The organism is Pseudomonas sp. EL_65y_Pfl1_R83, assembly GCF_963970695.1.
GTDB lineage: Bacteria > Pseudomonadota > Gammaproteobacteria > Pseudomonadales > Pseudomonadaceae > Aquipseudomonas > Aquipseudomonas tritici.
In genome coordinates, this window is record NZ_CAXAQI010000017.1 from 1 (window position 1) to 55,938 (window position 55,938).

Genomic DNA, 55,938 nt, shown 5'->3' on the forward strand with positions numbered 1-55,938 from the left:
GGGCGGGTGTTGGAGGGATGTTTCTGAACCACCGTCCAAGGCCTTCGAGACCCAGGACGGTGAAGATATCAAAGACCCGGTTTCCGGTGGATCGTAAGGCTGCTCCGCTTAAGTGAACAGCATTACCCGAATGATCGGGGCTTTTTCAATTGCCGAGGCAATGAGGAGCAGGTATCAGCCTTTGTAGGCCGCGACCGACTTCATGATTTCGGCACGAGCGGCTTCTGCGTCGCCCCAACCGTCGATCTTCACCCATTTGCCTTTTTCGAGGTCTTTGTAGTTCTCGAAGAAGTGTTTGATCTGCTCCAGCAACAGGGGCGGCAGGTCGGTGTATTCCTTCACGTCCACGTACAGCTGGGACAGCTTGTCGTGTGGCACTGCGATTACTTTGGCGTCGCCGCCGCCGTCGTCGGTCATGTTCAGGATGCCGACTGGGCGTGCGCGGATAACCGAGCCTGGGGTAACCGGGTAAGGGGTTACAACCAGCACGTCGAGGGGGTCACCGTCGTCAGCCAGGGTGTTCGGGATGAAACCGTAGTTGGCCGGGTAGAACATCGGGGTGGCCATGAAACGGTCAACGAACAGGCAGTCGCTGTCTTTGTCGATTTCGTATTTGATCGGCGCGTGGTTGGCCGGAATCTCGATGGCGACGTAGATGTCGTTCGGCAGGTCTTTGCCAGCCGGAATCTTGCTGTAGCTCATTGGGCGTTGCCCCCGTTAATTGGCCAAGAAACTTGGCCGGATTGGCCTAAAAGTGGCGGCGATTATAGGCACATTCTGACGCTGATGCCATGCACCAGACGTCGTACGGTCATTCGCCTTGTGGCTGATAACGTGGGTCGCTGGCCTGCAGTTCGGTGAGGCGGGCCAAGGGATCCTGGCGATAAAAGCGGCTGAGTTGCGCGTACACCTGTGGATAACTGTTCACCAGCAAATCCGGGGCGCTGAAAAAATATTCGCTGGTGACGGCAAAGAATTCCGCCGGGTTTTCGGCGGCGTAGGGGTCGATCTCGGTGTCGGCGTCCGGGTTGGCGTCCAGCTGGCGATTGAGGTCGTCGTAGGCGCTTTGCATCACGCTGGCCCAATCCTGCACGCGCATGTCGTGGTGCAGCGGTGGCAGGCCGTTGGCGTCGCCGTTGAGCATGTCGAGCTTGTGCGCCAGTTCGTGGATCACCAGGTTGTAGCCTTCCCAGTGGCCGCTGGCGAGTACGCCGGGCCAGGCGAGGATGATCGGGCCTTGTTGCCAGGCTTCGCCGCTGTGTTCGCCGTCCCATTCGTGTTCGATGCCGCTGCTGTCGCGATGGCGCTGGGGGCTGATGAAGTCGTCGGGGTACAGCACGATTTCGTGGAAGCCTTGGTACCAATCGAGGTCGCCGAGGTTCATCAGCGGCAGTTGCGCCTGAGCGGCGAGCAGCAGGCGTTGTTCCTGGTGCAGTTCGACGCCGGGCAGGGCGGTGAGGTGTTTTTCGGCGAGGAACACCACGCAGGCTTCGCGCAGCCACTGGTCCTGCTCCGCAGCGATGCCGTCGAGGAAGGTCAGGTGCTGGCGCACCCGCTGCCAGGTCTCCTCGGCAATCGGGTGCCTGGCCAGCAAGCGCTGGCGACGCCAGGCGCTGAGGGACCACATCGTCGCTTACTGCGACTTGGCTTCGGAGGAGGAGCGGCCAAAACGGCTGCGCAATACACCAATGATCATCGGCACCAGCGACAGCAGGATGATAAACACCACCAGCAGCGACAGGTTTTTCTTGATGAACGGCACGTTGCCAAAGAAGTAGCCCAAGGTGACCAAGCCGCCCACCCAGAGGATGGTGCCCAGCAGGCTGAAACCAAAGAACCGTGCGTAGGGCATTTTCGCGATGCCGGCGACGAACGGCGCGAAGGTGCGCAGGATTGGCAGGAAGCGCGCCAGGGTCACGGTTTTGCCGCCGTGCTTGTCATAGAAATCATGGGTTTTTTGCAGGTAATCGCGACGGAAGATTTTCGAGTTGGGGTTGTTGAACAAGCGTTCGCCCACCGTTCGCCCGATGACGTAATTGGTACTGTCGCCAAGAATCGCCGCCAGCATCAACAGGCCGCCCAGCAAGACCGGGTCCATGCCACCACCAGCGGCCACGGCACCGGCGATAAACAGCAACGAATCACCGGGCAGGAACGGCATGACCACCAGGCCGGTTTCGCAAAAAATGACCAGAAACAGAATGGCGTAGATCCACGGACCGTAATTGGTTACCAGCAGGTCGAGGTAAACATCGAGATGCAAGATAAGGTCGAGCGGGTTGAAATCCATGGATGGCACCTGTGTGAATGGCCCGGCTCTGCAGGCCTGTGCGGAAGCTCGGGTAATAAGGCTACAAGTGTATGCCGCATTTCTTACAACCCTGAAAGGTGCGCATTATACGGATAGAGTGGTGAAAAGCGTGTTGGTTTTGTAGCGGGGGATGTCGCGCAAATGCTGGGCTACGGTCTGAATGTTATCGAATGTCCAATTGTGGGAGCAGAGCTTGTGTGGGAGCTGGCTTGCCTGCGATAGCGGAGTGTCAGCCAATGCATGGCCAACTGGCCCGCCGCTATCGCAGGCAAGCCAGCTCCCACATTAGGTCTGTGGTGTTTGGTTAATCTTCACTGATCGGCAGCGTGTAGTTCTTGAATTCAGTGTCCTCACGGAACCCGATCGACTCATAGGTCTTCTGCGCCACTTCATTGTCACTGCTGGTCGACACCCGCATCCGCACCGCATATGTCTCCTTGGCCATCTTCTTCGCCGTGCGCATCAGGTTATCCGCCACCAACTGGCGGCGCGCGTCTTCCGCCACGTAGATGTCATTAAGAATCCACACCCGCTTCAGCGACAGCGACGAATAGCTGGGGTACAGCTGGCAAAATCCAAGCAGCTTTTTATCGTCATCGTCCGCCAGGGCCAGGTAAATCACCGACTCCTTGCGGCGCAGGCGTTTTTCCAGAAAGGCCCGTGAGGAGTCCGGGAAGGGCAAGGCGCCATAAAACTCGCGGTACTTGACGAACAACGGGGTCAACAGGTCCAGGTGTTCCAGGGTCGCTTGAGTAATCCGCATGCCAGGCCTCAACTTCCAGATTGGGTATGACCACGCAAGCGGCCGTGACTCGATGCTGCCTAATGGCGTGAAAAAGCGCAATCGCCCATCAATCAGTCATCCGGTGAACTGAGCAGGAAATTGCCTTTCATCAGGTCCGGATCGTCGGATTCGATTGTCTGAACCTGCGCTTCGTCCTTGAGATTGACCCCCGACAGCTGCCGACGACACGCCTCTCGCATCAGATACAGCAGGCGATGGGCCGCCATGCCGTAACTCAGTCCTTCCAGGCGTACGTTGGAGATGCAATTGCGATAGGCGTCAGTAAGGCCCACTTTGGGGTTGTAGGTGAAATACAGCCCCAGGCTGTCCGGCGAGCTGAGCCCTGGCCGTTCGCCAATCAGGATCACCACCATCCTGGCACCGAGCAATTGCCCGATTTCATCCGCCACCGCCACGCGGCCTTGCTCCACCAAAATGACGGGCGACAAAGACCAGCCTTCAGCGTGGGTTTGTTCCTCCATGCGTGCAAGAAACGCCAGGGTGTGTTTATGCACCGCCAGCGCCGATAAACCATCGGCTACCACCACCGCCAGGTCCACACCGCCGGGATTGGCCGAGGCATGGTCGCGCAGTGCCTGGGCCGACTCATCACTGAGGCGCCGCCCTAAATCCGGGCGTTGCAGGTAGCTGTGCCGGTCGGCAGCAGCGCTGTGCAGTAACAAACTATCGCGTCCGCGTTCTGCCAGTTGACTGCTCAGGCCCGCGTGGTCGAAGGGCAGGTGCACCGCGTCCCGCGCCTGGGCGTGAGCATATTGGAAGTCCAATTGCGCGCTGGTGGGGATGCTGGTGCCGGTTCGGCCCAGGGCAATACGCGCCGGCGTCAGGCGGCGCAGTTCCAGCCATGGGTTGTCAGGCAGGTCTAGTTGCACGGGCGGCTCCTTCATCCCAGTTGCGCCAAGGCTTGGCGAAACGCCGGTGGCAAGCTGTTGCCGAAGCGCACCTTGCCGTCGGCTTGCGTGAAGATGCCCATCTTCGCCAGCCACTGTTCAAACTCCGGCGCCGGTTTTAACCCCAGGGTCTGACGGGCGTACAAGGCGTCGTGGAACGAGGTGGTCTGGTAGTTGAGCATGATGTCGTCGGAACCGGGGATGCCCATGATGAAGTTGATCCCGGCCACGCCCAACAGGGTCAGCAGGGTGTCCATGTCATCCTGGTCGGCTTCGGCGTGGTTGGTGTAGCAGATATCGCAACCCATCGGCACGCCCAGCAGCTTGCCGCAGAAGTGGTCTTCCAGGCCAGCGCGAATGATTTGCTTGCCGTTGTACAGGTACTCGGGGCCGATAAAACCGACCACGGTGTTCACCAGGAACGGCTTGAAGTGCCGCGCCACTGCATAGGCGCGGGTTTCGCAGGTTTGCTGGTCGACGCCAAAGTGCGCGTTGGCCGACAAGGCACTGCCCTGGCCAGTTTCGAAATACATCAGGTTCTGGCCCAGCGTGCCGCGATTGAGGCTCAAACCCGCGTCGTAACCTTCCTGCAGCACACTCAAGCTGATGCCGAAACTGGCGTTGGCGGCCTCGGTGCCGGCAATCGACTGAAACACCAGGTCGAGCGGCACGCCACGGTTGATCGCTTCGATGGAGGTGGTGACGTGGGTCAGCACGCAGGCCTGGGTCGGGATCTCATAGCGCTGGATAATCGCGTCGAGCATTTCCAGCATGGCGCAGATCGAGGCGATACTGTCGGTGGCCGGGTTGATCCCGATCATGGCGTCGCCGTTGCCGTAGAGCAGGCCATCAAGGATGCTCGCCGCGATACCTGCTGGTTCGTCCGTCGGATGGTTGGGTTGCAGCCGTGTGGATAGCCGCCCGCGCAGGCCCATGGTGCCGCGAAACTGCGTGACCACGCGGATCTTCTGCGCCACCAGCACCAGGTCCTGCACGCGCATGATCTTGGACACGGCGGCCGCCATTTCCGGTGTCAGCCCTGGCGCCAATGCGCGTAGGGATTGTTCATCGGCGGCGTCGCTGAGCAGCCAGTCGCGCAGGCCGCCGACGGTCAGGTGGCTGACCGCCGTAAACGCCTGTTTATCGTGGGTGTCAATAATCAGTCGGGTGACTTCGTCGCTTTCATATGGAATCAGCACTTCTTCCAGGAAGTGTTTCAGCGGGATATTCGCCAACGCCATCTGCGCGGCCACCCGTTCGCCGTCGTTCTGTGCAGCGACGCCGGCGAGAAAGTCCCCGGAACGTGCGGGACTGGCCTTGGCCATCACGTCCTTGAGGCTGTCGAAGCGGTAGGTTTGTGCACCTACCGCGTGGGAAAAGCTTGCCATACAGTGTCTCCTTGACGACGCGGGCTGCTGCCCGCGTCGAGGTTTACGGCATTTAGTGCAAGGCGGCCTCTGCGGCCTGGATCGCCGCGAATTCCTCTTCGGGCGTGCCTGCTACCAAGTGATGCCGGCTGTAGAAAGCAAAGTAAGCAATTAATACTCCATAGATGATCGCGGCGCCAATCACCACCCGTGGATCCACCAGAAAGCCCGCCACCACGGCCACGCAGGCCAGTACCAGTGCAACGCCTGACGTGAAGATGCCACCGGGCGTGCGGTACGGACGGTCCATTTTGGGGCGACGGATGCGCAGGGTGATGTGCGCGGCCATCATCAGCACGTAGGAAATCGTCGCGCCAAACACCGCCACCAGGATGAGCAAATCCCCCTGGCCGGTCAGCGACAAGCCAAAACCGATGATGCCAGGGATCACCAGTGCCAGCACCGGCGCCTTGCTTTTGTTGGTCTGGGACAGTTTGCGTGGCAGGTAACCAGCGCGGGACAAGGCGAAGATCTGCCGCGAATAGGCATAGATGATCGAGAAAAAGCTCGCGATCAGACCAGCCAGGCCAACCAGGTTGACGAAGCCGCCCATCCACGTGGAGCCGCCGTAGGCCAAGGCCAGCGCTTCAACCAGCGGGTTGCCGGACTTGATCAGCGCGTAAGTGCCGGCGCCGCCCGGTGCGATCACCAGGATCAGCAGGGCAAAACTGGTCAGCACCACAATGGCGCCGATCAGGCCGCGCGGCAGGTCGCGTTTCGGGTTTTTGGTTTCTTCGGCGGCCAGCGGCACGCCCTCGACCGCGAGGAAAAACCAGATGGCATAGGGAATTGCCGCCCACACACCCACATAGCCGAATGGCAGGAAGGTGCTGGCGCCTTTGGCTTCGGTTACCGGGACATCCAGCAGGTTGGCGACGTTGAAGTGCGGCACCATGGCCACCAGAAACACGCCCAGGGCAATCGCGGCGACGGCAGTAATCACAAACATCAGCTTCAGGGCTTCACCGACACCAAAGATGTGGATGCCGATAAAGATGATGTAGAACGCCAGGTAAATCATCCAGCCGCCGATGCCGAATAGCGACTCGCAATACGCGCCGATAAATACCGCAATGGCGGCGGGGGCGATGGCGTATTCGATCAGGATCGCGGTGCCCGTGAGGAACCCGCCCCAAGGGCCAAAGGCGCTGCGGGCAAAGCCGTAGCCACCGCCGGCGGTAGGGATCATCGAAGACAGTTCGGCCAGGGAAAAGCACATGCACAGGTACATGGTGGCCATCAGCAAGGTGGCCAGGAACATCCCGCCCCAGCCACCCTGGGCCAGGCCGAAGTTCCAGCCGGCGTAGTCGCCGGAGATGACATAGGCAACGCCGAGGCCGACCAGCAGCACCCAGCCGGCGGCGCCTTTTTTAAGTTCGCGTTGTTGGAAGTAGTCGGTGCCGACTTTTTCGAAGTCGACGGAGGATCCAGTGGGTTCGCTAGGCATAAGAAGTACCTTTCGTTGTTATTGTTTTTAACCCGGCCTCTTTGTGCCGAATGAGGTAGCCGCTACTTGCGAAGTTCAAGTTGAGAGCTGGCAAGCCAGCTCCCACACTTGATCGCATTTCAAGTTGAGAGCGGGTTGCCTGCTAGAAGGCTAAGTTAGAAGAAGCCAAGTGGATTAATGTCGTAACTCACCAGCAGGTTTTTAGTCTGCTGATAATGATCCAACATCATCTTGTGCGTCTCACGCCCCACGCCGGACTTCTTGTAACCGCCGAACGCCGCATGCGCCGGGTACAAGTGGTAGCAGTTGGTCCACACGCGGCCCGCCTTGATCGCGCGGCCCATGCGGTAGGCGCGGTTGATGTCGCGGGTCCACACGCCGGCACCCAGGCCGAACTCGGTGTCGTTGGCAATCGCCAGGGCTTCGGCTTCGTCCTTGAAGGTGGTGATGCTCACCACCGGCCCGAAGATTTCTTCCTGGAACACACGCATTTCGTTGGTGCCCTTGAGCAGGGTCGGCTGGATGTAATAACCGCCAGCCATATCACCTTCGAGCTTCTCGACTTTGCCGCCCGTCAGCAGTTGCGCGCCTTCGCCCTTGGCGATTTCCAGGTAGGACAGGATCTTGTCGAACTGCTGCTCGGACGCCTGGGCGCCGACCATGGTGTCAGTGTCGAGCGGGTCGCCGCGTTTAATCTGCTCGACTTTCTTCATGACCACTTTCATGAAGTCGTCGTAGATCGACTCTTCCACCAGCGCGCGGGATGGGCAGGTGCACACTTCGCCCTGGTTGAAGAACGCCAGCACCAGGCCTTCAGCGGCCTTTTCAATAAAGGAAGGCTCGGCTTTCATGATGTCGGCAAAGAAGATGTTCGGCGACTTGCCGCCCAGCTCAACAGTCGACGGAATGATGTTCTCCGCAGCACATTTCATGATGTGCGAGCCCACAGGCGTAGAGCCAGTGAAGGCAATCTTGGCAATGCGTTTGCTGGTGGCCAGGGCTTCACCGGCTTCTTTACCGAAACCGTGCACCACGTTCAGCACGCCCGGTGGCAGCAGGTCGCCGATCAATTCCATCAGCACGCTGATGCCCAGCGGGGTTTGCTCGGCAGGCTTGAGCACCACGCAGTTGCCGGCGGCCAGGGCCGGGGCGAGTTTCCACGCAGCCATCAGCAGCGGGAAGTTCCACGGGATGATCTGGCCGACCACGCCCAGCGGCTCATGGAAGTGGTAGGACGCCGTGTGTTCGTTGATCTCGGCGCTGGAGCCTTCCTGGGCGCGGATGCAGCCGGCGAAGTAACGGAAGTGGTCGGCGGCCAGCGGGATGTCGGCGTTCAGGGTTTCACGCACGGCCTTGCCGTTGTCCCAGGTTTCGGTGATGGCCAGCAGTTCGAGGTTCTGTTCGATGCGGTCGGCGATTTTCAGCAGGACCAGCGAGCGGTCTTGGGCCGAGGTCTTGCCCCAGGCGTCGGCGGCAGCGTGGGCGGCGTCCAGTGCTTTATCGATGTCTTTGGCAGTGGAACGCGGGAATTCGGCGATAGGCTTGCCGTTAACCGGCGAGATGTTGGTGAAATAGTTGCCGTCGACCGGCGCAACAAATTCGCCACCGATGTAGTTGCCGTACTTGGCCTTGAACGAAACGACGGCGCCTTCAGTACCGGGGTGTGCATAACGCATGGTGGGTATCTCCTGGCTTTTATGTTTATTCGGAGTGCAGCGCAGCAAGCGCGTAATAAAGCGTAGAGCAAAGGTTGGGCCACCGCTTTGCACGCCATGCAAATCAAGGGGTTGTGCATTATTGCAAGGCGCTGCTGTGGCAGGGCTGATACAGGTTATGTGACAGTTTGTGCCACAAGCGGTACAGCCTGTGACCGGTGGGTCGGCCCGGGATTGCAATGCCTGGATGGCTGGGGGATGCTGGGCGCTCTCACGCAGGGAGAATAATAAGAAATGCAAAACGATCAATTCAGTCGCCATGCCCAACAGGTTCTGACCGTGGCGCATGGCCGCGACCCGTCCAGCGATCCTTCCATCGCTCGCTCCTGGCTGCGTTGCCTGGAGGACTACCACCTTGACCCTGCGCAAACCATTGCACCCACTGTGCTTGAACATGGTCGCTTGCTGGAAAGTCGCGAGCGCCTGCAGCAGGTGCTGCACATCGCCGGCAGCGAGATGAATAGCCTGCATCAGCAACTCTCCGGTGCCGGGCATGCGGTGTTATTGACTGACGCGCGCGGGGTGATCCTCAACTGCGTCACTGCGCCGTCCGAGCGCAAGATCTTCGAGCGCGCCGGGCTCTGGCTGGGCGCTGATTGGAGCGAAGCCTGCGAAGGCACCAACGGCATCGGCACCTGCCTGGTTGAGCGCCAGTCCCTGACCATTCATCGCGATGAGCATTTTCGTGGCCGTCACACGGGGCTGACCTGTTCGGCGAGCCCGGTGTTCGACCCCCACGGCGACCTGCTGGCCGTGCTGGATGTGTCGTCGGCGCGGGAAGCAGTGTCGCGCCAGAGCCAGTTCCACACCATGGCACTGGTGAACCTGTCGGCGAAGATGATCGAGAGTTGCTACTTCCTGCGTCACTTTGAACACCACTGGCTGCTGCGCTTCCACTTGCAGGCGGAGTCGGTAGGGTTGTTCAGCGAAGGCCTGCTGGCGTTCGATGGCGAGGGGCGGATTTGTGCGGTCAACCAGAGTGCACTGAACCTGTTGGGGCAACTGCGTGGCCATTTGCTTGGGCAGCCGGTGGAGGCGTTTTTCGAGTGCTCCCTGGATCAGTTGCTCGGTCGCGCCAGCGCGAATGCCACCGCCAGTTGGCCGTTGCGTACCCGTGATGGTCGGCATTTGTTCGCGGCGTTGCGTGGCCAGGCGCGCAGCGCGCCGGCGCCCGTTGCCAAACCTGTTGTGCTGGCGCGCCCGCACCTGCCCGGTATCTGCCTGGGCGACCCGGCGCTGCAACTGGGTTTCAGCAAGGCGCTGCGTGTGTTCGAGCGCGATGTGCCGTTACTGATCAATGGCGAAACCGGCTCCGGCAAAGAGGCCTTCGCCAAGGCTGTGCACCTGGCCAGCCAGCGTGCCGACAAGGCGTTTGTTGCGCTCAACTGCGCGGCGATTCCGGAGAGCCTGATTGAAAGCGAGCTGTTCGGCTATCGCGGCGGCAGCTTTACCGGCGCGCGCAAAGAGGGCATGCAAGGCAAGCTGCAGCAAGCCGACGGCGGCACGTTGTTCCTGGATGAAATCGGCGATATGCCTCTGGCGCTGCAAACCCGTCTATTAAGGGTGCTGGAGGATCGGCTGGTGGTGCCGCTCGGCGGTGAGCCCCAGGCGGTGAACGTCAGAATTATCAGCGCAACCCACCGCAATCTCCTGGAACGTGTGCAAGAAGGCAGTTTTCGCGAGGACTTGTACTACCGGCTCAATGGCCTGGAAGTTGGGTTGCCGCCTTTGCGCGAGCGCAGTGACAAATCCCAGTTGCTCGAATTTCTGCTGGCACAGGAAGCCAACGGTGAGTCCGTATCGCTCGACCCGGCGGCGCGTGGGGCGCTGCTGGCATTCGCCTGGCCGGGAAACGTGCGCCAACTGCGCACGGTATTGCGCACGCTGGTGGCGTTGTGCGACGAGGGGCGTGTCGGCCTTGAGGACTTGCCCGCGCAGATTCGCCAGGCCCGTCCCGTGGCAGCTGCGCAGGCCAAGCTTGTGGAATCGCCACTGGAAGACGCCGAACGCCTCGCACTGCTCACGGCGTTGCAGCAACAGCGGTGGCACATGACGCACACGGCAGAGCAGTTGGGCGTGAGCCGCAACACGCTGTATAGAAAGCTGCGCCGGCACGGCATCGCGCGTCACACCCTCAGCTAAAAGGTGCGATTTTCGCCCCCCTGCGCTAACCTGCCTCGATGTTTTACGAGGTCGACTATGCACATTCATATTCTCGGTATTTGCGGCACGTTCATGGGCTCGATGGCAGTACTGGCCAAAGAGCTGGGCCATCACGTGACAGGCTCCGATGCCAACGTTTACCCACCCATGAGCACGCAACTCGAGGCCCAGGGCATCGAGCTGACTCAAGGCTACGACCCGTCGCAATTCGACCCGGTCCCGGACCTGGTGGTGATCGGCAACGCGATGTCCCGTGGCAACCCGGCGGTCGAATACGTACTCAATAAAGGTTTGCCCTATGTGTCTGGTCCGCAATGGCTGGCGGACCATGTGCTGCAAGGCCGTTGGGTGCTCGCGGTTGCCGGCACCCACGGCAAAACCACCACCAGTAGCATGCTGGCCTGGGTGCTGGAGCATGCGGGCATGAGCCCGGGGTTCTTGATCGGCGGCGTGCCGCAGAACTTCTCGGTGTCGGCGCGCCTGGGCGATACGCCGTTCTTCGTGATCGAGGCCGATGAATACGACAGTGCGTTCTTCGACAAACGCTCCAAGTTCGTTCACTACCGCCCGCGCACGGCGATCCTGAATAACCTGGAGTTCGATCACGCTGACATCTTTCCTGATCTGCCGGCCATCGAGCGTCAGTTCCACCATTTGGTGCGCACCATTCCGAGCGAAGGCCTAGTGATCCACCCAACCACCGAGCCGGCGCTGCAGCGTGTGATCGAGATGGGCTGCTGGACCCCGGTGCAAACCACCGGCGCGGGCGGGCAGTGGCAGGTCAAGCTGCTCAGCGAAGACGGTTCCCGATTTGAAGTGCTGTTCGAAGGCGAACCCCAGGGCATTGTCGATTGGGACATGACCGGCCAGCACAACGTCGCCAACGCCTTGGTTACCCTCGCTGCCGCGCGGCATGTGGGCGTGGTGCCTTCCATGGGCATTGCCGCGTTGAGTGCTTTCAAAAGCGTGAAGCGCCGTATGGAAAAAGTCGCCGACGTGAATGGGATTACCATCTACGACGACTTTGCCCACCACCCAACGGCCATTGCTACTACCTTGGACGGCCTGCGCAAGCGTGTCGGTGACGTGCCGATCATTGCGATTATCGAGCCGCGTTCCAACTCCATGAAGCTTGGCGCGCACCGCGATGGCCTGCCGGAAAGCGTCAACGACGCCGACGAGGCCGTCTGGTACGCGCCGGCCAACCTTGGCTGGGACCTGCCGGCGATTGCCGCGCTGTGCACGGTGCCCTCCACCGTGTGTGACTCCATCGAAGGCATCATTGAGCACGTCAAGCAACAGGCCAAACCGGGCACGCATGTGGTGGTCATGAGCAACGGCGGCTTCGGTGGCCTGCACGGCAAGCTGGCCGAGGCGCTGAAATGAGCGGCCCAGAGCGCGTCACCCTGGCGATGACCGGTGCGTCCGGCGCGCCCTATGGTTTGCGCCTGCTGGACTGCCTGGTGCGCGAAGACCGTGAGGTGCACTTCCTGATCTCCAAGGCCGCGCAGTTGGTGCTGGCCACCGAGACCGATGTGGCGCTGCCGCCCAAGGTGCAGATGATGCAGGCCTTCCTCACTGAGTACACCGGTGCGGCGGCGGGGCAGATCAAGGTTTACGGTAAAGAGGACTGGATGTCGCCCGTGGCCTCCGGCTCCGGTGCGCCGGCGGCCATGGTGGTGGTGCCGTGTTCCACGGGCACCTTGTCGGCAATTGCCACGGGTGCCTGCAACAACTTGATCGAACGCGCAGCAGACGTGACGTTGAAGGAGCGCCGGCAGTTGATCCTGGTGCCCCGTGAAGCGCCGTATTCGAGCATTCACCTGGAGCACATGCTCAAGTTGTCGAACATGGGCGTGACGATTTTGCCGGCCTCGCCCGGTTTTTATCACCAGCCGCAGACCATCGATGACTTGGTGGATTTTGTGGTGGCGCGGATTCTCAACCTGCTGAATATCCCTCAGGACATGCTGCCGCGTTGGGGCGAGCATCATTTGAGCAGTGATGAATAAGGCGCTGCTGATCGTACTGGCGTTGCATCTGACGGGCTGCGCCACTGCGCGCACGCTGGATGCGGCAAAGCCAGGCGCGCCGGTGGTGTATGCCGGTACGCGCCTGGATCTGTATGCGATGAATGGGGGGTGTTGCGCCAAGGACAGGTTTGGTGCCGAGGCGCCGAGCTATCCCGGTGTGGATCTGCCGGCGAGTGCGTTGCTCGATACGCTGTTGTTGCCGCTGTCGGTGTTGACGGTACTTGGGGTTGGCTTCAACGCTACCGGTGGTCTCTAACCCTATCTGGAGGGCAGCACAAAACTAATGTGGGAGCATCGAACCGCCGCTTCCACATTTGAATCTCTGCCAGATAGTTAAATCGGATTACTTGCCCAGCTTGCGCAACTCATCCGACTCCACCACCCGTACCCCATCCTGCTCTTCCAGGGCCAGGCGCCACATGGCGCGGGCCAGTTCGCACACTTCAATGCCGCGGTATTTCCCCGGAATCAATCGCGACAACGGTCCGGCCAACTGTTCGGCCAAGCGCGGCTCCAGCCTTTCCCCGAGTAACAGCGACGGTCGCACGATGGTCAGTTGTGGCCAATCCTGAGCCTTCAACGCTTCCTCCATTTCGCCTTTGACGCGGTTGTAGAAGATCGAGGACTTCGGGTCGGCGCCAATCGCGCTGATCACGATCAGGTGTCGCGCGCCCAGTTCCCGCGCACGTTTGGCGAAGGCCACGACCATGTCCAGGTCGACCGCGCGGAAGGCGTCTTCGGAGCCCGCCTGTTTGATGGTCGTGCCCAGGCAGCAAAAGGCGATATCCACCTGGCCGCTCAGTTGCGGCAGGAACACCGCCGGGTCGCCCACCGGGTTTTCCAGGTGCGGGTGTTCGGCCAGTGGCTTGCGGCTGGGTGCCAGCACGCGGGTCACGGTGGGTTCGTTGAGCAGGCGGTCGAGCAGGTGTTCGCCGGCGAGGCCGGAGGCGCCAGCGAGCAAGATATGCTGCGGAGTCAGGTACATGGTGTTTCCCCCTCGTTACACGTTACAGCTTAGTTGCCTTTGGCTTCCTTGCTATTCATTGAGACGCTTTCGAGCGCCTTTCGTGCCTGCTGTTTGCGTAATAATTGCCAATGGGCGATGACGCCCTTGGGGGCCCAGATCTGCGGTTCGGAGGCTTCGAAGCTGTCCGCCTGCTCGCGCTCGGCCACATGCAGTTGCGCCAGCTTGAAGGCTTGCTGCAGGTCGTCGGTCTGGTTGAAGGCTTGGGCGAAGAGGGCGTCGCCGAAGTAGGTGAAGTCGGCTTCCTCGGAACAACCGAAGGACACACGGTCGGCCCGCGAGGCGGTCATGATCAGCGTGCGCTCATCTTTCAGTGCCGGGATGAAGCCGCCGGAGTAGCAGGCGGAAATCACCACGATCTTGTCGCGGTTCTTCAACGGCGCCATCACGGCGGCCAGTTCATCGGCAGGCAGGTCCGCCAGTTCCATGCGCGGTTGGTCCAGCACCAGTTCGTGTTCGTGGGTGCCGTGGCTGGTCATGTAAATAAACACCAAGTCTTCCGGGCCGGTGCGTTCGGCCAGGGTTTGCACGGCGCGACGCAGGCTTTCGCGGGTGGCCAGGGGGCGGTCGGCGATGTGGTCGCGGTGATTGACCAGGCGAATCTGCCCGCGCGCGCCGAAACGCGTTGCGAGCAGGTTGCTGACGTAATCGGCCTCGCGCAGGAACACGCTCTGTTTGCCGTCACCGGCCACGGCGAGGGTGTACAGCTCCACGGCGGGGGTGGAGGCGGGCACTTCGGCGAGGGCGGTATCCAGCAGGCGGCCCTGGGCCAGCACGCCGATTTCCAGTGGGTCGGGCAATAATTTGCCGTCGGCATCACGCACACGCAGGCCATTGACCCACGTGCCGGCCTGTACGGTGCCATCGGTGAGGACGAGGGTGCCTTTGCCTTGGTAGCTGTCGCTGTCGAAGCCGCCGATATAGAAGCTGCCGTCGGTGAGGTTCAGGCGGCCTTCACCGGTAAAGCGCCAATCGCTGAACTGACCCACGTAGTGGCTACCATCGACGCCAATCAACTCGCCTTTGCCGCTGAGCGCGCCTTCCTTGAACTGGCCGATCCACACGTCGCCGTCGGCGTTCTCATAGCGGCCTTTGCCGTTGAGCTGGTTCTGTTTGAACTGGCCGACATAGATGTCGCCGTCGGCGCTGTTGAACGTGCCGTTGCCTTCCAGTTGGCCATCGACGAAATGGCCGCTGAACTGGTTGCCACTGTCATCGTTGCGCTGGCCTTCGCCATTCGGCTTGCCGTGGGCGAACTGGCCCTGGTACTGGCTGCCGTCGGCCAGTTCCAGGCGGCCGAGGCCGGAATACTGGTCGTTCTTGAATTCACCGCGATAGGTCATCTGCCCCTCTTTGAGGGTGCCTTCGCCGTTGCGTCGCCCGTTCTTGAAACCGCCCACATAGTGACTGCCCGCCGTGGTCAGGCTGCCCTGGCCGTCGAACAGGCCCTGTTTGAACTGACCTTTATAGACTTCGCCATTGCTGCCATGCCATTCGCCCTGGCCGTGCCATTGACCTTTGTCGAACTGGCCGGCGTACCAGCTGCCATTGGGGTAGTCCACACGGCCCTGGCCTTGCAGCAAGCCATTGACCACATCGCCCCGGTAACGGCCGCCGTCGGGCAGGCGCGCATCGGGCGGCAACAGCGATTCGCCGTCTCCGCAAGCGGTGAGCAACAGGGCAAGGGCAAGGGGAGCGAGTGGGCGCATAGCGGGATCCGGTTAATTGAGCGCCGAGTATGCCGCAGCCGCGAGTTTCATACATAAATTTACATACACAGTGGTGAGGTTTTACCCCTCACCACAGGCAAGGCTTACACGAAGCAGAGTGACAGCGACTCGGCAATGTAGGCGGGTTTTTCCTGACCTTCGATTTCCAGGGTGGCGGTGGCCTTGAACAGCCATTGGCCAGGTTTTTTCTCGGTGACGTCGGTCAGGGTCACGTTCAGCCGCACCTTGGAATCAACCTTTACCGGCTGGATAAAGCGCACGCTGTCCAGGCCATAGTTGACGGCCATCTTCAGGCCTTCAGGCATGATCAGGATGTCTTCCATCAGCTTGGGCATCAGCGACAACGACAGGAAACCGTGGGCGATGGTGCTGCCGAACGGTGTTTGCGCGGCCTTGACCGGGTCGACGTGGATGAACTGATGATCGCCTGTGGCCTCTGCGAACAGGTTGATGCGCGCCTGGTCGATGGTGAGCCATTCGGAACGTCCCAGTTCCTTGCCGACATAATCGTTGAGCTGCGCTACGGGTATATAAGGCATTGCGTCTCTCCTTGGTTCATCGGTTTTTATCAGTAGGCGAACTTCAATGTAGATCATCATGGGCAACAGGTCGGGTCAACCCACCATGCTTTTGGCGAATGCCTGAGCATACGGCGGGCATGCTTATAATGCCGACACGTTTTGAGGGGGAGAAAACGGATGCTGTTACGCGGTCTGACATGGCTGGTGCTGTTTCAATTGATCGGCACGGCACTCAATCATTTGCTGCTGCCGGTGCTGCCGGGGCCGATCATCGGCCTGTTGCTGATGCTGGGTTACCTGGTGTGGCGCGGCGAAGTCGGCGAACCCCTGAGCCTGGCGGCCAGCAGCCTGTTGCGTTACCTGCCGTTACTGTTGGTGCCGCCGGCGGTGGGGGTAATGGTGTACGCCAAGGACATTGCCGCTGATTTCTGGGCGATTGTCGGCGCGCTGGTGCTGTCGCTGGTGATCGCCATGGCGTTTGTCGGTGTGCTGATGCACCACATGGTCAAGCGCAAGGAGAAGGATCAATGAGCTTCGACTGGCAGGGCGCGTGGACGGCGGTGATTCATCACCCCTTGTTCGGCATTGGTATCACCCTCGGTGCCTATCAACTGGTGTTGGCAGGGTTCGAGAAGACCCGTTGGGTGTTCCTGCAACCGGTGCTGGTCTCCATGCTGTTGGTGATCGGCGTGTTGCTCTCCTGTGGCCTGAGCTACGCCGAATACCGCAAGAGCACCGAGATCATGGGCATCCTGCTCGGCCCGGCGACGGTGGCGCTGGCCGTGCCGCTGTATTTGAACCTGCGACGGATTCGCCAATTGTTCTGGCCGATTTTTACTACGCTGGTGGTAGGCGGGGTGTTGGCCACCGGCCTGTGTGTGCTGCTGGGCTGGTGGTTTGGCGCCGAGCACATGATGTTGATGACCATGGCGCCCAAGTCGGTGACCTCGCCGATTGCCATGCTGGTGGCCGAGCAGATCGGCGGCGTGGCAGCGTTGGCGGCGGTGTTTGTGCTGATCACCGGGGTGGTGGGGGCGATGGTCGGCCCGTCACTGCTTTCACGCTTGGGCGTGTACAGCCCCGAAGCGCGAGGCATGGCCCTGGGCATGACCGCCCACGCTGTCGGCACCTCGGTGGCCCTGCAGGAAAGCGAAGAGTGCGGTGCCTTTGCGGCGCTGGCCATGAGTCTGATGGGCGTAGCCACGGCGGTGCTCCTGCCGCTGGCTGTGTCAGTGATCGTTTAAATCGGGGTTAAGGAAACCTTTTATGAGTCTGGCGCTGTTCCCGCTAAATACCGTGCTGTTCCCTGGCTGCACCCTCGACCTGCAACTGTTCGAGGCGCGCTACCTGGACATGATCAGCCGCTGCATGAAAAAGGGCGAAAGCTTCGGCGTGGTGTGCATCCTCGACGGCAGGGAAGTGGGCATGGCCCCGGACGGCTACGCGCTGATCGGCTGTGAAGCGCTGATTCGCGACTTCAAACAACAGGACAACGGCCTGCTGGGGATTCGAGTCGAAGGCGGTCGCAGGTTCCGCGTGCGGGATGCGGGCGTGCAGAGTGACCAATTGCTGGTGGCCGACGTGCAATGGCTCGAAGAACTGCCTGACCAACCGCTGGAAGAAGAGGACGCCGACCTGCTGGCGCTGCTGCAGGCGTTGGCCGAGCACCCCTTGGTTGCTTCGCTGGACATGGATGCGCACGCCGACGGGCAGCAAGCCTTGGGCAATCAGTTGGCGTATCTGCTGCCCTTCACCGAGGCCGACAAGGTCGACCTGCTGCAACTCGACGACCCGCAGCAGCGCCTGGATGCGATCCAGATGCTGCTCGATGAATTGCAGGGGGAGCTGTTCACTTAATAGGCGTAGCGCAGCAGAGCATGCGGCGTGCCGGTGAATGCGATGAAGCTCAGCACCGTAATCAGCGCCGGCAACAACAGCCACCAGGTTTTTTTTGACATGGCGGGCAGCGGGCTTCGGTACTGGCTGATGCCCAGGCTGAACGCACACACCGTCATCGCCAGCAGTGTGCCGGCCAGGATGTCCGTGGGCCAATGGGCGCCGAGGTAGACCCGCGACATCGCGATAAATGCAGCCGGAATGCAGCCCAGCAGCATCCACGTCAGGCGCAGCCGTGTGGGTTGCCCGCGACCGGCCAGGATCGCCAGGGCCAGGAAAAACGCGAAAGCGCCGGACGCGTGGCCGCTGGGCATGCTGAAGCTGGTCAAAGGGTCTGTAAGGATTTCCGGCCGTCCGCGAGCGAAAAACAGCTTGGTCCCGGTGTTGATCACCGCAGCGCCCGCCAGCGTTGTGCCGACAAACACCGCATGGCGCCATTGGCGTGCCAATAGCAGCAGGCCGGTGAAGACGGCGCTGGCGAAAAACATCTTCTTGAATTCACCCAGTTGGGTGATGCGCACCATCACTTCATCCAACCAAGGGCTGCGATGTTCCTGCACCAGGGCGGTCAGGCCATGGTCGAAGTTGTCCAGAGCGTGGTAGCCGATAAACAGCGCGATCAACAGCACCAGGCTCGCGCAACCCATCCACAAGGTAGCGCGACGATGGCCGCGCAAGCTGCTGTTCACGCTCAGCCCGATCAGTACGGCCAGGCATCCTGCGACCACTGCGGCCTCGGGCCAGAACCCCTCGGGCAGAGGCAAGCGGAAGGCGGCGCCGGTCGCCCAGCCCGGCAGCAGATAGGCCACCGACCAGCCCGCTGCCGCCACGACGCTCACCACCGCAAAGCGCGGAAATGGCATGTCGCACATGCCCGCCACCATCGGCAGCATAGGGCGCAGCGGGCCGATGAAGCGTCCGACCAGGAGGCTGGCAATGCCGTACTTGTGGAAATAGGTTTCAGCGCCGTTCATCCATTCAGGATGGTGACGCAAGCCGGGCAAGCGCCGGATGTTCTGGTGGAAATGTCGACCCAGAAAGTAGGAAGCCCCGTCACCGAGCAGACCGCCCAGAAAGCCCAGCAGCAAGGTTTCACTCAGGGGCAGTGCGCCGCTGCCGGCGAGTGCGGCAATAGCAAACAACAATACCGTGCCAGGCACGATCAACCCGGCGATGGCCAAGCACTCCACGCAGGCGACGATAAACACCGCCACCGCCAGCCATTCGGGGTTGAGGGTCAACCAGCCGGTAATGCTATCGAGCCATTGGCCCATACAATCCACTCCATTTATTCGGCCACTGCCTTGCAAATTCATATCCGGACTCGCCGCCCACATTGAATCTGCCGCGCTGCAGATATCAATTTTCAGCAGGAACAGCGGCCTCTACTAATCAAATCAAAAAATAATCGCGACCTTCGACCTGGCCCCGGCGCAGCGGGTTCCGTGTGCAATAAGGCGCATAGCCAGCATCCACAAAGCGGTACATCAAGTGTTCATCACGGCCGCTGGGAATGCCCAGGCGGGTGGTTTGGATGATCTGAGTCGGCGCCTGGCCCACATCCTCAACGTAGAGCAATTCCTGATCGAAGCGCTTGGCATCCCACATCGGCACCTTCAACCTCAAGGCTTTGCACAGCAACGTCTGGCCTGCGCACAGCTTTTGAGCGGCACGCGGGCTGCCATCGGCATTTGGATTGTTCAACAGCATCTGCGCCAGGCTTTCGGGGCCGGACAACGCGTCGACCCACGGATACGCCGATTTGATCAACACGGCATTACCTGGCCCCTGAGCGCTGAAGTTCAGTGAATCGCCACCACGGGCGTAGTACATGTAGATATGACCGCCATCCAGAAACAAAGCCTTACGCTTTACTGTGTAGCCCAATGAAGCGTGACTGCCTTTTTCGGCCACGTAATAGGCTTCGGTTTCAATAATTCGTGCAGAAAGCCAGGTTTCGCCGACGCGATGGCGGATGACTTTTCCGAGTAATGCTTGCGCAAGAGTTTGCGCATCGCGGTCGAAGAAGCTGTCGGGCAGGGCGCTGGCGGGGGGTAGGGGCGATGAGCTGGGCATGGCAGTCAGGGTGAATACGGCTAAATGTGACGGAATCATAACAACTCCCACCTTAATTACCGCTGAACCCCAGATTTTTACAGTTCATTTCGACCATCCGCCCCTCACCGCTGTCAGTCGGGCGGCGTCACAGCTATAATCTGCCGCTTTCCTCCATGCCAAGACTCCCTGACCATGACTGAGTCCGTTCTTGACTACATGACCCGCCTGGGTCGCGCTGCCCGTCAGGCCTCGCGGTTGATCGCCCGTGCGAGCACTGCGCAGAAGAACCGTGCCCTGTTGGCTGCCGCCGACGCTCTGGATGCTTCGCGCTCCGAGCTCGCCACTGCCAACGAACTGGACCTGGCCAACGGCCGCGCCAATGGCCTGGAGCCGGCCCTGCTGGACCGCCTGGCGCTGACCCCGGCACGTATCGACGACATGATCGAAGGTTTGCGTCAGGTGGCCAAGCTGCCTGACCCCATCGGCGAAATCCGCGACATGCGTTACCTGCCGTCCGGCATCCAGGTCGGCAAGATGCGCGTGCCGCTGGGCGTGATCGGCATCATTTATGAGTCGCGTCCGAACGTTACCATTGACGCCGCGAGCCTGTGCCTCAAGTCCGGCAACGCCACCATCCTGCGTGGCGGTTCCGAGGCGATCAATTCGAACCGCGCCATTGCAGCGTGTATTCAGCAGGGCCTGGCCGTGGCCGAGTTGCCCGCCGAAGTGGTGCAGGTGGTGGAAACCACCGACCGCGCCGCCGTAGGTGCGCTGATCACCATGCCGGAATTTGTCGACGTGATCGTGCCACGTGGCGGCAAGAGCCTGATCGAGCGCGTCAGCCGCGATGCCAAGGTGCCAGTCATCAAGCACTTGGACGGCGTGTGTCACGTATACATCGACATCGCTGCCGACATCGACAAGGCTATCCGCATCGCCGACAACGCCAAGACTCACCGCTACGCCCCCTGCAACACCATGGAAACCCTGCTGGTGCACGTCGGCATTGCCGATCGCGTGCTGCCGCCGCTGGCTGCCATCTACCGCGACAAGGGCGTGGAACTGCGCGGTTGTGAGCGTACCCGTGCGCTGCTTGGCGCGGACGTGATCGAGGCCACCGAACAAGACTGGTACACCGAGTACACGGCGCCGATCCTGTCGATCCGCATCGTCGACGACCTGGATGAGGCCATCGAGCACATCAACACCTATGGCTCCAAGCACACCGACGCCATTGTTTCCGAGCATTTCAGCGATGCCCGGCGTTTCCTCAACGAAGTGGATTCCGCTTCGGTGATCGTCAACGCCTCGACGCGTTTTGCCGATGGTTTCGAGTATGGCCTGGGGGCGGAGATCGGCATTTCCACCGACAAGCTCCACGCACGCGGCCCGGTTGGCCTGGAAGGCCTGACCAGCGAGAAGTACGTGGTGTTCGGCGACGGTCATGTGCGCACTTGATGGCTAAACGCATCGGGCTGCTCGGCGGTACCTTCGACCCCGTGCACATCGGCCACTTGCGCAGTGCCCTGGAAGTCGCGGATGCCCTTGCGCTGGACGAGCTGCGGGTGATGCCCAACGCTCGGCCTCCGCATCGCGATACGCCGCAGGTGTCGCCGCAGCAGCGCCTTGAAATGGTGCGCCTGGCCGTGGAAGGTATCTCGCCGCTGGTGGTGGACGACCATGAGCTCAAGCGCGATAAACCGTCCTACACTGTTGACACCCTGGAGCTGATGCGCGCCGAACTGGCCGCAGATGACCAGTTGTTTCTGCTTTTGGGCTGGGACGCATTTTGCGGCCTGCCCTCTTGGCATCGCTGGGAGGAACTCCTTCAGCATTGCCACATCCTGGTTTTGCAACGCCCGGATGCCGACAGCGAACCGCCGGATGCCTTGCGCAACCTGCTGGCCGCGCGGTCGGTAAGTGACCCCTTGGCCCTGACCGGGCCGAACGGGAATATTGCATTCGTCTGGCAGACCCCGCTTGCGGTGTCCGCCACCCAGATCCGTCAACTGCTGGCCAGCGGGAAGTCGGTACGTTTCCTGGTGCCTGACGCGGTCCTGGCCTACATCGATGCGCACGGGCTTTACCGTGCGTCGAACTGAAAAGGCGCGCTTGAGCGTACGCACAGTCGTACAGCGAGCGCCCGTACATACGAGCAAAACGAGTTTTATATGACGAACAAAGACGTAAGCAAAGTTAAGCGCAAAGGCACCTTCAAAAGCGCCCCGCTGCCGGTAGAAGCCCACGTTGGCCCTGAGCTGGCTGGCGAAGAGCTGGTAAAAGTCGCCGTAGCGGCCCTGGAAGACGTTAAGGCCCAGGACATCCAAGTGCTGGACGTGCGCGACAAGCAGAGCATCACCGACTACATGATCATCGCCACCGGTACCTCCAACCGCCAGATCGGCGCGATGCTGGACAAGGTTCGCGAAGCCGTCAAAGCCCAAGGCGTCAAGCCGCTGGGTGAAGAAGGCAAGGGCGACAGCGACTGGGTGCTGTTGGACATGGACGACGTGATCGTGCACATGATGACCTCCAACGCTCGCCAGTTCTACGACCTGGAGCGTCTGTGGAAAGGCGCCGAGCAGAGCCGTGCCGCCGATGGCAAGCACCACAGCCCGGAAGTGGGCCACGCGCACTTCGACAAGCTGAACAAAGACCAGGAATAAGGAACGGCTGTGCGCCTGCGTCTGATCGCTGTCGGTTCACGCATGCCCAAGTGGGTGGAAGAAGGCTGGCACGAGTATGCCAAGCGTCTGCCCGCTGAGCTGTCGCTTGAACTGGTGGAAATACCGCTGAATACCCGGGGCAAGAATGCCGATGTGGCGCGCTTTATCCGTCAGGAAGGCGAAGCCATGTTGGCCAAGGTCGGCCCCAACGAGCGCATCGTCACTCTCGAAGTGCACGGCAAACCCTGGAGCACCGAGCAATTGGCGGTGGAACTGGACCGCTGGCGCCTGGATTCGCGTACGGTCAACTTCATGGTGGGCGGCCCCGAAGGGCTGGCGCCGGAAGTCTGTGCGCGGGCGGACCAGCGTTGGTCGTTGTCAGCGCTGACGCTGCCGCACCCGTTGGTACGGATTCTGATCGGTGAGCAGCTGTATCGCGCCTGGACAGTTCTGTCCGGGCACCCTTATCACAAATAATCTGCGCCTCTTTCGATGACCCAGCCGATCCGCATCAAGGACCACGAGAAAGACGCACGTCTCGTACGCGCTCGGGTCGTGTTCGGCGCTTTTATGGTGGTGGGGCTAATCGGGGTGCTGATTGCGCGCCTGTATTTCCTGCAGGTGATCCAGTACGACTATCACTCCACGCTGTCGGAAAACAACCGGGTGCATGTGCAGCCTATTCCGCCGACCCGTGGGCTGATTTTCGACCGTAATGGCGTGGTGGTCGCGGATAACCGGCCCAGCTTTAGCCTGAGCATGACCCGCGAACGTTCCGGTGATTGGCAGCAGATCCTTGATGTGATCGTCGAGGTGCTGCAGTTGACCCCAGAAGACCGCGTGATCTTCGAAAAGCGCATGAAGCAGGGGCGCAGGCCATTCGAGCCGGTGCCGATCCTGTTTGAGCTGACCGAAGAGCAGATTGCCCGGATCGCGGTGAACCAGTTCCGTCTGCCGGGTGTGGAAGTGGTGGCGCAGTTGGTGCGGCACTACCCGCAGGGGCCGCACTTTGCGCACTCTGTCGGCTACATGGGGCGAATCAACGAGAAAGAGCTGAAAAGCCTCGACCCGGTCAATTACAGCGGCACCCACCATATCGGCAAGACTGGCATCGAGCGTTTCTACGAGCCAGAACTGCACGGCCAGGTGGGTTACGAAGAAGTCGAGACCAACGCTCGCGGCCGTGTGCTTCGGGTGCTCAAGCGCACCGATCCGGTGCCGGGCAAGGACATCGTGCTGAGCCTGGATATCAAGTTGCAGGAAGCCGCCGAGATGGCCCTGGGCGGTCGGCGTGGCGCGGTGGTCGCGCTGGACCCGAAGACCGGTGAAGTGCTGGCGATGGTCAGCCAACCAAGCTTCGACCCCAACCTGTTTGTGACCGGAATCAGCTTCAAGGCTTACGCCGAGTTGCGCGATTCCATTGACCGGCCGCTGTTCAACCGCGTATTGCGCGGCCTGTACCCGCCGGGTTCGACGATCAAGCCGGCGGTGGCGATTGCGGGTCTGGACGCGGGCGTGATCACGGCCTCCAGCCGAGTCTATGACCCTGGCTACTACATGCTGCCCAACTACGATCACAAATACCGTAACTGGAACCGCACCGGTGACGGCTATGTCGACTTGGACACCGCGATCATGCGCTCCAACGACACCTATTTTTACGACCTGGCTCACAAGCTGGGGATTGATCGCCTATCCACCTATATGCGCAAGTTCGGCCTCGGTCAAAAAGTCTCCCTGGACATGTTCGAAGAGTCCCCAGGCTTGATGCCGTCGCGCGAATGGAAGCGCGCGACCCGCCGCCAGGCGTGGTTCCCGGGCGAGACGCTGATCCTCGGCATCGGCCAGGGCTACATGCAGGCCACGCCGCTGCAGCTGGCCCAGGCCACGGCGCTGGTGGCCAACAAAGGCATCTGGAACCGTCCGCACCTGGCCCGGACCATCGAAGGCGAAAAGCCGGTGGATGACAACCCGATCCCCGACATTGTGCTGCGTGACCCGTCGGACTGGACCAAGGTCAACCATGGCATGCAGCAAGTGATGCACGGTGCCCGCGGTACGGCGCGCAAAGCGGCCATTGGCGCGCAATACCGTATTGCCGGTAAGAGCGGTACCGCGCAAGTAGTGGCGATCAAGCAAGGCGAGAAATATGACCGCTCCAAGATTCAGGAGCGCCACCGTGACCACGCCTTGTTTGTCGGCTTCGCGCCGGCCGACGATCCGAAAATTGTGGTGGCGGTGATGGTCGAAAACGGCGAATCCGGCTCCGGCGTCGCGGCCCCGGTGGTGCGCCAGATCATGGACGCCTGGCTGTTGGCCGACGACGGCAGGCTCAAGCCCGAATATGGCGGCCCCCCGTCAAGCACCGAGGTTACGGCCCATGAAGAGTAATTTTGACCGCATCCTCTCCAGCGAGGACGTGATGCGTCGCCGTGCGACGTTGCTGCAACGCATTCACATTGATGGCCCGTTGCTGATCCTGTTGCTGACATTGGCAGCCGGCAGCCTGTTCGTCCTGTACTCGGCCAGCGGCAAGAACTGGGACCTGCTGATCAAGCAAGCGTCGTCGTTCGGCCTGGGCCTGTTGTCGATGGTCGTGATCGCCCAGCTTGAACCACGGTTCATGGCGCGTTGGGTGCCGCTGGGCTACGTCGTCGGGGTGCTGCTGCTGGTGGTCGTGGACGTGATGGGCCACAACGCCATGGGCGCGACGCGCTGGATCAACATTCCGGGGGTGATTCGCTTCCAGCCGTCGGAATTCATGAAGATTCTGATGCCGGCAACCATCGCCTGGTACTTGTCCAAGCGCACCTTGCCGCCGCAGCTCAAACACGTGGGCATCAGCCTGATCCTGATTGGCGTGCCGTTTGTGCTGATCGTGCGCCAGCCAGACCTTGGCACCTCGCTGCTGATCCTGGCGGGCGGTGCCTTCGTGCTGTTCATGGGCGGTTTGCGCTGGCGCTGGATCCTCAGCGTGCTGGCTGCCGCCGTGCCCGTGGCCGTGGCCATGTGGTTCTTCTTTATGCATGACTACCAGAAGCAGCGAATCCTGACCTTCCTCGACCCTGAAAGCGACCCGCTCGGCACCGGCTGGAACATCATCCAGTCGAAGGCCGCCATCGGTTCCGGCGGCGTATTTGGTAAGGGATGGTTGCTGGGCACCCAATCGCACTTGGACTTTTTGCCCGAGAGTCACACCGACTTCATTATTGCGGTACTGGGCGAAGAGTTTGGCCTGGTGGGCATTTGCGCGCTGCTGCTGATCTATTTGCTGTTGATCGGTCGCGGCCTGGTGATCACCGCGCAGGCGCAGACGTTGTTCGGAAAATTGCTGGCCGGCGCCCTGACCATGACTTTTTTTGTTTACGTTTTCGTCAACATCGGTATGGTCAGTGGCCTGTTGCCGGTTGTTGGGGTGCCGTTGCCGTTCATTAGCTACGGCGGAACTTCGCTGGTGACATTGATGTCAGCGTTTGGGGTTTTGATGTCGATTCATACGCATCGCAAATGGATCGCACAGGTTTGAATAAGGTGAAGATGTCAATGCAAGTAATGCGCGGCTGGGCGACTCGGCATGCGTCCTGGATGGGCCTGATTGGGCTGCTGGGCGCAACGCAAGAGGCGCAGGCCGGTGACTACGATGGTTCACCCCAGGTCGCCGAGTTTGTCGGTGAAATGACCCGCGACTATGGTTTCGCGGGTGAGCAACTGATGGGCGTGTTCCGCGAAGCCCAGAAAAAACAGGCGATCCTCGACGCCATTTCTCGCCCTGCCGAACGCGTGAAGCAGTGGAAGGAGTATCGCCCGATGTTCCTCACCGACGCCCGCGTGGCGCGGGGTGTGGACTTCTGGCGCCAGCATGAGGCAGTACTGGCCCGCGCCGAGCAGGAATACGGTGTGCCAGCCCAGGTCATTGTCGCGATCATTGGCATCGAAACCTTTTACGGGCGCAATACCGGCAGTTACCGGGTGATCGACGCCTTGTCGACCCTGGGCTTCGATTACCCGCCGCGCGCCGACTTCTTCCGCAAGGAGCTGCGCGAATTCCTGCTGCTGGCTCGCGAAGAGCAGGCCGACCCGCTGAGCCTCAAGGGTTCCTACGCGGGTGCGATGGGCTTGCCGCAGTTCATGCCGAGCAGCTTCCGCGCCTATGCCGTTGACTTTGACGGTGATGGGCATATCAATATCTGGAGCAATCCGGACGATGCCATCGGCAGTGTGGCCAGCTACTTCAAGCGTCATGGCTGGGTCGGCTGCGAACCGGTGGTGATCCGCGCCGATGTCACGGGGGATCGCGCCGACGAAGGCCTGACCCAAGGCATTGAGCCGGCCAAGACGGTCGGGGAGTTGCGGGCGCTGGGCTGGTCGAGTCAGAATGCGCTGCCTGATGATCTGCCGGTGACGGCGTTCCGTCTTGAAGGCGAACATGGCCCGGAATACTGGATGGGCCTGAAGAATTTCTACGCAATCACGCGTTATAACCGCAGTGTGATGTACGCCATGGCCGTGCATCAGCTGTCAGACATGCTGGTCCAAGCACGGGGCAACAAGTAATGCGGGCATCGCCGTTCAATAAACCGCTCAAGCTGGTGGCGTTCGCCGCGTTGTCCCTGCTGGTCGTCAGTTGTTCCACCAGTCGTGGTCCAGCGCAGAAGGCCGGGGGCACTGTTGTCCGTGCCCAGCCGGGCCTGGACATCAACCGCGCGCACAAAGATGGCGCGCCGTGGTGGGACGTCGACGTGTCGAAGATCCCGGACGCCACGCCGACCCTGCACACCGGCCCGTACAAGGCGAACCCTTATACCGTGCTGGGCAAAAGCTACTTTCCCCTGCAGGAATCCAAGACGTACGTCCAATCGGGTACAGCGTCCTGGTATGGCACCAAATTCCATGGCCAGAACACCGCCAACGGCGAAGTGTATGACCTGTACGGCATGAGCGCGGCCCACAAGACCCTGCCGCTGCCCAGCTACGTACGCGTGACCAACCTGGACAACAACCGCACGGTGATCCTGCGGGTCAACGACCGCGGGCCGTTCTATTCGGACCGCATCATCGACTTGTCGTACGCTGCCGCGAAGAAACTCGGTTATGCCGAAATCGGTACTGCGCGCGTGAAGGTTGAAGGTATCGACCCGGCGCAATATTGGGCCCAGCGCGGCAAGCCAGCGCCGTTGATGCTCAATGAGCCGCAAACCCAGCAGCCGCAAGTGACCGCCTCAACGGGCAAGGTCGAGCAGTGGACGCCTCCGCCGCAGCAGCATGCTCCGGACACCGTCGTCGTACCCAGGGCTGCACCAGGCGCTGCCGTAGCGGGCGGGCAATACCTGCAGGTCGGCGCTTTCGCCAACCCGGATGCGGCAGAACTGTTAAGGTCCAAGCTGAGCGGCATGGTCAACGCGCCGGTTTTTATCAGCTCCATCGTGCGTAACCAGCAGACCCTGCATCGCGTGCGGATGGGGCCGATAGGCTCGCCGAGCGAAGTCGCGCAAGTGCAGAACAGCGTGCGCATGGCAAACCTGGGGCAACCCAGCGTGGTTACCGCCGAATAACAGAGAATTGATGGTTCTGGCTCGTGCGCGGGTCAGGGCTGTGGTTGTTGGCTCGTTTGACAATAAAAACCCAGGGGCAAGGGGTGAGCGGGCAACCGAATACGCGACAGTCTGGCAACGGGCTGTCTGAATGAGTTTTGCCCGCGAGGGCAAGTTTCCATAAGCAATTTCGAGAGACGGATGAACATCACCACCTTAGCCAAACGCACGTGCCTGCTTCTTTCGCTGATCATCACCCCGGCCGCCTGGGCCGTTGAAATGGTGCCGGCTTCCCCGCAACTGGCCGCCAAGTCCTGGGTTCTCATGGATGCCGCCAGTGGCAACGTGCTGGTCGAGAGCAACGGTGACCAGCGCCTGCCACCGGCCAGCCTGACCAAACTGATGACCGCCTATATCGCGACCCTGGAAATCCGTCGCGGCCAGATCGGCGAGAACGATCCGGTGACCGTCAGCGAAAACGCCTGGCGTACCGGCGGCTCGCGGATGTTCATCAAGGTCGGTTCGCAGGTGACTGTAAGCGACCTGCTGCACGGCATCATCATCCAGTCCGGTAACGACGCCAGCGTCGCCCTGGCCGAGCACATCGCCGGCAGCGAAGACGCGTTCGCCGACATGATGAACAAGACGGTGACTGACCTGGGCATGACCAACAGCCACTTCATGAACCCGACCGGTCTGCCGAACCCAGATCACTACTCGTCGGCTCACGACATGGCAATCCTGGCGCGCGCGATCATTCGTATCGACCCGGTGCACTACGCGATCTACTCCCAGAAAGAGTTCTACTGGAACAACATCAAGCAACCTAACCGCAACCTGCTGCTGTGGCGCGACAAGACCGTTGACGGTCTGAAAACCGGCCACACCGAAGAAGCCGGCTACTGCATGGTGTCGTCCGCTGTACGTGACGGCCAACGCCTGATCGCCGTGGTCTTCGGCACCAACAGCGAGCAGGCCCGTGCGGCCGAGACGCAAAAACTGCTGACCTACGGTTTCCGCTTCTTTGAAACCCAGACCTTCTACCAGAAGGGTGCTGAGCTGGCGACCGCGCCGGTTTGGAAGGGCGCTACCTCCCAAGTCAAGGCCGGCCTGGCTGAAGACCTGACCCTGACCATGCCTAAAGGCCAGCTGAAAAAGCTCGCTGCCAGCATGACCATGAACCCGCAATTGGTTGCGCCAATCGCCAAGGGCGATGTGATCGGTAAAGTCGAAGTGAAGCTGGACGACAAGGTGGTGCACAGCGCCGACCTGATCGCCCTGGACGCCGTCGACGAGGGTGGTATCTTCCGCCGCGTGTGGGATAGCATCCGTCTATTCTTCTACGGCTTGTTCAACTGATAGTGTGCATCTGCAAAGCCCCGCGTTGATCCGACGCGGGGCTTTGTTGTCGCCAAGGCTTACGCTTACGAGGCCGTTACGCCATGACCGATACCGAAGTAAAGGCGCCAAAGATCGAATTCCCGGTGGTGGACTATCCCATCAAGATCATCAGCGACACCGGCGTAGGCCGCAAAGACTTGATCCTTGAGATAGTGCGCAAGCACGCCACGATCAATGATGAGCGTGTGGACGAGCGATCCAGCTCCACAGGCAAATACACCACGATCCAGTTGCACATCGTTGCGACGGGTCAAGACCAGCTCTACGACATCAACAGTGAACTGCGGGCCACTGGCTTCGTGCACATGGTGTTGTGATGTCACAGGTCCTGGGCTTTCGCGAGCTCGGCCGGATGGCCTACGCGCCCGTCTGGCACGCCATGCAGCGGTTCACTAACGAACGCGGCACGTCGGCCCCCGATGAAATCTGGCTGGTGGAACATCCGCCGGTATTTACCCAGGGCCAGGCCGGCAAGGCCGAGCACTTGCTGCTGCCGGGGGATATTCCGGTGGTGCAGGTCGACCGAGGTGGCCAAGTGACTTACCATGGGCCCGGTCAGCTTGTCGCTTATCTGTTGCTGGATGTGCGCAAGCTAGGGTTCGGCGTGCGCGACCTAGTCAGCCGCATGGAGGCTTGCCTGATCGAGCTGTTGGCCAGTTACGGCGTGACCGCCGCGGCCAAGCCGGATGCGCCGGGTGTGTATGTGGACGGCGCGAAAATCGCCTCCCTGGGGCTGCGTATTCGCCACGGCTGTTCCTTCCATGGCTTGGCCTTGAACGTGGACATGGACCTGGCACCGTTCCGGCGGATCAACCCATGTGGCTATGCCGGGTTGGCGATGACGCAACTGAGTGATCACGCCACACCGATTAAATTTGCCGAGGTAAGTGCCCGGCTGCGTGAGCAGCTCGTCAAACACCTCGACTATGCTGAGCAGACGACCCTTACGGGCGGAATCGACTGATTATGACTACTGATGCAGTGCAAACCATGATCCCGACGTTGGACGTTACCGACCGTGCGGCCCCGGCCCCGCGTGCCAAGGTGGAAGCCGGCGTCAAGCTGCGCGGCGCCGAGAAGGTTGCACGCATTCCGGTGAAGATCATTCCGACCACCGAACTGCCGAAGAAACCTGACTGGATCCGCGTGCGCATCCCGGTTTCGCCGGAAGTCGACCGTATCAAGGCCCTGCTGCGCAAACACAAGCTGCACAGCGTGTGCGAAGAAGCGTCCTGCCCAAACCTGGGCGAGTGCTTCTCCGGCGGCACCGCCACCTTCATGATTATGGGTGACATCTGCACCCGTCGTTGCCCGTTCTGCGACGTGGGCCACGGCCGTCCGAAGCCACTGGACGTCAACGAGCCGGAAAGCCTGGCCATCGCCATTGCCGACCTTAAGCTCAAGTACGTGGTGATCACCTCGGTTGACCGCGACGACCTGCGTGACGGCGGTGCCCAGCACTTTGCCGACTGCATCCGCGAAATCCGTAAGTTGTCGCCAAACGTCATGCTAGAAACCCTGGTGCCGGACTACCGTGGCCGTATGGACGTGGCGCTGGAAATCACCGCTGCCGAGCCGCCGGATGTGTTCAATCACAACCTGGAAACCGTGCCACGCCTGTACAAGGCCGCGCGCCCGGGTTCGGACTACCAGTGGTCGCTGACCCTGCTGCAGAAATTCAAGCAAATGATGCCGCACATTCCGACCAAATCCGGCCTGATGCTGGGCCTGGGCGAGACCGACGAAGAAGTGATCGAAGTCATGCAGCGCATGCGCGAACACGACATCGACATGCTGACCCTGGGCCAGTACCTGCAACCGTCCCGCAGCCACTTGCCGGTGCAGCGTTTCGTGCACCCGGACACCTTCGCCTGGTTCGCCGAGGAAGGTTACAAGATGGGCTTCAAGAACGTTGCGTCGGGGCCGTTGGTGCGTTCGTCATACCATGCGGACGAACAGGCCAAGTTGGTCAAGGCTAGCCTGGTCTCGTAACACAGATTTGGCCAACACCGCTGATCCAATGTGGGAGCGGGCGTGCTCGCGAAGGCGGTGTTTTTCAGTCACCTGATTTATTGACTGACACTGCGCCTTCGCGAGCACGCCCGCTCCCACATTTCGTTCCGCGTCTGCCAAGGAGAGTTGTGGATGAGCATTGCCGTACCTGCCTTGCGACCCGAAGGCACCATCGCCCTGATCGCTCCCGCCGGCCCCGCCACGCTGGACGTCGAAAAGGCCGACCAATGGATGCGCGCCCACGGCTACGACCTGCGAATCTTCCCTGGCGTCTATGAGCGCGACGGCTACCTGGCCGGCAGCGATAAAGTCCGCCTAAACGACCTCCATAAAGCCTTTGCCGACCCTGAAATCGACGCCATCTTCTGCCTGCGCGGCGGCTACGGCACGCCGCGTCTGCTTGATAGCCTGGATTTCGACCTGCTACGCGCCCATCCCAAGCCGTTCGTAGGTTATAGCGACATCACCGCTCTGCACCTGGCGATCAGCCGATATGCCGGCTTCGTGACCTTCCACGGGCCGATGCTCAATGCCGATCTGCTGGGCGATAAGCAACAACCCACCGAATCCTCGCTGTTCAGTCTGCTGCGCGGCCAACTGAGTGCTGGTAGCCAGTTGATACACCCGGTGGCTTACCCGCTGACTACGATTGAACCGGGCATCGCCTGCGGGCGTTTGCTGGGCGGCAATCTGTCGATGATCGCGGCTGTCATGGGCACGCCCTACGAGATGGATGCTGAGGGCATCATCCTGTTTATCGAAGACGTCAACGAGCCCCTCTACCGCATCGACCGTCTGCTCACGCACCTGCGTCTGGCAGGCAAGCTGGCCCAGGTTGCGGGTGTGCTGGTGGGGGATGTGGCGGGTGTGGACAAGGATGCGTTGGAGCGGCTGCTCAAGCAGACCTTTGAACCGCTGTGCATTCCGGTATTGTCCGGCTGGCGCAGTGGGCATTGTGATCCGAACCTGACGTTGCCGATGGGCGCGTTGGTCAGGTTGGATGCGGGGGGACAGCGGGTGGTGTTGGAGCAGGATGTGGTCTTCAAGGACTGAGTTTGATATCGCCTGCCAGGCAGTCATCGCAGGCAAGCCAGCTCCCTCAGGGAAATGCATTCCAACTGTTGGGGCTGGCTTGCCTGCGATGGCGGTAGTCGCCTTACAAGGGTCTACCTGTTCTGCAACGATTCCAGCAGCTTCACCGTCGGATACCCATCCGCCGGCCAGCCCAGCGCTTGCTGCGCCGCACGAATCGCCTTGCGCGTATTGGCGCCGATGATCCCGTCCGGGTTCCCCGCGTCATAGCCGTTGGCACTCAGCGCTGTCTGCAAGTCGATACGCTGGGAGCGACTCAGCGGCAGCTCATCCTTCGGCCAGTCACCACGAATTACACCACCGCCACCGAACCTTTCCGACAACAGGCCAACCGCCAGCGCGTAGGACGACGAGTTGTTGTACCTGAGGATTGCGCGGAAGTTATCCAGCACCAGGAACGCCGGGCCACGGTAGCCCGCCGGCAACAGCAGGGCGGCTGACAGCTGGTCGGCGTTGGGCGGCATGCTGGCGCCCGGTGGCAGTTGGATACCAAGTTTCAGCCATTCGGCGACTGTCTTGCGAATGCCGCCATCGGCCAGGGCGTAATCGAAGTTCGCCGGCAGTTGTTTCACCTCGAAGCCCCATGGCTGGCCTTTCTGCCAGCCGGAGCTTTGCAGGTAGTGCGCGGTGGAGGCGAGCGCGTCCGCTGGGCTGTTCCAGATGTCGCGGCGACCGTCGCCATCGAAGTCGACGGCATGGGTGTTGTAGGTGGTCGGGATAAATTGGGTCTGGCCCATGGCGCCGGCCCAGGACCCTTTCATCTGGTCTGCCTGGATGTCGCCGTGCTGGATGATCTGCAGCGCTGCCAACAGTTGCGCCTGGGCGAATGCTGGGCGACGGCCTTCATAGGCCAGGGTCGCCAGCGAACGAATCACCGAGTTATTGCCCTGGAACTGGCCGAAGTTGCTTTCCATGCCCCACACCGACACCAGCGCCTGGCGGTCGACGCCATAACGTTGCTCGATGCTTTGCAGGATATCGGCGTATTTGTTCAACAATGCCTGGCCATTACGCACGCGCACCGGCGAGAGGGCGCCGTCGAGGTATTCCCACACGGGGCGGGAAAATTCCGGCTGGCTGCGGTCGGCGCGGATTACCGCCATATCAGGGGTGACATTGGCGAAAGCGTTGTCGAACACGGCTTCGGTGATGCCGGCCTGCATGGCTTGCACGCGAAAGCCAGCCTGCCATTCGGCAAAGGTCTGGGTCGGTTGGATATCAAGATTGTCCAACGCCAGCGGGGCCACGACAGCGGGCGCTACCACGGGGGCGGTCTGTAACTTTGGCAGTGGTTGAGCGTCGGCGGCGGTCGGTTTCTCCGCGCAGGCGACTAGCAGAATGAGGCTGGAGGCAGCGATCAATTGGCGAAGGTGCCAACGACGGGGAAGACTAGAGGGCATGCACAGGTCCAGAGATTACAAATCAGGTGCAGACCTTATCATGTCAGAGGGGCGCTTGCCTTCAGGCAGCCAGAAAGTAAGAAGCCTCCCAGCTATTAGACTGGAAGGCTTCGCGGCGGTAGCTGCCTTTGCCCTTGCCGGCGCGTTCCTGACGGCTGCGGAACAGTGGCTGGGCAATGATGGATTTGGCCTTGTTGGGGCCATGCTTGGATGGCTTTTTGCTCATGATGGTTACTCTCGTGGGGTGGGTGGAACGGCGCAAATGATCGGCCGAAGTTCACCCGCTGTAAAGCCCAGCGATGTGTAGGCGCTTTCGCAAGCTGAAGTAAGTACGGTTAATGTGGGAGCTGGCTTGCCTGCGATAGCATCACCTCCATGCATCTGAAAAGCCGAGGTGCCTGCATCGCGGGCAAGCCCGGCGCCCACAGGGGAATGTGGTGTTTTAAGAAAGTGTTATTCAGCAGGCAGTGTCAGGCGCTGGCCGGCCATCAACAGCGACAAACGGCTCAAGCTCATCCACGGCGATCCCGCTGCCTGGCCCTTGATCTGCGCATCGATGCGCTGCGCTTCCAGCAAAAGCTGCGCCCAGCGTTGTGCCGAGTGCCGTTGCAGGGCCTTGCTCATCAAGGGTTTGCGTTTGTCCCAGACCGGTGGCCGGGCTTGGCTGAACGCTTTGTCCAGCGGCGTGCCCTGGCTGAATTGCAGGGCAATGTTGGCCAGCACCCGCAGTTCTCGTGCAAGGGCCCAGAGAATCACCGGCGGCTCCACGCCTTCGCCGCGCAAGCCTTCAAGCATGCGCAGGGCATGGGCGGGTTCGCCATTGAGGATGGCATCCACCAGCCCGAACACATCAAAGCGCGCACTGTCGGCCACCGCGCCCTGGACGGTCTCAACGGTGATTTGCCCGTCTTCGGCCATCAGCTTGAGCTTTTCGATCTCTTGGGCTGCGGCAAGCAAGTTGCCTTCGACCCGGGCGGCGATCAGCTCCACCGCATCCTGGGTCGCCGACAGCCCCGATTGGGACAGGCGTTGGCGAATCCATTGCGGCAACTGGTTGCTGTCGACTGGCCAGATCTGGATGAACTGGGTCTGAGCCCCTTCAACCAGAGCCTTGCCCCACTTGGTTTTCTGCGCGCTGCCGTCAAGCTTGGGCAGGCTGATCAGCAAGACCGTGTCTTCGGCGGGTCGTGAACAGTATTCAATGAAGGCGGCGGCACCCTTGTCACCTGGCTTGCCCGAAGGCAGGCGCAGTTCCAACAGGCGCTTTTCGGCAAACAGCGACATGCTCGCGCCGGCTTGCAGCAACGTGCCCCAGTCGAAACTGGCGTCGGCGCTGAAGACCTGGCGTTCATCGAAACCTTGCTGGCGTGCGGCGGTGCGGATGGCGTCTGCGGCTTCCTGGCACAGCAACGGGTCATCACCGCTGACGATGTAGACAGGCGCAAGGCCACCTTGCAGGTGTTTGGCGAGTTGGGCGGGGGCGAGTTTCATAGGCAGTGTAAACGGGGCGCCAGGGGCGCCCCGTTTGGCTTACTCGACAGGTACTTCAACAGGCGATTGTTTCGGCGTGTTGTCTTCGTATTCTTTGGCGGCTTTCAGTGCGTCGGCATCAGCCTTGGCCTTGTCGTCAGCGCGTTGCTGCAGGGTTTCCAGTTGTTCCGGGGTGATCATCGACAGGCGCAGCACCATGCGCTGTACCAGTTCGCGACGCATCTCCTTACGCACCTGAATGATTTCGGAGTCCGAACCCACCAGGTTGTTGCCGTCGTGGCTAACGATTTTCTGAATCTGGATGTCGTCACCCATCAATGGCAGGTGGTCGCGGCCCTGGATTTCAAAGCTGAGCACGGTGCTCAGTTCGATATCGGACGCACGCCCGGCGCTGGCATAGCTGAGGTTACGCTGGGTTTGTTTTTCATTGGCCAGGAACAGCTTGTAGGTCGCGCCGGTGTAGACGTGAACGCCACTGTTCTCCAGGACCTGACGCAGCTGTGTCACAGTTTCGCTGTAGGCGTCGCGGGCACTGACGTCCAGTTCCTTGATCGCCATTTCGTGGGTGCCGGTACCGCGCAGCTGGAAGCCGCAAGCGCTCAGCAACACGGCAAGGCCCATAACCAGCAAATTGCGTTTGATCATTTTGTTGCTCCCCTTGAAACCATGTGGGCCTTATCGAGGCCCTGAAGGCTTTGTTCGGCGCAGGGCTCAAGCCCTGCGCCCGATCCGATTAGCTAGCGACGATATTGACCAGTTTGCCAGGCACTACGATCACTTTGCGGATCGTCAGGCCTTCGGTAAAACGCAGCACGTTTTCGTTGATGCGGGCAGCCGCTTCGACGTCTTCGCGGCTGGCGCTGGCTGGCATGTCGATCTGGCCACGCAGTTTACCGTTGACCTGGATCACCAGTTGCAGCGTGTCCTGTACCAGGGCGCTGTCATCCTGCACCGGCCAGCGCGCGTCGATGACGGCGCCGCTGTGGCCCAGACGGTTCCACACGTCGTGGCTGATGTGCGGCGTGATCGGGGCCAGCAGCAGGGTGACTGTTTCCAGGCCTTCCTGTACCAGCGCGCGATCCTGTTCAGTGGCTTGCGGCGCTTTTTCCAGCACGTTCATCAGCGTCATCACCTGGGCGATGGCGGTGTTGAATTTGTGGTGCTGGCCGACGTCCTGGCTGGCTTGCTTGATGGCCAGGTGGGTGCTGCGTCGAATGAGTTTCTGCTCGTCGCTCAACGCCGCTACGTCCAGTTTGCCCGGCAAGCCCTGGCTGATGTGGGCATGCGCCAGGCGCCAGACGCGCTTGAGGAAGCGGTGCGAGCCTTCGACGCCAGAGTCGGACCATTCGGCGCTCATGTCAGGCGGCGAGGCGAACATCATGAACAGGCGGCAGGTGTCGGCGCCGAACTGGTCGATCATTGACTGTGGGTCAACGCCGTTGTTTTTCGACTTGGCCATCTTCTCGGTGCCGCCGATTTCCACGGGCAGGCCGTCGGCGATCAGCTTGGCGCTGATGACCTTGGCTTTGCTGTCGCGCTCAAGCTCGACGTCGGCCGGGTTGAACCAAGTGTAGGCGCCGTTGGCTTCACGGCGGTAGTAAGTCTCGGCGACCACCATGCCCTGGGTCAGCAGGTTCTTGAACGGCTCATCCGAACTCACCAGGCCTTCGTCGCGCATCAGCTTGTGGAAGAAGCGCGCGTACAGCAGGTGAAGGATGGCGTGTTCGATACCGCCGATGTACTGGTCCACCGGCAACCAATGGTCGGCTGCGGACTTTTCGACCAGGCCGCCTTCATAGTGTGGCGAGGCGTAGCGGGCGTAGTACCACGAGGACTCGACGAAGGTGTCCATGGTGTCGGTTTCACGCTTGGCAGGCGCGCCGCATTTCGGGCAGCTGCACGCGTAGAACTCGGGCATGCGCGCCAGTGGCGAACCGGCGCCATCCGGCACCACGTCTTCCGGCAGGACCACCGGCAGTTGGTCTTCCGGTACCGGCACATCGCCACAGCTTTCGCAGTGGATGATCGGGATCGGGCAGCCCCAGTAGCGCTGGCGGCTGATGCCCCAGTCGCGCAGGCGGAACTGGGTGCGCGAGGCACCGAGGTTCTTCTTGATCAGCGCGACTTCGATCGCGTCGAACGCGCCCTGGAAGTCCAGGCCGTCAAATTCGCCGGAGTTGATCAGTTCACCGTGCTCGCCGTAGGCGTCTTGCCACGGGGCCGGGTTGGTGTCGCCCGCGCGGGTGCGCACCACGGATTTGATTGGCAGGTTGTACTTGGTGGCGAATTCGAAATCGCGCTCGTCGTGAGCCGGCACAGCCATTACGGCGCCATCACCGTAGTGCATCAGCACATAGTTGGCGACCCATACCGGCAGCTTTTCGCCCGTCAATGGATGTTCAACAAACAGCCCGGTCGGCAGGCCTTTTTTCTCTTGGGTGGCGACGTCGGCTTCAGCCACGCTGCCGCCTTTGCATTCGGCGATGAACGCCTGCAGCTCAGGGTTGTTCTGGGCTGCCTGGGTGGCCAGCGGGTGTTCGGCGGCCACGGCGACGTAAGTCGCGCCCATCAGGGTGTCCGGACGGGTAGTAAACACTTTGAGCGCGCCCGCTGCGCCGATCGAATCGACGTTATACGGGAACTGCACTTCCATGCCCTTGGACTTGCCGATCCAGTTGCGTTGCATGGTCTTGACCTGTTCAGGCCAGCCCGGCAGGTCGTCGAGGCTCGACAAGAGTTCATCCGCGTAGGCGGTGATCTTGAAGTAGTACATCGGGATTTCGCGCTTTTCGATCAGCGCGCCGGAGCGCCAGCCGCGACCGTCGATCACCTGTTCGTTGGCCAACACGGTCTGGTCGATCGGGTCCCAGTTCACGGTGCCGCTCTTTTTGTAGATCACGCCTTTTTCGAACAGCCGCGTGAACAACCATTGTTCCCAGCGGTAGTAGTCCGGCTTGCAGGTGGTCACTTCGCGGGACCAATCCACCGCCAAGCCCAGGCTGCGCAGCTGGTTCTTCATGTAGGCGATGTTTTCGTAGGTCCACTTGGCAGGCGCCACGTTGTTTTTCATCGCGGCGTTTTCCGCCGGCATGCCGAAGGCGTCCCAACCCATGGGTTGCAGGACGTTCTTGCCTTGCATGCGCTGGTAGCGGGAAATCACGTCACCGATGGTGTAGTTGCGCACGTGCCCCATGTGTAGCTTGCCGCTGGGATAAGGGAACATCGATAGGCAATAGAAAGTCTCCTTGCCTGGCTGTTCACTGACTTCAAAGGACTTTTGCTCGTCCCAGAAGGCTTGGGCGGCATTTTCTATTTCACGGGGCTGATATTGTTCGTGCATGGCTACTTTTGAACTGAATAGGGGTGGCCTAATCCTCTTCGGTGCAACGTTCAGGTTGATCGACACCAAAAAGCGGCGCGTCCGTGCCCAAACCCTGCGGGAAGTGGAGTTACAGGAAGCGCCGTAGCATACATGACCCCACTCTATCGAGGGAAACCCTGATTGCGCAGGCAGGGCCGTCTGTCGCGGCGGCAGGCAGGGGCAGCCATGGGGGCTACGCTGTTTATTGGGGAGTAAGTCTTATCTTCAATGAGGTGAGGGGATGGTTGAATCGCAGCGAATCGTATCGAAACCGGATATCTACGAAGGACTGATTGACCGATTGGGTCGTGCATTGGATGCAGCGAGAACAGCGGGCCGATTGCGTGATGAGCGGCCTGTTGAGTTGGAACTGCGTGGTTTGAGCCGCGCAGAGCTGGAACTGATCGAGGCCTATTTGGAACGCAATGGGCGCAGTGCGCCTCCCTGGGTGGCAAACCCGCCAGCAGGGGAGCCTACGCACTCAGCCAAGGTGGTGTGGCTCAAGGACTTGTCGGCCGGTCGTGGCCCGCAAAAGCTTCGGTCCGCCCGCTACAAGTAGTTCATTCCCTCCTGAACGCGTCATCGCGCTGCACTGTAAAGATTGTCGCTAAACCCCGTTACACCTTAGGCTTCGGGCATCTATGGAGATGCCCGATGCCTATTCGTTATTTCATCAAACAATTGCTCCTGCCGCCCGGCATTCTCTTGTTGCTGCTGGCGCTTGCCTGGTGGTTTCGTCGCAGCCGGCCACGCTTGGCGGGTTGCTGCTTTGCCCTGGGTTTTGGCGGCATGTGGCTGATCAGCCTGCCGGTGATGGTGGAGTGGGGCGCACGGGCCCTGGAAACCGAGCCACCGCTGGCGCGGGAGGACTGGTCGACACTGGCTCAGCGCGCCGACGCCATTGTGGTGTTGGGTTCGGGGCGCGAGCGCGGCGACCCGGCCTGGGGCGCCGACCAGCCCACCGGTATCGGTCTGGAGCGCCAGCGGTATGCCGCACGATTGGCCAAGGCCTCCGGGCTGCCGGTGCTGACCACTGGCGGCCTGCATTACGGCACGCCGCCGAGCGAGGCAGAGTTGATGTCAGTCTCGATGCGCGATGACTTCGGTGTGACGGTGCGCTGGAAGGAAGAGCGCAGCCGCACCACGTGGGAAAATGCGCAGATGAGTGCTGAGATTCTGCTACCCGAGGGCGTCAAACGCGTAGTGGTGGTGACTCAGGCCTGGCACATGCCGCGTGCGGTGTGGAGTTTTGAAAAGGCTGGCTTCACCGTGGTGCCTGCGCCAGTGGGGTTCCTGGGCGTAGACAATGCCAGACCGCTGGGTGGTTGGATGCCGGAGTTCAAGTCGGTGTGGCAGAGCGGGCAGTTGATCAATGAAGCGGTGGGGCAGATAGGCTACCGGTTGTTTTATCGGTAACTCGCAACACCGCAGGCCAATTGTGGGAGCAGGCAAGCCAGCTCCCACATTGTTATGTGTTTGTCTGTTAGACGGTTTTGGACATGCGACCGGCCAGCAGCGCCCAGCCAAACAGCCCCAGGCACACAATGATCAACGGCCACGAGCGCCATTGCAGGTACGGCGTGAGGTTGTGCATCGGTACCACTTCACCATAGAGAATGCCGCGCTCAAACTGGGGGATCTGCACGGTGATCTGCCCATATGGGTTGATCAGGCCGGTCACGCCATTGTTGGTAGCACGGATCATCCAGCGGCCGGCTTCCAGTGCACGCATCTGCGCCATTTGCAGGTGTTGCAAAGGGCCGATGGAGCGGCCGAACCAGGTGTCGTTGCTGATGGTCAGTAACAGATCACTCTGGGCCGAGAGGCCAGCGGCGAACTCCGGGTACACCACTTCGTAGCAAATGAACGGCGCAATCTGATAGCCCTTGGCCTGTAGCATGGCCTGGTCGGCAGGGCCACGGGCGAAGTCCGACATCGGCAGGTCAAAGAAGGCAATTAGCCCCCGCAGCATGTCCTGCAGCGGCACGTATTCGCCAAAGGGCACGAGCTTCTGCTTGAGGTAGGTGCCATCGCCTTCGCCCACCACGGTGATGCCGTTGAAGTAGCGCATCTGGTGGTGCACTTCCTGGCGGATCGGTACACCGGTAATCAGCGCCGTGTGCCGGTCGGCGGCGAACTTGCCCATCATGCCCAGGTAGCCTTCGACAGACTCCTTGAGCACCGGCACCGCCGTCTCCGGCCATACCAGCAGGTCGACACGCTTTGAGCTCAAACTCATGTCGCGGTACAGCGCAAGCTGTGCATTGAGCTGCTCCGGGTCCCACTTCATGCTTTGTTCGACATTGCCCTGAATGGCTGCGACGCTCAGTGGCGCCCCAGACGGGCTGGTCCAGGCGTGATGCTTGAGTGCCAGGCCGATGGCCCAAGGCGCCACCAGCAATACCAGGCCTGCGCCGATAAACGCGTTGCGCTTAGTGGCCAACAGGCGCGGCAGGTTGCACAGCAGGGCTGCCGTCAGCGCCAGTGCAAAGGAAATCAGCCACATGCCGCCCACTGGCGCCAAGCCTGTGAGCGGACCGTCGAGCTGGCTGTAACCGGAGTACAGCCACGGGAAACCGGTGAGGAACCAGCCGCGAAACGCTTCCTGACCGACCCACAACGCCGCAAACGTCAGTGCATCCGCCAACGGCGCTTCATTGCGGCGCAACCAGCGCGCCCACAACCAGGCGGGCAGGGCGAAGAACCAGGCGATGGCGGCGGTAAACAGCAGCATCAAGAAGCCAGCCAGCAGCACCGAGGCACCGCCGAAATGGTGGATGCTGTAATAGATCCAACTGGTGCCCGCGCCAAACAGGCCAAAACCGAAGCACCAGCCACGGCCCAAGGCCTGGCGGGGGCTCAGGTCTCGCAGTCCCACATAGAACAAGGCGACCGCTACCAGTGCAAATGGCCACAGATCGAACGGTGCCAGCGCCAGGGTGGTGATGGCGCCGGCCACCACGGCCAGCAAATTACCGGGCCAGCCGGGTGCGATCAAACGGCGCATGTAGGGGTGGGTCATCAGCTATTTCCTGTGTCGCACCGGGCCTGCTGCGGCACAGGGCAAGGCGCGAGGAGTGTAGTTTGGTTTTTTCAAATGAACGACGAGTAACGCAGCCCTGTGTCGCAGCAGGCCCGGCCCTACGGGTTACCCCTGAGAGCGGGCCATGCTGCGTGGCAGGCCTTGAAAAGGGAATGCCATTCCCTGCGGCCTGCGCTTTGCCTGGCCCGCTCTCAGGAGCAACGCGACACAGTAAATAGCTGATGACCCACCCCTTCCTTAGCGGGCAATAGGTGTTAGACGGATCAGGTGGATACGGCGGCTGTCCGCATTCAGGATACGGAAGCGATACGCGCCGATCTCGGTGGTTTCGTTACGTTTTGGTAGATGCCCGAACGCACTCATCACCAGGCCACCCACGGTGTCGAACTCATCGTCGGAGAATTCGCTGTCGAAGAACTCGTTGAAGTTCTCGATCGGCGTCAACGCTTTGATCAGGAAGTCACCGCTGGGCAGCGGCTTGATGTAGCTGTCTTCTTCGACGTCGTGTTCGTCTTCGATGTCGCCAACGATCTGTTCCAGCACGTCTTCAATGGTGACCAGGCCGGCGACGCCGCCGTATTCGTCGATCACAATGGCCATGTGATTGTGGTTGGCGCGGAATTCCCGCAGCAGCACGTTCAGGCGCTTGGATTCAGGCACGAAGGTGGCCGGACGCAGCAGGTCCTTGATGTTGAAGTTGTCACCGTTCTCCTTGAGGATCAACGGCAGCAAATCCTTGGCCAGCAGGACACCCATGACGTCGTCATGGCTTTCACCGATCACGGGGTAGCGCGAGTGCGCCGAGTCGATCACGGCCGGGAGGAATTCCCGTGGGGTCTGGGTCGCCTTGATACTGATCACCTGCGAGCGCGGGACCATGATGTCGCGTACTTGCAGGTCAGCCACCTGAATGGCGCCCTCGACGATAGCCAGCGCTTCGCTGTCCAGCAACTTGTTCTGATGGGCCTCGCGCAGTAGCTCAAGCAGCTCCTGGCGGTTTTTCGGCTCGTGGGCAAAAGCCTGGGTGATTTTACCCAGCCATGACTTCTGCCCGTTGCTCGATCGGTCTTCGCTCATAGCGATTACTCTGAATCCTTTAGTGTGACAGTTGAGTGTTTTTAAACTTCGTCGTCTGCATACGGGTCTGGATGACCCAGTTCTGCAAGCAACGTTTGTTCCAGTGTTTCCATCTCGCAGGCTTCGTCATCGTCTATATGGTCGTAACCCAAGAGATGCAAGCAGCCGTGGATGACTAGATGGGCCCAATGGGCTTCAAGTTCCTTGCCTTGTTCCTTGGCCTCGCGCTCCACCACCGCGACACAGATGACCAGGTCGCCCAGTAGCGGGATATCCAGCAGTTCATCGGGTACGTCGGCGGGGAAGGACAGTACGTTGGTCGCGTAATCCTTCTGGCGCCAGGTGTGGTTCAATTCGCGGCCTTCGGGCTCGTCGACCAGGCGAATGGTCAGTTCCGAATCAGCGGTGCGCTGGCGCAGGGCCAGCGCACACCATTGGCGGAACTGCTCTTCGCTGGGCGCGGGCGCTTCGGTTGCCAGCTGCAGGTCTAGCTCAAGCATCGCGGCGAGTGTCCTTGGACAAACCGTCGTCACGGTGTTCGAAGCGCTCGTAGGCTTCGACAATGCGCTGCACCAGCGGGTGGCGCACCACGTCCTTTGGCGAGAAATGCGTGAAACTGATACCCGGCACGTCTTTGAGCACTTCAATCACATGGCTCAGGCCCGACTTCGTGCCCTTGGGCAGGTCAACCTGGGTAATGTCGCCGGTGATAATGGCCGTGGAGCCGAACCCGATGCGGGTCAGGAACATCTTCATCTGCTCGACCGTGGTGTTCTGGCTTTCGTCGAGGATGATGAAGCTGTTGCTCAAGGTGCGGCCGCGCATGTAGGCCAGCGGGGCGATCTCGATCACTTGGCGCTCGATCAGCTTGGCCACGTATTCAAAGCCGAGCATCTCGTAAAGCGCGTCGTAGAGCGGGCGCAGGTACGGGTCGATCTTCTGCGCCAGGTCGCCGGGCAGGAATCCGAGTTTTTCGCCGGCCTCGACCGCCGGGCGAACCAGCAGGATGCGGCGCACTTGCTCGCGCTCCAGTGCGTCGACCGCGCAGGCCACGGCCAGGTAGGTCTTGCCGGTACCCGCAGGGCCGATGCCGAAGTTGATGTCATTACCGAGGATTGCCTTGACGTACTTCTGCTGATTCAAGCCCTTTGGGCGAATCATGCCTTTTTTGGTACGCAGGGCCACGCTGGCTTCGGCCACGGGGTTGTTGGCCAAATCTTCCACAGCCGATTCCTGCAAATACAGGTGCACGGTTTCCGGCGACAGCTCGCTACCCTTGGTTTCGCGGTAGAGCCGACGCAGCAGGTTTTCTGCAGATTTGGTGTATTGGGCCTCACCAATGAGCTCGAACTGATTGCCGCGGTTGCGGATTTCGATGCCCAGGCGTTGTTCGATCAGGCGCAGGTGCTCGTCGAACTGTCCGCACAGATTGGCGAAACGGCGAGCCTCAAAGGGCTCGAGGAGAAAACGATGGGGTTCTGCTATGGGTGCGTTCAAGGTCGCTTTTAGCCGCCCTTTGGCTGTTGAGGTGAAATAGAGAATAACGCCAGCCGCCTGTGTGCGAAAGCACTTAAATGGACTGGCCTCACTCTCAAGAACTACAAATAACGACTGTGGGAGCTGGCTTGCCTGCGATGGGGCCTGCACATTCAAAAGAGATGTCGCCTGTTACATCGCTATCGCAGGCAAGCCAGCTCCCACATTTGGTCCACATTTATCCTGGGATTGTCAGTTGATCAAAGAACCACGCAACGAATGGGGCTGCGCGGCATCAATGTGCACATCGGCAAACTGGCCGATCAAGGTCGGATTATCGCAACGGAAGTTTACGATGCGGTTGTTTTCAGTACGCCCTTGCAGTTCGCCCGGATCTTTTTTCGAGTAATCGGTGACCAGGATCCGCTGGGTGGAACCGACCATTTGTCGGCTGATCTCGAAACCCTGCTGGTTCAAGCGGTGTTGCAGCGCGTTCAAGCGCTCTTTTTTCAGTGCTTCCGGGGTTTCGTCCAGCAAGTCGGCCGCCGGGGTGCCGGGGCGCTGGCTGTAGACGAACGAGTAGGAGAAGTCGAAACCGACGTCTTCGATCAGCTTCATGGTCTGCTCAAAGTCTTTCTCGGTTTCACCGGGGAAGCCAACGATAAAGTCCGAGCTGATGCAGATACCCGGCACCGCCGCGCGCAATTTGCGCAGTTTGGATTTGTATTCCAGCGCCGTATGGTTGCGCTTCATCGCCGACAGGATGCGGTCCGAGCCCGATTGCACCGGCAGGTGCAGGTGTTTGACCAGCTCCGGCACCTCGGCGTGAGCCTGGATCAGACTGTCGGAGAACTCCAGCGGGTGCGAGGTGGTGTAGCGAATGCGCTCGATACCGTCCACGGCGGCGACCACGCGGATCAGCTCCGCCAGGTCGGCCAGGCGGCCATCGTGGGTCAGGCCGCGATAGCCGTTGACGTTCTGGCCCAGCAGCGTCACTTCGCGCACGCCGTTTTCGGCCAAGTGGATGATCTCCGACATGACATCGTCAAACGGCCGGCTGACTTCTTCACCGCGAGTGTAGGGCACTACGCAGAACGTACAGTACTTGCTGCAGCCTTCCATCACCGACACGTAGGCGCTTGGCCCATCGATACGGGGCTCGGGCAAGTGGTCGAACTTTTCGATCTCCGGGAAGGACACGTCGACCTGCGGCAGCTTGGTGATGCGCGCCGCGTCGATCATTTCAGGCAGGCGGTGCAGGGTCTGTGGGCCGAAGACCACGTCGACATAGGGTGCGCGGTCGCGGATCGCGGCACCTTCCTGGCTGGCCACGCACCCGCCGACGGCGATCACCATCTCCGGGTTGGCCAGTTTCAATTCACGCCAGCGGCCCAGTTGTGAATACACACGGTCCTGAGCGCGTTCGCGGATCGAGCAGGTATTGAGCAGGATCACGTCGGCATCTTCGGCGCGGGCGGTGACTTCCAGGGCCTGGTGTTCGCCCAGCAGGTCGACCATGCGCGAGCTGTCGTACTCGTTCATCTGGCAACCGTGGGTTTCGATATAAAGCTTCTTGGCCATGGGAATCGTCAACTGGTGGTAAAGAACCGCGCATTATAGGGGGCATGCCCATTGGTTCCTAGCGTTGTGCATCGGGTGCCATGCTATAGTTCGCGCCCTCTTTTATATCCCCGATGTGTTGCTCGCCCACCATGACCAAACGTGAAGCTCCAATCTATAAGGTGATTTTCCTCAACCAGGGCCAGGTGTTCGAAATGTACGCCAAGCAGATCTATCAGAGCGATCTGTGGGGTTTCCTGGAGGTGGAAGAGTTCGTCTTTGGCGAGCGCACCCAGTTGGTCGTCGACCCGGGCGAAGAGAAGCTCAAGGCTCAGTTCGAAGGCGTGGTGCGCAGTTTTGTGCCGATGCATTCGATTGTGCGCATCGATGAAGTCGAGCGCCTGGGCACGCCGAAAATCAGCGAAGCGCGGGGCGTGAGCAATGTCATGCCGTTTCCGATGCCGATGCCTGAGAAGTAGGGCTTCAGACCGTGTCGCGCCCTTCGCAGGCAAGCCCCACATTTTAATGCATCCCACAGTTGGAACTCGGTCAACTGTGGGCGCTGGCTTGCCTGCGATGGCGGTAGACGGGTTTAGCTGAGTCAGGGCAGGGGTGAGAAAGGCGAGCGCCCATCGGCACTCTGCAGCTCTTGCAGGTAGTTGCGGAAAATCTGCCCCAGCACCTGGGTCGCCACTTCCAATTCATCACGCTGCATGTGCTCGGCCACTTCGTCGGCCGTATCCAGCGCATCTTCCGCACCGTTGACCGCCGCCATTTTCAGCACGATATACGCCTGGACGTTATTGGCCGGCACACCTTCGCCCTTGAAGAACATGGTACCCAGCTGGAACTGCGCCTGGGCGTGCCCCTGCAACGAGGCTTTCTCGAAGTAGCTCAAGGCCTTGTTGAGGTCGCGGGCGGGGTTTTTGCTGTCGTGGAAGTACTCACCCAACTCGTATTGCGCCTGCGCATTCCCGTCCTCGGCCTGTTTCCGGCACGCGCTCAGCGCTTCGGCCTGGCTGTCTGGCTGGGTATTGAGGGTGCAACGACCCATCGCTGGGATTAACAACGAGTTGCCGCCTGCTTGTGCATGTGCCAGCAGCGGCTGAAGGAGCAACAGGCAGCCCAGAACCAGGGTGCGGCCGGTGCGTTTCATGGGAATCGACTTACCTCTGACGGGGCACGCGGACCCTCGTGGGATCCAATAAGCGCGCATTATGAAATAAGCAGGCCTCTGCTTACAAAGTCTTTACTCGTTTTTCTGCTGGTTGGGCAAGTTATCTGCCGGATTGCAGGTGATTTCTCGAAAAAACTCGGAAATCTCTTTAAGCAAAGTAGCAAATCAGACACCGTTTGCGCGGTGCCTGATTTTTACGGCCAATTACTTCAGTGCGGCGAAGGCGCGTTCAGCGGCGTCGAGGGTCAGCTTCAGCTCGGCTTCGCCATGGGCGATCGAGGTGAAGCCGGCTTCGAAAGCGCTCGGCGCCAGGTACACGCCGCCTTCCAGCATGAGGTGGAAGAAGCGCTTGAACAGATCCGCGTCGCTGCCCATCACGTCATCAAACGTGACGATATCGTCGGCGCCGCTGAAGTACAGGCCGAACATGCCACCCGCTTGCGTTGTAACAAACGGGATACCGGCGGCGTCGGCGCGTTGTTGCAGGCCGTCGAGCAGGCGGGTGGTGTAGTCGGTCAGCTCGGCGTGGAAGCCCGGGCGGCTGATCAGGCGCAGGGTGGTCAGGCCGGCGGCCATGGCCAGTGGGTTGCCTGACAAGGTGCCTGCCTGGTACACCGGGCCCAGCGGCGCGATGTGTTGCATGATTTCGCGCTTGCCGCCAAAGCAGCCCACTGGCATGCCGCCACCGATGATCTTGCCAAAGGTGCTCAGGTCTGGCGTTACGCCGTAGTGCGCCTGCGCGCCACCAAGGGCTACACGGAAACCGGTCATCACTTCGTCGAAAATCAGCACCACGCCGTGCTTGTCGCACTGCTCGCGCAGGCCTTCAAGGAAGCCTGGCGCGGGGGGTACGCAGTTCATGTTGCCGGCCACCGGTTCGACGATGATGCAGGCCACCTCCTGGCCCACTTCATTGAGCATCTGCTCGACGGCGGCGATGTCGTTGAACGGTAGGGTCAGGGTGTGTTTGGCAAAGGCTGCCGGTACACCGGCCGAGCTTGGCACGCCTTGGGTCAGCAGGCCGGAACCGGCTTTTACCAGCAGGCTGTCGGAGTGGCCGTGGTAGCAGCCTTCGAACTTGATGATGCTGTCGCGGCCAGTGAAACCACGGGCCAGGCGGATCGCGCTCATGGTGGCTTCGGTGCCGGAGCTGACCATACGCACCATTTCCATCGACGGCACGATGGCGCACACCAGGTCAGCCATTTCGGTTTCCATGGCGGTCGGTGCGCCGTAGGACAGGCCGTGTTCCAGTTGCTTGCGCACCGCGTCCAGTACGTCCGGGTGGCTGTGGCCGAGGATCATCGGGCCCCAGGAGCCGACGTAGTCAACGTAGCGCCTGTCATCTTCGTCGGTGACGTAGGCGCCTTCGGCATGTTTGAAGAACAACGGCGTGCCGCCCACGCTTTTGAACGCACGCACGGGGGAGTTCACACCGCCGGGGATGTGTTTCTGGGCATTGGCAAACAGCGTTTCGGAACGGGACATGGTTGGGCTCTCTGAAATCAAATCTTAAGAAGGGCGTTGAACGCGCGGGCGCGACGCGTGACTTCCTGGGGGGTGTCGGCGCCAAACAGGCCGTGCACCACCGCCAGCAGGTCGGCACCGTGGGCCACCAGCGGTTCGGCGTTCTCCAGGGTGATGCCGCCGATCACGCAGATTGGCACGTGCAAGCGTGCGCGGGCCTGGGCCAGCATCTCGATGGTGGCCGCCGGCGCGCCAGGCTTGGTGTTGGAGTTGAAGAAGCGGCCGAAGGCGACATAACTGGCGCCTTCCTTGGTGGCCTGCTCGGCCAGTTCGATCTGGCTGTGGCAGGTCGAGCCGATGATAGCCTTGGAGCCGAGCAGCGCACGGGCTGGGGTCAGCGGGCCGTCGGTCTGGCCCAGGTGCACGCCGACGCCGAGGCGCGCGGCCAATTCAGCGTCATCGTTGATGATCAGTTGGGTCTTGTAGCGGGAGCACAGCTCCCGCAGCTTTTCCGCTTCACGCAGGCGCCGGGCTTCGTCGCTGCTTTTGTCGCGGTACTGCAGCAGGGTCACGCCACCGTCCAGCGCCGCTTCGACGTAGGCGAGGAATTTGCCGGCCAACAGTTGGCTGTCGGTAATGGCGTAAAGGCCACGTAGTTTCATCGGGCATGCCCCTTGGTTTTAAGAGCAGAAATCCAGCGGCAACCGGCGCGGTACAAACTGGCCCTGGCCGAGTTGTTCGGCGTCACGCAGGGTGCGCCAGGTGTAGTTGAGGGCTGATTGCACGGCGCTGACCAAGCCTTCGCCCTGGGCGATCCGACCGGCCAATGCACTGGCCAGCGTGCAGCCCGAACCATGGTAACTGCCGGGCAGGCGCTGGCAGGTAAAGGTATGGCGCGTGCCGTCACGGCTGTAGAGGCGGTTGTGCACTTCGTGCTCATCGCCATGGCCACCGGTGATCAGCAGGTGCTTGATATACGGCAGCAGCTTCTCGGCGCATTCGTCCGCCGTGCCTTCAGGCAATTGCGCGAGGATGCGCGCTTCGGGCAGGTTTGGCGTGGCGATCAGCGACAACGGCAGCAGCCGTTCGCGCATCGCATAACCGACTTCGTCCTTGCCCAGGCTGCCACCGCCACCGGCGCGCAGCACCGGATCACACACTACCGGCAGGTGCGGGTGCGCCTGCAGCAGTTCGACCACGGTGTCGACCATCGCAGTGGAACCGAGCATGCCCAGCTTGACCGCTGCCACTTCGGAATCGCCGAGCACGGCATTGGCCTGGGCCAGCACCCACTCGCGGTCGAGCACGCGGAAATCGCTGACATTGACGGTGTTCTGCACGGTCAGGGCGGTGACGGCCGGGGCCGCATGGCAGCCCTGGGCGAGCAGGGCTTCGATATCTGCCTGCAAGCCGGCGCCACCACTGGGATCATGGCCGGAGAGACAGAGGACAACGGGGCGAGAGCTGTAGATATTCATGGTGCGCGAGCTTACCACCAAACGCTTTTGGCGGGGCCGTCTGGCGATGGCTGAATTTTGTACGCAAACATCAGCGTTTATAGCTGTTTGCTAGTGTCCGTTACTTACGGTGAAACACGCTAAAACCCTTGTTCTAGAGCCTTTAAAAATTTTATTTCAATGGTGTCCAATGGCCTTTAGCGGCTATGCTAGAGTGGATCCAAACAACTAACTGTATTGCCGGTGTACGTCTTCTCAAAAGGATAGGGGGCTTTTTGACATAACCGGACAGGCTACGCTGGGGCACTATGCGCTATTTGCTGATTTTACTGTTGTGCGGGCTGCCGTTGCTCGCCAACGCCGTCGAGTTCAACCAAGACACGCGAAGCCTGCCACTGGGCCGGGCCATGCAAGTGCTCGAAGACCCGACCGATGCCCTGACCATTGCGGATGTCAGCGCGCCTTCCGCCGCTACGCAATTCAAGCCCTACGATAAAGACACACTGAACGCCGGCTACTCACGCTCGGTATTCTGGCTCAAGGTCAATCTGCATTACCTGCCCACCCATCCCGAAGTGCAACGCACCTGGTTGCTGGAGTTGGCGTACCCGCCGCTCGACCATCTTGACCTGTACCTGCCCGACAACACCGGCACCTATCGCCTGGCCGGGCGCACGGGGGATGCGCTGCCATTTTCTTCCCGTGAAATTCGCCAGAACAATTACCTGTTCAACGTCGACTTCACCCCTGGGCAGGCGAAAACCGTCTACCTGCGCCTGCAAAGCGAGGGCTCGATCCAGGCGCCATTGACGCTCTGGTCCAGCACCGCCTACCTGGAACAACAGCCGCTGCGCTTGTATGTATTAGGCCTGATCTACGGCGTGTTGTTGGGGATGCTGGTCTACAACCTGTTCATCTACCTCAGCGTGCGCGACACCAGCTATCTCTATTACATCTTCTATATAGCTTCGTTCGGCATGTACCAACTGTCGGTCAACGGCGCGGCGGTGGAGTATTTCTGGCCAAACAACCCTTGGTGGGCGAATGCGGCGACGCCGTTCCTGATTGGCTCGGCGGCGCTCTTCGGCAGCCTGTTTGCGCGCAGCTTCTTGCACACCGCCCAGCACAGTCGCTGGATCAACCGCCTGCTGCTGGCGTTGGTGGCCTGCGGCGCAGTGGTGATGCTGCTGTCGTTGATGACCAGCTACGCCCTGGCGCTGCGCCTGGCCACCGGTCTGGCGCTGGTATTTACCGTGACCATCTTTGTTGCCGCCATCAAGGCCTGGTATTGCGGCCAGCGAGTGGCGCGCTATTTCATCATCGCCTGGTCGGCGTTCCTGCTGGGCGGGGTGGTGAATACGCTGATGGTGCTGGGCTACCTGCCCAATGTGTTCCTGACCATGTACGCCAGTCAGATCGGCTCGGCGATTGAAGTGGCGTTGTTGTCCCTGGCCCTGGCCGACCGCATCAATTCCATGCGTGAACAACAGGCGCAGATCCTGTTCGATGCCAGCCAGAAGCTCGAAGTGCTCAACCAGCAATTAGCCCGCAGTAACCGACTCAAGGATGAGTTCCTCGCTACCCTCACTCACGAACTGCGCACACCCATGAACGGCGTGATCGGCTCCCTTGAACTGATGCAAACCGTGCCGTTGGACGCTGACCTGGCGCAGTACCAGCAAACGGCCGCCGGTTCGGCGCGGGACATGATGCGCATGGTCAACGGCATCCTCACCCTGACCGAATTGCAGGCCGGACGCCTGAGTGCCCAGCCGCAGGTGTTCAGCCTGCGCGGGACGCTGGACACCTTGCGCCAGCAGTTCAACGCCAGCGCCCAGAGCAAAGGCCTGGCGTTTTCCATCGACGTGGCGGGCGAGCTGCCGGACCGCGTGGTGGGCGACGCCGACAAACTGCTGCAATGCCTGGATTGCCTGCTGGACAACGCCTTCAAATTCACCCACGAAGGGTCGGTCCGCCTGCGTGTGGTTGGCGTGCCGCACAGTGAGGGCGCTTTGCGCCTGAGCTTTATCGTCACCGACACCGGCATCGGCTTTGCCTTCCTGGATGAGGCCACGCTGTACCAGCGGTTCTTCCAGCTCGATGGCTCCACCACCCGTGAATACGGCGGCATGGGTATCGGCTTGGCGATCTGTCGGCAACTGATCGAGCTGCTGGGCGGGCGCCTCACACATCATTCCGAACCGAGCAAAGGCAGCCGCTTCCAGCTGGAGCTGGAGGTGGAGGTCAGCCCAGTGCCGCCTGAGTTCAAACCAATGCCAGGCCGGCAACGCGCGCCTCAGGAGTGCGCGGTGCTGCTGGTGGATGACAACAGCGTCGGCCAATTAGTGGTGCGCGGCATGCTGCTTAAGCTCGGCTACCGGGTGAAAAGCGTGGACAGCGGCCCTAACGCGTTGGCGGCTTTGCAGGGCGAGGATTTCGACGCGGTACTGTTGGACCTTCCCGAAGGTGGTTTCTCGTTGTGCTGTCAGATTCGTGCACTGCCTGGCTGCGGTGAATTGCCGGTGATCGCCGTGAGTACGTCGCTGAATGTGTCTGAACGCGAGCATTGCCATGGCGTCGGTATCTCCGATCGGCTGGTCAAACCGGTGCGTTTCGAGGCATTGCAAGCGGTGTTGCAGCGTCGGTTGTTGTGTCCGGTTGAGGGTGAAAGCGCCGGGCTTTCGGCGGGTATGCCCCTTTTTTAAGGCGGATGACGGTGCTTAACTGCAATTCAGGCCCCAACTGGACGTGGCCTTTTTCAGGAGGCCCGTCATGAACCTGCATCAGTTTGCCGAGACCCACGACGTCACCAACCAACCGCCGTCCCTGGACGGCACTAACCTGTATCGCATCGACTTGCCCTTGCAAGAATGGTCACGCCGCTGTGGCGCTGGCTGGGCGCAGGCGCGCATTGATGCCTACGGCGCGCTGGCCGGCGGGCCGCTGATGGAAGCCGGGTTCCTGGCCAATCAGAACAAGCCTGTATTCAACAGCCATGACCGTTATGGTCATCGCATCGACCTGGTGGAATTTCACCCGGCTTACCACGAACTGATGCGCACCGCCGTCGAGCATGGTCTGCCGTCGCTGCCTTGGGCGCACCCGCAGTCCGGTGCCCATGTGGCCCGCGCTGCCATGACCTACCTGCACAGCCAGGCCGAAGCCGGTACCGGCTGCCCGCTGACCATGACCTTCGCCTGTGTGCCGGCGCTGCGTATGCAGCCAGAATTGGCTGACCTTTGGCTGCCGAAAATTCTCAGCACTCACTACGACCCGCGCAATGTCGGCATCCGCCACAAGGCTGGCGCCACCATCGGCATGGCCATGACCGAGAAACAGGGCGGTACTGACGTGCGCGCCAATACCACCCGGGCTTATCCGGTAGGCGCAGGCGGCCCGGGGCAAGCCTATGAACTGGTGGGCCACAAATGGTTCTGCTCGGCGCCGATGTGTGATGCCTTTCTAACGCTGGCGCAAACCGACAAGGGCCTCTCCTGTTTCCTATTGCCCCGACATCGCCCGGATGACATGCGCAACGAGTTCTACATCCAGCGCCTGAAAAACAAACTCGGCAACTGCTCTAACGCCTCCAGCGAAGTGGAGTTCCGTGGCGCCCTGGCCTGGATGATCGGCGAGGAGGGACGCGGCGTGCCCACCATCATCGAGATGGTCGCCATGACCCGCTTCGATTGCATGGTCGGTTCCAGCGCCCTGATGCGTCAGGCGCTGACCCAGGCCAGCCATCATTGTGCCCATCGCTCGGTGGGTGGGCGTGTACTCGGCGAGCAACCGCTGATGCAAAACGTGCTGGCTGACCTGGCACTGGAAAGCGAATCCGCGCTGGCCCTGAGCATGCGTATGGGCAAGGCCCTGGATAACCTGGGTGATGAGCAGGAAGCCAAGTTCGCCCGGCTGGTGACGGCGGTGGGCAAGTATTGGATCTGCAAGCGCGCCCCGGCCATGATCAACGAAGCCGCCGAGTGCATGGGCGGCGCCGGGTATGTGGAGGACAGCATCCTGCCGCGCCTTTATCGTGAGGCCCCGGTGAATTCGACGTGGGAAGGTTCCGGCAATGTGCAGTGCCTGGACGTGCTGCGCGCGTTATCGAAAGAACCGGGTGTGCTGGAGGCGTTGTTTGTCGAACTCGGGGACGGGCACGGGGATAAGCCACTGGCGCGACACATTGAACAGCTGAAGTCGGCGTTTATGGACACTCAGGATATCCAGTACCGTGCGCGGCAGTTGACCGAGGATATCGCCGTGGCGTTGCAGGCCAAATTGTTACTGGAGGCAGGGAATGCGGCGGTGAGTGATGGATTTATTGCCAGCCGGTTGGGTGAGTCATCCGGTCGGGCCTACGGGACTTTGCCGCGTGGTGTGGAGGTGGAAGCGATTGTTGCCCGCTCGACACCTAACTGAATAAACGCTGGCAAGCCAGCTCCCACCTTTCAAAGCATTCCAATTCTGGTGTTTATGTGAGCCTGGGATACAGGCAAGATAAAGGCCTGCAAGTCAGAACACAGGATGCTTACCGTGACCGAAGCTTTTGTTGTCGTTCAAACCGCTGAAGAAGCCGTGGATCGTCTGGCGGCCCTGCATGAGCGCGCTACCGGCGCGCTCAATCAAGCCCTCAAGCAGTACCTCAAAGACCGCGTCGAACCCGATGCCGAACAACGTGCGCTGTTTCGTTACCCAGAACTGCGCCTGACCTACCACTGCCACGGCGAAGTCCCACAGACCACTCGGGCGTACGCGAAGGTCCAGTTGCCGGGGACCTACAGCGTTACCGTCACCCATCCTGCGGCCTTCCGTAAGTACCTGCTGGAGCAACTGGTGCCGCTGATGCACGACTTCACCGTGACGGTGGAAGTGGGCGTCAGCCAGCAGAACATCCCGTACCCGTATGTGGTGGAGCAGGGCGACGAACTGGCCGGCTCCGGCGTGACCGCCGCGACCCTGGCCCGCGTGTTCCCCAGCACTGACCTGTCGGCTGCCACCGATGGCATCGCCGATGGCCTCTACGACTGGGAGAACACCGACCCACTGCCCCTGGCGCTGTTCGACGCGGCGCGCGTGGACTTTTCCCTGCGTCGGCTGGTGCACTACACCGGCAGCGACTGGCGCCATGTGCAACCGTGGATCCTGCTGACCAACTACCACCGTTATGTCGACCAGTTCATCGTGCATGGCCTGGAGCAACTGCGCAGCGACCCACGGTTTATCCGTATGGTGCTGCCGGGCAACGTGGTGATCGACAAGAGCATGGACCACGGTGAAGCGTCGGCGATTGCCGCAGGCGTTGTGTGGCATCGTTATCAAATGCCGGCCTATCACTTGCAGGCCAGCGACGGCCACGGCGTGACCCTGGTGAACATTGGCGTCGGCCCGTCCAACGCCAAGAACATCACCGACCATTTGGCCGTGCTGCGCCCGCATTGCTGGCTGATGATCGGCCACTGCGGCGGCCTGCGCCAATCCCAGACCATTGGCGACTACGTACTGGCCCACGCCTATATGCGCCGCGACGGGATTCTCGACCGCGTAGTACCGCCCAATATTCCGATTCCGGCCCTGGCTGAAGTGCAGATGGCCTTGCAGCGGGCGGCGGCCAACGTCACCGGCGAACAAGGCGAAGAGCTGAAAAAACGCCTGCGCACTGGCACCGTGTTGACCTATGACGACCGTAACTGGGAGCTGCGCTGGGCCCAG

The 55,938-nt window shown here is 61.0% G+C and carries 53 protein-coding genes (1 of these 53 only partly in view); 26 read left to right on the plus strand and 27 right to left on the minus strand.

The genetic code is table 11. The features are described from left to right. Window positions 1-174: 174 nt before the first annotated feature. The 8 genes from ppa to exaC form a co-directional block, all read right to left on the minus strand. The gene (gene ppa / locus AACY08_RS21795) at window positions 175-702 is read right to left on the minus strand and encodes an inorganic diphosphatase (RefSeq protein WP_049711351.1); all 528 of its coding nucleotides are present in this window, start codon (window positions 700-702) and stop codon (window positions 175-177) included. A gap of 109 nt (window positions 703-811) precedes the next feature. Next, the gene (locus AACY08_RS21800) at window positions 812-1,627 is read right to left on the minus strand and encodes a M90 family metallopeptidase (RefSeq protein WP_339471362.1); all 816 of its coding nucleotides are present in this window, start codon (window positions 1,625-1,627) and stop codon (window positions 812-814) included. A 6-nt stretch (window positions 1,628-1,633) separates the two neighbouring features. Next, entirely contained in the window at window positions 1,634-2,290 is a 657-nt protein-coding gene (locus tag AACY08_RS21805) for a DedA family protein (RefSeq protein WP_339471364.1), read from the minus strand. Between the two features lie 325 nt (window positions 2,291-2,615). After that, window positions 2,616-3,074: a GNAT family N-acetyltransferase gene (locus tag AACY08_RS21810; RefSeq protein ID WP_339416942.1), complete on the minus strand. Its 459-nt coding sequence runs from the start codon at window positions 3,072-3,074 to the stop codon at window positions 2,616-2,618. A 92-nt stretch (window positions 3,075-3,166) separates the two neighbouring features. Further along, window positions 3,167-4,000, minus strand: coding sequence for an ethanolamine ammonia-lyase subunit EutC (gene eutC / locus AACY08_RS21815; RefSeq protein WP_339471365.1), 834 nt, complete (start codon window positions 3,998-4,000; stop codon window positions 3,167-3,169). Further along, window positions 3,997-5,391 (minus strand): ethanolamine ammonia-lyase subunit EutB, encoded by a 1,395-nt coding sequence (locus tag AACY08_RS21820; protein ID WP_049711356.1) that lies wholly within the window; start codon window positions 5,389-5,391, stop codon window positions 3,997-3,999. The genes eutC and AACY08_RS21820 overlap by 4 nt, the downstream gene beginning before the upstream one ends. Window positions 5,392-5,443: 52 nt before the next feature. Then, a complete protein-coding gene (eat, locus tag AACY08_RS21825; protein ID WP_339471367.1) occupies window positions 5,444-6,877 on the minus strand; it encodes an ethanolamine permease in 1,434 nt (477 codons plus the stop codon). 155 nt (window positions 6,878-7,032) lie between these two features. Further along, window positions 7,033-8,553, minus strand: coding sequence for an acetaldehyde dehydrogenase ExaC (gene exaC, locus AACY08_RS21830; protein ID WP_339416939.1), 1,521 nt, complete (start codon window positions 8,551-8,553; stop codon window positions 7,033-7,035). 273 nt (window positions 8,554-8,826) lie between these two features. On the opposite strand from exaC, the gene AACY08_RS21835 reads away from it, so the two are divergent. From AACY08_RS21835 to AACY08_RS21850, 4 genes are read left to right on the plus strand one after another with little or no spacing between them, the layout of a single operon-like run. Further along, window positions 8,827-10,734 carry a sigma-54-dependent Fis family transcriptional regulator gene (locus AACY08_RS21835; protein WP_339471368.1) on the plus strand — a complete coding sequence of 636 codons (1,908 nt, stop codon included), beginning with the start codon at window positions 8,827-8,829 and terminating at the stop codon, window positions 10,732-10,734. A gap of 57 nt (window positions 10,735-10,791) precedes the next feature. Next, on the plus strand, window positions 10,792-12,141 hold the full coding sequence (mpl, locus tag AACY08_RS21840) for a UDP-N-acetylmuramate:L-alanyl-gamma-D-glutamyl-meso-diaminopimelate ligase (protein WP_339471369.1): 1,350 nt from the start codon (window positions 10,792-10,794) through the stop codon (window positions 12,139-12,141). After that, on the plus strand, window positions 12,138-12,767 hold the full coding sequence (gene ubiX / locus AACY08_RS21845) for a flavin prenyltransferase UbiX (protein ID WP_003219402.1): 630 nt from the start codon (window positions 12,138-12,140) through the stop codon (window positions 12,765-12,767). The genes mpl and ubiX overlap by 4 nt, the downstream gene beginning before the upstream one ends. After that, window positions 12,760-13,044 (plus strand): YceK/YidQ family lipoprotein, encoded by a 285-nt coding sequence (locus tag AACY08_RS21850; RefSeq protein ID WP_065873690.1) that lies wholly within the window; start codon window positions 12,760-12,762, stop codon window positions 13,042-13,044. Before ubiX ends, AACY08_RS21850 begins: the two co-directional genes overlap by 8 nt. 87 nt (window positions 13,045-13,131) lie before the next feature. On the opposite strand, the gene AACY08_RS21855 is transcribed toward AACY08_RS21850, so the two are convergent. The 3 genes from AACY08_RS21855 to AACY08_RS21865 form a co-directional block, all read right to left on the minus strand. Beyond that, entirely contained in the window at window positions 13,132-13,773 is a 642-nt protein-coding gene (locus AACY08_RS21855; protein WP_339471370.1) for an oxidoreductase, read from the minus strand. Between the two features lie 29 nt (window positions 13,774-13,802). Then, window positions 13,803-15,521: a C13 family peptidase gene (locus tag AACY08_RS21860; protein WP_339471371.1), complete on the minus strand. Its 1,719-nt coding sequence runs from the start codon at window positions 15,519-15,521 to the stop codon at window positions 13,803-13,805. A 104-nt stretch (window positions 15,522-15,625) separates the two neighbouring features. Beyond that, window positions 15,626-16,081 carry a MaoC family dehydratase gene (locus AACY08_RS21865; protein WP_339416931.1) on the minus strand — a complete coding sequence of 152 codons (456 nt, stop codon included), beginning with the start codon at window positions 16,079-16,081 and terminating at the stop codon, window positions 15,626-15,628. 159 nt (window positions 16,082-16,240) lie between these two features. Between AACY08_RS21865 and AACY08_RS21870 the strand changes: the two genes are divergently transcribed. The 3 genes from AACY08_RS21870 to AACY08_RS21880 are packed head-to-tail and all read left to right on the plus strand — an operon-like array spanning window position 16,241 to window position 17,920. Further along, window positions 16,241-16,594, plus strand: coding sequence for a CidA/LrgA family protein (locus tag AACY08_RS21870; RefSeq protein ID WP_339471372.1), 354 nt, complete (start codon window positions 16,241-16,243; stop codon window positions 16,592-16,594). After that, a complete protein-coding gene (locus AACY08_RS21875; RefSeq protein ID WP_339471373.1) occupies window positions 16,591-17,307 on the plus strand; it encodes an LrgB family protein in 717 nt (238 codons plus the stop codon). The genes AACY08_RS21870 and AACY08_RS21875 overlap by 4 nt, the downstream gene beginning before the upstream one ends. A gap of 22 nt (window positions 17,308-17,329) precedes the next feature. After that, entirely contained in the window at window positions 17,330-17,920 is a 591-nt protein-coding gene (locus AACY08_RS21880; RefSeq protein WP_339471374.1) for an LON peptidase substrate-binding domain-containing protein, read from the plus strand. Here AACY08_RS21880 and AACY08_RS21885 read toward each other — a convergent pair. Both AACY08_RS21885 and AACY08_RS21890 read right to left on the minus strand, forming a co-directional pair. Then, window positions 17,917-19,233: a bifunctional DedA family/phosphatase PAP2 family protein gene (locus tag AACY08_RS21885; RefSeq protein WP_339471375.1), complete on the minus strand. Its 1,317-nt coding sequence runs from the start codon at window positions 19,231-19,233 to the stop codon at window positions 17,917-17,919. The two genes, AACY08_RS21880 and AACY08_RS21885, sit on opposite strands and share 4 nt — an antisense overlap. A 118-nt stretch (window positions 19,234-19,351) precedes the next feature. Next, window positions 19,352-20,035 (minus strand): DNA-3-methyladenine glycosylase, encoded by a 684-nt coding sequence (locus AACY08_RS21890; RefSeq protein ID WP_339471461.1) that lies wholly within the window; start codon window positions 20,033-20,035, stop codon window positions 19,352-19,354. A 174-nt stretch (window positions 20,036-20,209) separates the two neighbouring features. Between AACY08_RS21890 and AACY08_RS21895 the strand changes: the two genes are divergently transcribed. The 13 genes from AACY08_RS21895 to AACY08_RS21955 all read left to right on the plus strand — a co-directional run bounded on the left by AACY08_RS21895 (window position 20,210) and on the right by AACY08_RS21955 (window position 32,681). Then, the gene (locus tag AACY08_RS21895) at window positions 20,210-21,475 is read left to right on the plus strand and encodes a glutamate-5-semialdehyde dehydrogenase (RefSeq protein WP_339471376.1); all 1,266 of its coding nucleotides are present in this window, start codon (window positions 20,210-20,212) and stop codon (window positions 21,473-21,475) included. After that, window positions 21,475-22,119, plus strand: coding sequence for a nicotinate-nucleotide adenylyltransferase (gene nadD, locus AACY08_RS21900; RefSeq protein ID WP_049711370.1), 645 nt, complete (start codon window positions 21,475-21,477; stop codon window positions 22,117-22,119). Before AACY08_RS21895 ends, nadD begins: the two co-directional genes overlap by 1 nt. A gap of 69 nt (window positions 22,120-22,188) precedes the next feature. Beyond that, window positions 22,189-22,683 carry a ribosome silencing factor gene (gene rsfS / locus AACY08_RS21905; protein ID WP_003237041.1) on the plus strand — a complete coding sequence of 165 codons (495 nt, stop codon included), beginning with the start codon at window positions 22,189-22,191 and terminating at the stop codon, window positions 22,681-22,683. Window positions 22,684-22,692: 9 nt separating this feature from the next. After that, entirely contained in the window at window positions 22,693-23,160 is a 468-nt protein-coding gene (gene rlmH, locus AACY08_RS21910) for a 23S rRNA (pseudouridine(1915)-N(3))-methyltransferase RlmH (protein ID WP_003176297.1), read from the plus strand. A 15-nt stretch (window positions 23,161-23,175) separates the two neighbouring features. After that, window positions 23,176-25,074 carry a penicillin-binding protein 2 gene (mrdA, locus tag AACY08_RS21915; protein ID WP_339471377.1) on the plus strand — a complete coding sequence of 633 codons (1,899 nt, stop codon included), beginning with the start codon at window positions 23,176-23,178 and terminating at the stop codon, window positions 25,072-25,074. 31 nt (window positions 25,075-25,105) lie between these two features. Then, window positions 25,106-26,209: a rod shape-determining protein RodA gene (gene rodA / locus AACY08_RS21920; RefSeq protein WP_339471462.1), complete on the plus strand. Its 1,104-nt coding sequence runs from the start codon at window positions 25,106-25,108 to the stop codon at window positions 26,207-26,209. A 17-nt stretch (window positions 26,210-26,226) separates the two neighbouring features. Beyond that, window positions 26,227-27,237 (plus strand): lytic murein transglycosylase B, encoded by a 1,011-nt coding sequence (gene mltB / locus AACY08_RS21925; RefSeq protein ID WP_339471378.1) that lies wholly within the window; start codon window positions 26,227-26,229, stop codon window positions 27,235-27,237. Beyond that, on the plus strand, window positions 27,237-28,235 hold the full coding sequence (locus AACY08_RS21930) for a septal ring lytic transglycosylase RlpA family protein (RefSeq protein ID WP_339471379.1): 999 nt from the start codon (window positions 27,237-27,239) through the stop codon (window positions 28,233-28,235). The genes mltB and AACY08_RS21930 overlap by 1 nt, the downstream gene beginning before the upstream one ends. Window positions 28,236-28,415: 180 nt before the next feature. Next, window positions 28,416-29,573, plus strand: coding sequence for a D-alanyl-D-alanine carboxypeptidase family protein (locus AACY08_RS21935; protein ID WP_339471380.1), 1,158 nt, complete (start codon window positions 28,416-28,418; stop codon window positions 29,571-29,573). Between the two features lie 83 nt (window positions 29,574-29,656). Next, a complete protein-coding gene (locus AACY08_RS21940) occupies window positions 29,657-29,932 on the plus strand; it encodes a DUF493 domain-containing protein (RefSeq protein ID WP_065891172.1) in 276 nt (91 codons plus the stop codon). Further along, on the plus strand, window positions 29,932-30,579 hold the full coding sequence (gene lipB, locus AACY08_RS21945) for a lipoyl(octanoyl) transferase LipB (RefSeq protein ID WP_339471381.1): 648 nt from the start codon (window positions 29,932-29,934) through the stop codon (window positions 30,577-30,579). Before AACY08_RS21940 ends, lipB begins: the two co-directional genes overlap by 1 nt. A 26-nt stretch (window positions 30,580-30,605) precedes the next feature. Beyond that, the gene (lipA, locus tag AACY08_RS21950) at window positions 30,606-31,607 is read left to right on the plus strand and encodes a lipoyl synthase (protein WP_339471463.1); all 1,002 of its coding nucleotides are present in this window, start codon (window positions 30,606-30,608) and stop codon (window positions 31,605-31,607) included. Between the two features lie 153 nt (window positions 31,608-31,760). Continuing rightward, a complete protein-coding gene (locus AACY08_RS21955) occupies window positions 31,761-32,681 on the plus strand; it encodes a S66 peptidase family protein (RefSeq protein ID WP_339471382.1) in 921 nt (306 codons plus the stop codon). Window positions 32,682-32,794: 113 nt separating this feature from the next. Here AACY08_RS21955 and AACY08_RS21960 read toward each other — a convergent pair whose 3' ends face one another. The 5 genes from AACY08_RS21960 to leuS all read right to left on the minus strand — a co-directional run bounded on the left by AACY08_RS21960 (window position 32,795) and on the right by leuS (window position 38,951). Then, window positions 32,795-34,120: a lytic murein transglycosylase gene (locus AACY08_RS21960; protein WP_339471383.1), complete on the minus strand. Its 1,326-nt coding sequence runs from the start codon at window positions 34,118-34,120 to the stop codon at window positions 32,795-32,797. 61 nt (window positions 34,121-34,181) lie between these two features. After that, window positions 34,182-34,346, minus strand: a complete 165-nt coding sequence (gene arfA / locus AACY08_RS21965; RefSeq protein ID WP_003176285.1) for an alternative ribosome rescue factor ArfA — start codon at window positions 34,344-34,346, stop codon at window positions 34,182-34,184. A 227-nt stretch (window positions 34,347-34,573) separates the two neighbouring features. Beyond that, window positions 34,574-35,611, minus strand: a complete 1,038-nt coding sequence (holA, locus tag AACY08_RS21970) for a DNA polymerase III subunit delta (RefSeq protein ID WP_339471384.1) — start codon at window positions 35,609-35,611, stop codon at window positions 34,574-34,576. Between the two features lie 39 nt (window positions 35,612-35,650). Continuing rightward, window positions 35,651-36,256 (minus strand): LPS-assembly lipoprotein LptE, encoded by a 606-nt coding sequence (locus AACY08_RS21975; protein ID WP_339471385.1) that lies wholly within the window; start codon window positions 36,254-36,256, stop codon window positions 35,651-35,653. 88 nt (window positions 36,257-36,344) lie between these two features. Then, window positions 36,345-38,951, minus strand: a complete 2,607-nt coding sequence (gene leuS, locus AACY08_RS21980) for a leucine--tRNA ligase (protein WP_339471386.1) — start codon at window positions 38,949-38,951, stop codon at window positions 36,345-36,347. Window positions 38,952-39,213: 262 nt separating this feature from the next. Here leuS and AACY08_RS21985 point away from each other — a divergent pair, with 262 nt between their 5' ends. Further along, window positions 39,214-39,531: a hypothetical protein gene (locus AACY08_RS21985; RefSeq protein WP_339471387.1), complete on the plus strand. Its 318-nt coding sequence runs from the start codon at window positions 39,214-39,216 to the stop codon at window positions 39,529-39,531. A 95-nt stretch (window positions 39,532-39,626) separates the two neighbouring features. After that, window positions 39,627-40,388, plus strand: a complete 762-nt coding sequence (locus AACY08_RS21990) for a YdcF family protein (RefSeq protein ID WP_339471388.1) — start codon at window positions 39,627-39,629, stop codon at window positions 40,386-40,388. 67 nt (window positions 40,389-40,455) lie between these two features. On the opposite strand, the gene lnt is transcribed toward AACY08_RS21990, so the two are convergent. From lnt to miaB, 5 genes are all read right to left on the minus strand, one after another. Continuing rightward, window positions 40,456-41,979: an apolipoprotein N-acyltransferase gene (gene lnt, locus AACY08_RS21995; protein ID WP_339471464.1), complete on the minus strand. Its 1,524-nt coding sequence runs from the start codon at window positions 41,977-41,979 to the stop codon at window positions 40,456-40,458. Window positions 41,980-42,252: 273 nt separating this feature from the next. Then, the gene (locus AACY08_RS22000) at window positions 42,253-43,092 is read right to left on the minus strand and encodes an HlyC/CorC family transporter (protein ID WP_339416906.1); all 840 of its coding nucleotides are present in this window, start codon (window positions 43,090-43,092) and stop codon (window positions 42,253-42,255) included. 41 nt (window positions 43,093-43,133) lie between these two features. Continuing rightward, the gene (gene ybeY, locus AACY08_RS22005) at window positions 43,134-43,592 is read right to left on the minus strand and encodes an rRNA maturation RNase YbeY (RefSeq protein WP_049711386.1); all 459 of its coding nucleotides are present in this window, start codon (window positions 43,590-43,592) and stop codon (window positions 43,134-43,136) included. Beyond that, window positions 43,585-44,589 carry a PhoH family protein gene (locus AACY08_RS22010; RefSeq protein WP_339416904.1) on the minus strand — a complete coding sequence of 335 codons (1,005 nt, stop codon included), beginning with the start codon at window positions 44,587-44,589 and terminating at the stop codon, window positions 43,585-43,587. The genes ybeY and AACY08_RS22010 overlap by 8 nt, the downstream gene beginning before the upstream one ends. A gap of 231 nt (window positions 44,590-44,820) precedes the next feature. Next, window positions 44,821-46,149, minus strand: a complete 1,329-nt coding sequence (gene miaB, locus AACY08_RS22015; protein WP_339416903.1) for a tRNA (N6-isopentenyl adenosine(37)-C2)-methylthiotransferase MiaB — start codon at window positions 46,147-46,149, stop codon at window positions 44,821-44,823. Window positions 46,150-46,280: 131 nt separating this feature from the next. Here miaB and AACY08_RS22020 point away from each other — a divergent pair, with 131 nt between their 5' ends. After that, a complete protein-coding gene (locus AACY08_RS22020) occupies window positions 46,281-46,607 on the plus strand; it encodes a DUF1820 family protein (protein ID WP_003236992.1) in 327 nt (108 codons plus the stop codon). A 122-nt stretch (window positions 46,608-46,729) separates the two neighbouring features. Here the strand turns inward: AACY08_RS22020 and AACY08_RS22025 are convergent, their stop codons facing one another. From AACY08_RS22025 to AACY08_RS22040, 4 genes are all read right to left on the minus strand, one after another. Beyond that, window positions 46,730-47,284 (minus strand): tetratricopeptide repeat protein, encoded by a 555-nt coding sequence (locus AACY08_RS22025; RefSeq protein WP_339471390.1) that lies wholly within the window; start codon window positions 47,282-47,284, stop codon window positions 46,730-46,732. Between the two features lie 225 nt (window positions 47,285-47,509). Continuing rightward, window positions 47,510-48,793, minus strand: a complete 1,284-nt coding sequence (gene hemL / locus AACY08_RS22030) for a glutamate-1-semialdehyde 2,1-aminomutase (protein ID WP_339471391.1) — start codon at window positions 48,791-48,793, stop codon at window positions 47,510-47,512. Between the two features lie 17 nt (window positions 48,794-48,810). Beyond that, the gene (gene thiE / locus AACY08_RS22035; protein ID WP_339471392.1) at window positions 48,811-49,434 is read right to left on the minus strand and encodes a thiamine phosphate synthase; all 624 of its coding nucleotides are present in this window, start codon (window positions 49,432-49,434) and stop codon (window positions 48,811-48,813) included. A gap of 18 nt (window positions 49,435-49,452) precedes the next feature. Beyond that, on the minus strand, window positions 49,453-50,250 hold the full coding sequence (locus tag AACY08_RS22040; RefSeq protein WP_339416899.1) for a hydroxymethylpyrimidine/phosphomethylpyrimidine kinase: 798 nt from the start codon (window positions 50,248-50,250) through the stop codon (window positions 49,453-49,455). A 287-nt stretch (window positions 50,251-50,537) separates the two neighbouring features. Here AACY08_RS22040 and AACY08_RS22045 point away from each other — a divergent pair, with 287 nt between their 5' ends. From AACY08_RS22045 to amn, 3 genes are all read left to right on the plus strand, one after another. Further along, window positions 50,538-52,934: a hybrid sensor histidine kinase/response regulator gene (locus tag AACY08_RS22045; protein WP_339471393.1), complete on the plus strand. Its 2,397-nt coding sequence runs from the start codon at window positions 50,538-50,540 to the stop codon at window positions 52,932-52,934. 67 nt (window positions 52,935-53,001) lie between these two features. After that, a complete protein-coding gene (locus tag AACY08_RS22050; protein ID WP_339471394.1) occupies window positions 53,002-54,648 on the plus strand; it encodes an acyl-CoA dehydrogenase family protein in 1,647 nt (548 codons plus the stop codon). Window positions 54,649-54,753: 105 nt separating this feature from the next. Beyond that, window positions 54,754-55,938 carry the 5' portion of an AMP nucleosidase gene (amn, locus tag AACY08_RS22055; RefSeq protein WP_339427978.1) on the plus strand. Its footprint extends 288 nt past the window's final position, so 1,185 of the gene's 1,473 nt are visible here — the first part of the coding sequence; it begins with the start codon at window positions 54,754-54,756; its stop codon lies beyond the right edge, outside the window.

Excerpts from the sequence above, each read along its gene's own strand:
- leuS (WP_339471386.1), bottom strand. The coding sequence starts at position 38,951 with ATGCACGAACAATATCAGCCCCGTGAAATAGAAAATGCCGCCCAAGCC.
- AACY08_RS21985 (WP_339471387.1), top strand. The coding sequence starts at position 39,214 with ATGGTTGAATCGCAGCGAATCGTATCGAAACCGGATATCTACGAAGGA.
- AACY08_RS22025 (WP_339471390.1), bottom strand. The coding sequence starts at position 47,284 with ATGAAACGCACCGGCCGCACCCTGGTTCTGGGCTGCCTGTTGCTCCTT.
- mpl (WP_339471369.1), top strand. The coding sequence starts at position 10,792 with ATGCACATTCATATTCTCGGTATTTGCGGCACGTTCATGGGCTCGATG.
- ppa (WP_049711351.1), bottom strand. The coding sequence starts at position 702 with ATGAGCTACAGCAAGATTCCGGCTGGCAAAGACCTGCCGAACGACATC.
- AACY08_RS21955 (WP_339471382.1), top strand. The coding sequence starts at position 31,761 with ATGAGCATTGCCGTACCTGCCTTGCGACCCGAAGGCACCATCGCCCTG.
- AACY08_RS22040 (WP_339416899.1), bottom strand. The coding sequence starts at position 50,250 with ATGAATATCTACAGCTCTCGCCCCGTTGTCCTCTGTCTCTCCGGCCAT.
- AACY08_RS21890 (WP_339471461.1), bottom strand. The coding sequence starts at position 20,035 with ATGCCCAGCTCATCGCCCCTACCCCCCGCCAGCGCCCTGCCCGACAGC.
- holA (WP_339471384.1), bottom strand. The coding sequence starts at position 35,611 with ATGAAACTCGCCCCCGCCCAACTCGCCAAACACCTGCAAGGTGGCCTT.
- AACY08_RS21895 (WP_339471376.1), top strand. The coding sequence starts at position 20,210 with ATGACTGAGTCCGTTCTTGACTACATGACCCGCCTGGGTCGCGCTGCC.
- miaB (WP_339416903.1), bottom strand. The coding sequence starts at position 46,149 with ATGGCCAAGAAGCTTTATATCGAAACCCACGGTTGCCAGATGAACGAG.
- arfA (WP_003176285.1), bottom strand. The coding sequence starts at position 34,346 with ATGAGCAAAAAGCCATCCAAGCATGGCCCCAACAAGGCCAAATCCATC.
- AACY08_RS21885 (WP_339471375.1), bottom strand. The coding sequence starts at position 19,233 with ATGGGCCAATGGCTCGATAGCATTACCGGCTGGTTGACCCTCAACCCC.
- ybeY (WP_049711386.1), bottom strand. The coding sequence starts at position 43,592 with ATGCTTGAGCTAGACCTGCAGCTGGCAACCGAAGCGCCCGCGCCCAGC.
- AACY08_RS21975 (WP_339471385.1), bottom strand. The coding sequence starts at position 36,256 with ATGATCAAACGCAATTTGCTGGTTATGGGCCTTGCCGTGTTGCTGAGC.
- AACY08_RS21990 (WP_339471388.1), top strand. The coding sequence starts at position 39,627 with ATGCCTATTCGTTATTTCATCAAACAATTGCTCCTGCCGCCCGGCATT.
- AACY08_RS21860 (WP_339471371.1), bottom strand. The coding sequence starts at position 15,521 with ATGCGCCCACTCGCTCCCCTTGCCCTTGCCCTGTTGCTCACCGCTTGC.
- mrdA (WP_339471377.1), top strand. The coding sequence starts at position 23,176 with ATGACCCAGCCGATCCGCATCAAGGACCACGAGAAAGACGCACGTCTC.
- AACY08_RS21820 (WP_049711356.1), bottom strand. The coding sequence starts at position 5,391 with ATGGCAAGCTTTTCCCACGCGGTAGGTGCACAAACCTACCGCTTCGAC.
- exaC (WP_339416939.1), bottom strand. The coding sequence starts at position 8,553 with ATGCGTTATGCACACCCCGGTACTGAAGGCGCCGTCGTTTCGTTCAAG.
- AACY08_RS22045 (WP_339471393.1), top strand. The coding sequence starts at position 50,538 with ATGCGCTATTTGCTGATTTTACTGTTGTGCGGGCTGCCGTTGCTCGCC.
- AACY08_RS21810 (WP_339416942.1), bottom strand. The coding sequence starts at position 3,074 with ATGCGGATTACTCAAGCGACCCTGGAACACCTGGACCTGTTGACCCCG.
- AACY08_RS21930 (WP_339471379.1), top strand. The coding sequence starts at position 27,237 with ATGCGGGCATCGCCGTTCAATAAACCGCTCAAGCTGGTGGCGTTCGCC.
- AACY08_RS21960 (WP_339471383.1), bottom strand. The coding sequence starts at position 34,120 with ATGCCCTCTAGTCTTCCCCGTCGTTGGCACCTTCGCCAATTGATCGCT.
- AACY08_RS21940 (WP_065891172.1), top strand. The coding sequence starts at position 29,657 with ATGACCGATACCGAAGTAAAGGCGCCAAAGATCGAATTCCCGGTGGTG.
- AACY08_RS21865 (WP_339416931.1), bottom strand. The coding sequence starts at position 16,081 with ATGCCTTATATACCCGTAGCGCAGCTCAACGATTATGTCGGCAAGGAA.
- AACY08_RS21935 (WP_339471380.1), top strand. The coding sequence starts at position 28,416 with ATGAACATCACCACCTTAGCCAAACGCACGTGCCTGCTTCTTTCGCTG.
- AACY08_RS22050 (WP_339471394.1), top strand. The coding sequence starts at position 53,002 with ATGAACCTGCATCAGTTTGCCGAGACCCACGACGTCACCAACCAACCG.
- AACY08_RS21805 (WP_339471364.1), bottom strand. The coding sequence starts at position 2,290 with ATGGATTTCAACCCGCTCGACCTTATCTTGCATCTCGATGTTTACCTC.
- mltB (WP_339471378.1), top strand. The coding sequence starts at position 26,227 with ATGCAAGTAATGCGCGGCTGGGCGACTCGGCATGCGTCCTGGATGGGC.
- AACY08_RS21870 (WP_339471372.1), top strand. The coding sequence starts at position 16,241 with ATGCTGTTACGCGGTCTGACATGGCTGGTGCTGTTTCAATTGATCGGC.
- AACY08_RS21880 (WP_339471374.1), top strand. The coding sequence starts at position 17,330 with ATGAGTCTGGCGCTGTTCCCGCTAAATACCGTGCTGTTCCCTGGCTGC.
- lipA (WP_339471463.1), top strand. The coding sequence starts at position 30,606 with ATGATCCCGACGTTGGACGTTACCGACCGTGCGGCCCCGGCCCCGCGT.
- AACY08_RS21850 (WP_065873690.1), top strand. The coding sequence starts at position 12,760 with ATGAATAAGGCGCTGCTGATCGTACTGGCGTTGCATCTGACGGGCTGC.
- eat (WP_339471367.1), bottom strand. The coding sequence starts at position 6,877 with ATGCCTAGCGAACCCACTGGATCCTCCGTCGACTTCGAAAAAGTCGGC.
- rsfS (WP_003237041.1), top strand. The coding sequence starts at position 22,189 with ATGACGAACAAAGACGTAAGCAAAGTTAAGCGCAAAGGCACCTTCAAA.
- AACY08_RS21800 (WP_339471362.1), bottom strand. The coding sequence starts at position 1,627 with ATGTGGTCCCTCAGCGCCTGGCGTCGCCAGCGCTTGCTGGCCAGGCAC.
- AACY08_RS21855 (WP_339471370.1), bottom strand. The coding sequence starts at position 13,773 with ATGTACCTGACTCCGCAGCATATCTTGCTCGCTGGCGCCTCCGGCCTC.
- rodA (WP_339471462.1), top strand. The coding sequence starts at position 25,106 with ATGCGTCGCCGTGCGACGTTGCTGCAACGCATTCACATTGATGGCCCG.
- thiE (WP_339471392.1), bottom strand. The coding sequence starts at position 49,434 with ATGAAACTACGTGGCCTTTACGCCATTACCGACAGCCAACTGTTGGCC.
- eutC (WP_339471365.1), bottom strand. The coding sequence starts at position 4,000 with ATGAAGGAGCCGCCCGTGCAACTAGACCTGCCTGACAACCCATGGCTG.
- AACY08_RS21835 (WP_339471368.1), top strand. The coding sequence starts at position 8,827 with ATGCAAAACGATCAATTCAGTCGCCATGCCCAACAGGTTCTGACCGTG.
- AACY08_RS22020 (WP_003236992.1), top strand. The coding sequence starts at position 46,281 with ATGACCAAACGTGAAGCTCCAATCTATAAGGTGATTTTCCTCAACCAG.
- nadD (WP_049711370.1), top strand. The coding sequence starts at position 21,475 with ATGGCTAAACGCATCGGGCTGCTCGGCGGTACCTTCGACCCCGTGCAC.
- lipB (WP_339471381.1), top strand. The coding sequence starts at position 29,932 with ATGTCACAGGTCCTGGGCTTTCGCGAGCTCGGCCGGATGGCCTACGCG.
- ubiX (WP_003219402.1), top strand. The coding sequence starts at position 12,138 with ATGAGCGGCCCAGAGCGCGTCACCCTGGCGATGACCGGTGCGTCCGGC.
- AACY08_RS22000 (WP_339416906.1), bottom strand. The coding sequence starts at position 43,092 with ATGAGCGAAGACCGATCGAGCAACGGGCAGAAGTCATGGCTGGGTAAA.
- lnt (WP_339471464.1), bottom strand. The coding sequence starts at position 41,979 with ATGCGCCGTTTGATCGCACCCGGCTGGCCCGGTAATTTGCTGGCCGTG.
- hemL (WP_339471391.1), bottom strand. The coding sequence starts at position 48,793 with ATGTCCCGTTCCGAAACGCTGTTTGCCAATGCCCAGAAACACATCCCC.
- AACY08_RS21875 (WP_339471373.1), top strand. The coding sequence starts at position 16,591 with ATGAGCTTCGACTGGCAGGGCGCGTGGACGGCGGTGATTCATCACCCC.